Below are 57,671 nucleotides of genomic sequence, written 5' to 3'. Positions count from 1 at the left end.
ACGGCCGGTCAAACGCGTGCCGTCGCTCAGATGAAATTCGCAGTACTCGCCTTCGACATTGGCGATCGTGCCGCGCAGTTTGTTGCTGTCGCCGATGAAGTTCGCGACGAACTCGTTGCACGGCGATTCGTAGAGGCGGTCGACCGTATCGAGCTGCTGCACGATGCCTTTGTCGAACACCGCGACGCGGTCGGACATGGTGAGCGCTTCGCCCTGATCGTGCGTGACGTACACGAACGTGACGCCGAGCTTCTCGTGCAGCGATTTGAGTTCGTACTGCATGTGTTCGCGCAGCTGTTTGTCGAGCGCGCCGAGCGGCTCGTCCATCAGCACGAGCTTCGGTTCGAACACCAGCGCCCGCGCAAGCGCGATGCGCTGCTGCTGGCCGCCGGACAGTTGCGCCGGATAGCGCTTCGCGAAGCTCTCCATGCGCACCATCTTCAGCGCGTTGTTGGTGCGATGCGCGCGCTCTTCCGCGGAGAGTTTGCGCACGGTCAACGGATACGCGACGTTCTGTTCGACCGTCAGATGCGGAAACAGCGCGTAGTTCTGAAACACCATGCCGATGTTGCGCTTGTGCGGGGGCACCGTATTGAGCAGCGTGCCGTCGAGCCAGATCTCGCCGCCGGTGGGAAATTCGAAGCCCGCCAGCATCATGAGGCAGGTGGTCTTGCCGGAGCCGGACGGCCCGAGCAGCGTCAGGAATTCGCCCTGATAGATGTCCAGATCGAGCTGTTTGACGACCAGCGTTTCGCCGTCGTACGTCTTGCGTACACCTCGAAAGCTGACGATCACGTCATCGGTTTTCATCCTTTCGTCTCCTCTTCGATCTGGCGGGCAGCAGTTGCATGCCGGCGGGATTGCATCGATTGCGTGGCTCACTATAGACCGTTACGGTTCTACAATATGGAACCATTTCATTATTCCGGATAGAACCACTTGGACACGGTGATCTTGTCGGATTGGCTCGCCGCGCGGCTCGACCGTGGCGCCGCCGAACCGGTCTACAGGCAAACGCTGCGGCTGATGCAGCAGGCCATCCTCACCGGCCAGCTGCCGCCCGGCACCAAGCTGCCCAGCTCGCGCACGCTCGCCGAAGACCTCGGCATCGCGCGCAACACGGTGCTGCACGTCTACGATCAGCTGACCGCCGAAGGCTATGTGATCTCGACCACCGGCAGCGGCACCTACGTCGCCGACACGCGGCCGGACACGGCCGCCGTGAACGCGCGCAGCAAGCCGGCGTTGGCGGACGCCAATGCGCATCGCGCGTTGCCTGGGGAAATCCCCAGGCCGTCCAAACGCGGCCTGAGCGACCTGTCGATGCGTGGACGGCGCCTGATCGATAAAGCGGGCGTGTCCGCCAAGCAGTGGGGTGCGTTCATGCCGGGCGTGCCCGACGTCGCTGAGTTTCCCGCGCGCACGTGGAGCCGCCTGCAGGCGCGCTTGTGGAAGGAAGCCAATCCCGATCTGCTCACCTACGCGCCGGGCGGCGGCTACCGGCCGTTGCGGCGCGCGTTGTCGGACTATCTGCGGGTGGCGCGCTCGGTAAATTGCACGCCGGACCAGATCATCATCACGACGGGTATCCACCAGTCGATCGATCTCGCGGTGCGGCTGTTGACCGACGTCGGCGATCGCGCGTGGGTCGAGGAGCCGTGCTATTGGGGTGCGCGCAGCGTGCTGCAATCGTCGGGGGTAACGCTTGTGCCGGTGCCGGTCGACGACGAAGGGTTGAATCCGCGCGAACAGGATTTGCAACAGCCGCCGCGCCTCGCGCTCGTCACGCCGTCGCATCAATATCCGCTCGGCATGGTGATGAGCCTCGCGCGCCGCCGCACGCTGCTTGAATACGCGCGCCAGCACAACGTGTGGATCATTGAGGACGACTACGACAGCGAGTTCCGCTATGGCAGCCGGCCGCTGGCGTCGCTGCAAGGACTGGACGACGCCGGTCAGGTGATCTACGTGGGCAGTCTCGGGAAGATGCTGTTTCCGGGGTTGCGGATCGGCTACATGATCGCGCCCGAGCATCTGGTGGATACGTTTCGCACCGGCGTCGCGGAGCTGTATCGCGAGGGGCAGTTGATGCAGCAGGCCGTGATGACCGACTTCATCATGGACGGGCATCTGACCTCGCACGTTCGGCGTATGCGCGCGCTGTACGGCGAGCGCCGGCAGATTCTGATCGACGCGATCACCGCGCGCTTCGGCAGCGAGTTGCCGGTGATGGGCGACGAGGCCGGCCTGCATCTGGTGCTCGGCCTGCCGGACCACGCGGACGATCGCGCGGTGACGGCCGCCGCGTACGATGCGGGCGTGATCGTGCGGCCGCTCGCGAGTTACTACAGCGTCGACCCGCCGCCGCGTCGCGGCCTGCTGCTCGGCTATGCGTGCGTGGCGAACGAGAAGATCGGCCCCGCGTTCGACACGCTCGCGCGCGTGATCGAGCAGACTGCGTTGAAGGCACCGACGCGCGCCGCGTGATCTTGCGGTCCCTCGTGCCATGCGTGGCACGGCGGGCCGCTCATGGTGCTCACTTCAGGCCGAAGTCCACCCGCGTGGTCGCGCCCTTGTCCTTGATGCCGTCGGCGTTCAGCTTCGGCGCGACGATGAACACGCGGCTGCTATCGATCTTGCCTTCCAGGTACTGCTGCACGCTCTGCGCCCGCTGCTGCGCGAGCTGGCGCAAGCTCGCTTCGTCGATCGGCGCATTGGCGGCCAGCGCGCCCTTCATGTCGTCGTCCGGGACGCTCTTCGTCAGGCCGACGAAGTTGCGCGGCTTCTTGAAGTCCGCGGACTTGTAGGCCTTCGTCAGGTACTTGTCGTACTCCTTCGGATCGATCGTGACCGTCGACAGGTCGACGCTCTCGCCGTTGCCCACTACGTCCTTGATCTTCTGCTGCTTGACGAGGCGCTCGACGTATTGCGTGCGCAACGCCGGTTCGTCGACAGCCGGATCGACGCGGCCGATCAGGTCCATCTTGACCGACTGCTTGTCGGCGAGCGCCTTCACGATCGTGTCGAGCTTCCTGGTGTCGGCGTCCGTGAGTTTCGCCGAGCCCGGCTCGAACTCGACGTAGCCCAATTCCTCGCCGCCGCCGCCGAATGCGTTGGCGATCAGCGAGAACGGCGCGGTCACCGCCTTCTGCAACAGATTGAGCACCGCATGCCAGATCAGGCCGCCGACGCTGAACTCGGGATTCGACAGCGAGCCCGACACCGGCAGATTCACGTCGATCTCGCCGCGCGAGTTCTTCAGCAGCGAAATCGCGAGCCGCACCGGCAGCTTGGTCGCCGTGTCGTTGTCGATGTGATCGCCGAACGTGAGCTGGTCGATGAACAGATGGTTGTCCGCGTTCAGCTGATCGTTGTCGAGCTTGTAGTGCAGGTCGACGTTCAGCTTACCCTTGGTGATCGGATAGCCGGCATATTTCGACGAATACGGCGTGAGGTTGGTCAGTTCGATATCGTGCGCGCTCGCGGTCAGATCGAGCGCCGGTTTGGCGATCAGCGGATTGACGGTGCCGCGAATCGACAGCGGACCATTGGCCGCCAGTTTCGCGGCGATGTCGACCGGCGCGGATGTGGTCGACTGTGTGCCGAACGCGCCGACCTTGCCCTGGATGCCGACCAGGTTCGCTGTGAAATTCGGCCTGATGAAGTTGTCCGTGTACGTGACGCGGCCCTGTTGCAACAGCAGTTCGCCGAAGTGCAGCTTGACCGGACTTTGCGGCGGCGTCGCGGCGGTCACGGTAGCGGGTGCTGCGGGTGCGGAGGACGCAACCGGCGCCGACGCAACGCTCACCGCCGACGCCGCCTGCGGCGTCAGTTGCACCGGGTCGGCGCCGCTCTTGTCGCGCGTCAGCGATTGCGCGGTGCCGGTTTCGTGCGCGACGACGTCGGTCAGATTGAGCTTGCCTTGCGCGTTGAGCAGCACGCGTCCATAGAACTTCGTGAAGGTGACGCGAGCCGCGTCCACGGCCGTGCCATGTTCGTCGTAATCGGCCTTCAGGTTCGACAGCGCGAGCGAGCCCCAGCCCGCGAACGGATCGGAGGTCGCCTTGTCGAGCATGCGCACGTCGACGAGCGCCATGTCGCCGTGATAGCTCGCCTTCAGCGACTTCGCCTGCGTCAGCGCGAGGTCGCCGTTCGCATTGAGCAGCGCGCTCGCGATCACCGCATTCAGCTTGCCGCCGAAGTACGGCTCGAAGGCCGCCGCGTCGAGCCGGTTCGCGTTCACCTTGACGGCGACTTTGAGCGGCGTCGCGGTGACGTCGCCCTTCACGCCGAGCGTGCCCTTCCTGTTCAACGTCGCTTGCAGATCGACCGGCAGCGGACGGCTCAGGTCGTCGCTGATCTGCTGCACCTTCAATTGCAGCGGCGTGATGCTCAGCTTCACCGGCTGCGGCGTGGTGTTGTCGGTGAAATTGGCGGTTGCGTCTTTCAGCGTCAACTCGCCGATCTTGTAGTGCCACGTGGGCCCTTCGGCGTGCGCCTTTTTGGCCGCGTGCACCGCGGTGCGCTCCTGCGCGGCTTCGTGCGGACCGGCGAGCGACGCGAGGTTGATGCTGCCATCCTTCAGACGCTGCGCGTCGACCGCGAGGCCGGTCGTCGCGACGCTGGTGACGTCCGCCGTGCGCCCGGCCACATCCACCTGCTTGACCACCACGCTGCCTTGCGCGAGCGAGATCAACGGCGCTTTATCGCCGCGCGCGGCCAGCTTCAACGCCTGCAGGTCCAGTTGCGTATCGGCGACCATCACGGCCACCGGCGACTTCGACCAGTTCGCGTCGATGTTCGTCGTTGCGGATAGCGCGCCGTCGGTCACTTGCGCGGCGGTCGCGGTGTCGAGATAGGGCTGCAGCGCCGGCAGCTTCAACGACTTCAGATCGAGCTTCGCGCTCGCCGTTTTCGCGGCGAGACCGAGCTTGCCGTCGACGCCGAGCGAACCGCCGCCATCCTTCAGCTCGGTGTTCAGCGTGTAGTGCGCGGGTGCGTTCGCGAGCGTCGAAAAATCGTTCAGCGTGACTGCGAGCTTTTGCAGACCGACGTCGACCGGGCGGGAGGCCGCTTCGTCGTGAACGTTGACGGTGCCGTCGCTGAGCACGAAGCGTTTGATCGCGAGGTCCAGAGGCGGGGCTTTTTCGGCGGTGTTGGCTTTCGCGCTTTCCTTCGCGTTCGCCGTCGTGTTCGTCTTCGCGCCGGATGCCGCCGCGGGCGCACTCGCCGCCGGCTTCCGCGGGGCCGCTTCGGTAGCGGCAGCACCCGGCGCGGCAGGCGCGGGCGCGAACATCCGCTCGACGCTCAGTACGCCGTCCTTGTCTCGCGCGAGACTCGCGCTCGGCGCATCGATACGAATTTCGTCGAAGTGATAGACGCTTTTCAACGGCTCCAGCGTCGCGGCGGCGACATGCACCGCGCGCGCCGCGAAGAACGGCGCCTTGCCCTGATCCTTCACGTCGACGTCATTCATGTCGACGGTGCCGGCCACGCGCAACGAAGGCGCGTCGTTCGACATGACGAAGTTGAGCTTCAGATCGGTGGACAGCTTGCCCGACTGCACGATCACCGGCAATCTGGTCGGCACGTACGACATCAGGCGCGGCACGTCGAGGCCATCGAAACGCAGCGACACCTCCGACTCGCGCGACGCCGCGAACGGCTTGGTCTTGCCGTCGATGGCGAGCGGACTGCCGTCGATGCGCGCGCGCAGCAATGGCTCGACGAAGATATCGGTCTTCGACGGCAACGTGGCGATGAACGGAATGCCGAGCTTCCATTGATCGATCACGTGCGTCGTGCCGAGCAGTTTGTCGTCGAACGTGATCTGACCGTTTTCGAGGCGGATGTTCGACACCGAGAACAGCGTCGGTTTGCTGTCGGGCGCGGCCGGCTGCTTCGAGAACTTCTCGATCAGGTCGGTGAAATTGAAGCGTTGCGCATCGTAGCGAACGATGTGAAAGCGCGGCGAGTCGAGTTGCACTTCATCGACGATCGGCGCGCCGCGAAACAGCGAACTCCACGACGGCTTCACGATGAGCCGCGCGATATCGACGAAATCGCCCGCGCCGCCGCGCTCGCCGATATGCACGCTATCGGCTTCGAGCCGCAGCGTGTACGGATTGAGCGCAATGCGGCCGATCGTGGCCGGGCGGTCGAGCTGCTTGCTGAGCTGTTGCTCGGCGACGTGGCGAATCAGCGGCGGCGCCGCGAAAAAGCCGAGCAGACCGAACACTACGAGAAAGATCAGCAGACCTATGATGACACGCCGCGTACGGCGTGACTGCGCGACGTCGCGCACGGTCTGCATGGAAGATGCGAGTGATGCTTTATTGAGGCTTGCCATGCTCGGTTTTGGGTAATGCGGCGGCAAGCCCGCCGCGAAAACGAAAATCCCGCAAGCGGCAGTATAAGGGGTGAACGTGGGCTGGGACAGGAATGTCAGTCTTCGCTTGACGATTCGGCCATGCGATAACGCCGCAGATCCGTCGCGAAAAGGCGTTGAATCTGCGGCGTTCGCTGCATTATTGAGGGCGTCGTTTCCGCGTGGCTGTCATCTCGCCGGTGAAGTGCGCCGACACATTCACCGGCGCAAATCAATCACGCAGTTGACCGAAGCATTTCATTGACGCACGACCGCCGGCGGTTGCCAGCTGCCGTCGGTGGCTTGCGGCTTCGGTGCGTAAAGGCGCAACACCAGTTGCAGATCGGCGCGCGGCGCCGGCAGCCAGTTGCCGTTTTTCGCGCGCGTGGACGACACGACCACATCGAGCGAACCATCGCGATTGCGGTGCGCGCCACTGCGATCGCCGACCGCGAGACGCGCCGGCGCGCTCTCGCCCAACGCGCCGTCCTTCGTGTACGCGGTGATCGACCAGAAGCCATGCACCGGCGGCAACTGATTCGACGCGAAGTGGATCACGTAGCGATTCGCGCCGTTCAGCGGCTGGCCGTCGCTGTCCCGCGTAACGACCGCGCGCACCTCGTCGTCCTTCGTGCCGATGCCCGGCTGCACATTCGCGGCGTACGCGCGCAACGCGTAGTCGGGACCGTAATTGCCCACGTCGTCGCCGAACCAACTCCAGCCGTTGCCGGTCAGCAAATTGGAAGGCGCGGTGCCGATGCGCTCGTGGCCGTCCGCGAGACCTGCCGCGATCGCCTCGCGCGCGCCCGGCAACTTCACCGGCTCGCCGGGTGTCACGCCGAGGTCCGCGAGGATTTTCAGCGCGTGCGGATCGGCGGGTGTCGGCGGATTGTCAGGCAGCGCATCCGCGAGACGGTTGAAGAAGCCGCTCGCGTCGAGCGCGGCGACTTGCGCGGCCGGCGTGCCGGCGGCGCCCAGCGCGGCATCGGCGGCACTGCTGCGCGGCGGCACAATCGAAGCGGAGCGCGAGTCGCCCACGTAGACGCTCAGCGGCGCGACGCGAATCGCGCGTTGCAGCTTGCGCACCGCCGTGAGGTCGCGCGCGCCGTTCGACTGGATGCGCACGCTCATCCATGCGTTGCGGGTCGGCACGTCGACGCGCTTCGCGCCCTGGGGCAGTTCGCCCTGCCAGCCCGGACCGACGAACGCGATGGTCTGCGCCTTGATGCCCTTCGCATTGGTCGCGAACTGCGAGCCGGTCGACCACACCACGTTGGTCCACATGTCGAGCACGCGGGCATCGATATAACGGCCGTGCGAGTCGGGCAACGAGACGATCACCGGCTCGCTGCCGACGTCCAGCCAGCCGGTCGAGTCGAGCGTATCGATACTCGGCTGCGGCGGATTGGCCGCGCCGATCGGCGGCAACGCCTGCGCATGGCGCAGCGTATTGAATGGCGCCTGGCCCGGACCGGTGCCGACCGCCGCGTCGCGCGCGACGCCCATCAGCACCAGCGGATAGCCGAACACGTACGAATCGGCGACTTCATCCTTGATCCAGCCGGTATTCTTCGGTGTCGCGGACGGAGTCGACGCGCAGCCGGCGAGGAAAGCGAGGCCCGCGAGCGATGCGCAGGTCCAGTGAATCGAAAACAGTTCTCGGCGATTTTTTATCATTCGTTCAGGTGGCGGAACGTGCAGTCCTATGGGAGATGCCGGTGCTCAGCGATACCTGCCATGCGTGGTCTCCCAAAGCCCAGCGCAGCCAGACCGCAGTTCGCGATGCCGACAACATCGGGTTGTATCGTATCCTTGCTTACCAGGCAAGCGCAAAGGCAGCGATAACGTTTTATAACGCGAGGACGAAGTCTATTTAATGTACGGTTGACGTTTTTAATCACATTCGTCCCGGCTCGCGCCGCTTTCCGACTCGACGGCACGCTTTGCCTTTTTGGCCTTTGGCCTTTTCGCCCCTTTCGTCTTTGGAGCGCTTCAATGTATATGCCCGCCCATTTCGAAGAGAACCGTCCAGAGGTTCTCCACCGCCTGATCGCCGAGCAGCCGTTCGGCGCGCTGATTACGAACGGCCCGAACGGGCTCGACGCGAATCATTTGCCATTCGAGGCGGAGTTTGCCCCGGAAGGCCGCGAGGCTTCGGCGCCTCGCGCCCGCTGCATCCTGCGCGCGCATGTCGCCCGCGCCAATCCGGTCTGGCAGGAAGCCGCCACGCATCCCGACGCGCTGGTGATCTTCCAGGGCCCCGCCGCGTATATCTCGCCGAGCTGGTATCCGAGCAAGCATGAAACGCATCGGCAGGTGCCGACCTACAACTACATGGTGGTGCATGCGCATGGCCGGATCGTCGTGCGTGACGACGAGCCGTTCGTGCGCGGTCTCGTCGCGCGGCTCACCCGCAAGATGGAAGCCGGCGAAGCGGCGCCGTGGAAAATGGGCGACGCGCCCGCCGACTACATCACGCAGATGCTCGGCGCGATCGTCGGGATCGAGATCGAGGTGACGCGGCTGGTCGGCAAGTGGAAGCTCGGCCAGAACAAGGAAGCCGCCGACCGGCGCGGCGCGGCCGATACGCTGCTCGCGCGCGCCGGCGATCAACAGCAGGCCGTCGGCCAGGCGATGCTGGACGCGCCGCCGGCTTTCTGAGCGAACGCTTGCGACGGCGGGTCGGCGGCCCGCCGTGTCGACCGCCGCGTCAGGAAAGACCGCCGCATCGCCGGTCCTTGACTTTCCCGTCGTGGGAAGGTCGATACTGGATTCACGATGCGGCCAATGCCGCCACGAGCCTGCCGACCATGACCGACCTTGCCAACCCGCGGCGCGCGGCCGATGTTGCCTCTGTTGCCGCTTCCGCCTCCGCTCCTGCTTCCGCTTCCGACCGCTTCGACGAACTCGATATCGGCGGGATGACTTGCGCGTCGTGCGCGATGCGCGTCGAGAGGGCGTTGGCCAAAGTGCCGGGCGTTGTGCGCGCGTCGGTGAATCTTGCCACTGAGCGCGCGCGTGTCGAAAGCGATGCGACTGTCGATCCCCGAGCGCTTGCCGAGGCCGTGCGCAAGGCGGGGTATGACGCCACGTTGCTCGCACGCGCGGACACAGCTACAGACGCGACGCCGGCTGAAGCGCCACCGCAAACCACGGAGCTGGCGATCGGTGGCATGACCTGCGCGTCCTGCGTGATGCGGGTCGAGAAGGCGCTCGCCAAAGTGCCGGGCGTCACACGTGCGTCCGTCAACCTCGCGACCGAAACCGCCTCCGTCGACCTGAGCGGCGCAGCTTCCGACCCGGACGCGTTGATCGCCGCCGTCCGCAAAGCCGGCTATGAAGCGAGCTTGATCGCGCCGCCCGAAACCCTCACCTCGGCCGCGACCGACGCCACCGCACCCACAGCCGCCCCCGCCCTCGACCTTAAACGCGTCCAGGCGCGCCGCGAACTCGCGGCCGTGCTCCTCTGCGCCGCGCTGACATTGCCGCTCGTCGTGCCGATGGTCGGCGAATGGTTCGGCGTGCACGCGATGCCGTCGCCGTGGCTGCAATTCGGCCTCGCGTCGATCGTGCAGTTCGTGTTCGGCGCGCGCTTCTATCGCGCGGCTTATCGGGCCGTGCGCGCGGGCGCGGGCAACATGGACCTGCTGGTGGCGCTCGGCACGTCGGCGGCGTATGGCATCAGCGCGTACGAACTCGCGTCGCATCCGGGCGATGTGATGCATCTGTATTTCGAAGCGTCGGCGGTCGTGATCACGCTGGTGCGCTTCGGCAAATGGCTCGAAGCGCGCGCGAAGCGCCAGACCACCGACGCGATCCGCGCGCTCAACGCGCTGCGTCCGGAGCGCGCGCGCATCCGCGTCGGCGGCGGCGCCGACACTGCCGAGCGCGACGTAGCGCTCGCGCAGGTGCGGGTCGGCACGGTGGTGATCGTGCGGCCGGGCGAACGCGTGCCGGTCGACGGCGCGGTGCTCGAAGGCCGCACGCACATCGACGAATCGCTGATCACCGGCGAAAGCCTGCCCGTGCCGAAGCAGCCGGCCGACCACGTCACGGCCGGCTCGATCAACGGCGAAGGCGCGATTGCCGTCACGACCACCGCGATCGGCGCGGAAACGACGCTCGCGCGGATCATTCGCCTCGTCGAAAGCGCGCAGGCGGAAAAGGCGCCGATCCAGCGGCTGGTCGACCGGGTCAGCGAAATCTTCGTACCGGCGATCCTGGCGATCGCGTTGCTCACGCTGATCGGCTGGCTGCTCGCCGGCGCGGGCGGCGAGACCGCGCTGCTGAACGCGGTGGCCGTGCTGGTGATCGCCTGCCCGTGCGCGCTCGGGCTGGCGACGCCGGCGGCGATCATGGCCGGCACCGGCGTCGCCGCGCGGCACGGCGTGCTGATCAAGGACGCCGAGGCGCTGGAGACCGCGCATCGGGTGACGATCGTCGCGTTCGACAAGACCGGCACGCTGACGCTCGGCCAGCCGTCGATGACGGCGTTCGAGCCGATCGGCGGGATGGGTCGCGACGAGGCGCTGGCGCTGGCCGCCGCCGTGCAGCGGCACAGCGATCATCCGTTGGCGCAGGCGGTGGTGAAGGCGTATGACGCGGCGACGGCTGAGACGCGCAACGCGCACACGCCAGTGATCGCAACGACGGCAGCGCAAATTGCAGCGGCTCCTGCCGCCACGTCACCGACCATTGACAACCCCGCGACGACACCCGCTCACCCACTTGTTCGCCAAGCCACCGCCGCGCGCGCAATGGCCGGCCGAGGCGTCGAAGCGGACATCGATGGCCGCACGCTCGCGCTCGGCAGCACGCGCTGGCTCGACGAACTCGGCATCGCGTTGCCGCCCGCACTCGCCGCGCGCGCTCACGAACTCGAAGCCGCCGGCAACACCGTCTCCTGGCTGATGCAACGCGACCCGCAAGCACCGAAAGCGCTCGCGCTGATCGCTTTCGGCGACACAATCAAACCAACAGCGCGCGCCGCCATCGAACGGCTTGCGCAAATGGGCATTCGCAGCGTGCTCGTCACCGGCGACAACCGCGGCAGCGCGGCGAGCGTCGCCCATGCGCTCGGCATCGACGAATTCCACGCCGAGGTGCTGCCGGACGACAAGGCACGGGTGATCCGCGACCTGAAGATTCGCCATGCGGGCATCGTCGCGATGGCGGGCGACGGCATCAACGACGCCCCCGCGCTCGCCGCCGCCGACATCGGCATCGCGATGGCGACCGGCACGGACGTCGCGATGCACGCCGCCGGCATCACGCTGATGCGCGGCGACCCGGCGCTCGTGGCCGATGCCATCGACATCTCGCGTAAGACCTGGCGCAAGATCCAGCAAAACCTGTTCTGGGCGTTCGTCTATAACCTGATCGGGATTCCGCTGGCCGCCTTCGGCTTGCTGAATCCGATGCTTGCCGGCGCGGCGATGGCGTTTTCGAGCGTCAGCGTGGTCACCAATGCGTTGCTGTTGCGCACGTGGCGCGGCGCGCCTGGACGTCAGGTACGGTAGAAGAAGCGCGCCGGACTTCGGGCGAGCCCCCTTCCGCACCGCACTCATTACGAACCACTTTCAACGGCCCTAAAGGTCTCCGCAGTCGCAGCCGTAAACCAGACAACGACGCTGGCCATGCCCACACACGGCTGGCGCTTTCGCTTGTCCCCCTTACTCCGCGACTATCCATGGACATTCTCTTCTTGCGCCGCGCCAGCGTCGGCGCTCGGCTCGCCGTTCTTTCGTGCGTGCTGGTAGCGTTGCTTTTCGCCGCGTTTACCTGGGCGCTCACGCGCGCCGCGGGCGCGCAGGTTCGCGATCAGGTGCTCGAACGCATCGCCGAAAAGGACCGCTCGATCGCCGCGATGATCACGTTGTTCGACAAGGCGCTGTCCGCCGAAGTCGATCGTTCGATGGCGCTGTTCGCGAGCTTCCTGCCCGCCGACTACTCGCTCGACGACACGCAGAAGGTCGACATCGGCGGCGTGGCGACACCGACCATCAAGGCCGGCGACAAGGTGCTGAATCTGGACTTCACGATCCCCGACCAGTTTCTCGAACGCAGCGGCGCCGTGGCCACCGTGTTCGCGCGCAGCGGCGACGACTTCGTGCGCGTGACGACCTCGCTGAAGAAGCAGGACGGCTCGCGCGCGATCGGCACGCTGCTCGACCGCAAGGGGCCGGCGTACGCGCCGCTGCTCGCGAACCGCTCCTACACGGGACTGGCCGCGCTGTTTGGCAAACGTTTGATCACGCAATACCGGCCGATTACGGACGCGAGCGGCCGCGTGATCGGCGCGCTGTTCGTCGGCGTGAACGTGGACCAGGAGATCCAGTCGGTCGAAGACGGCATTCGCAATCTGAAGATAGGCGCGAGCGGTTATTACTTCGTGCTCGACGCGTCGAAAGGCGCGGAGCGCGGCAAGCTGATCGTGCATCCGGCCGCCGCCGGCCAGAAGGCCGACGATGCGAACGCGCCGTATCAACGCATGCTCGACATGCAGCACGGCCAGCTCGACTACCGCTCCACCGACGCGACGCTCGGCGAGCACGACGCGCGCGACAAGCTCGTGTCGTTCGTCACCGTGCCGGAGTGGCAATGGCTGGTGGGCGGCGTCGCGCCGCGCGACGAGGTGATGGCCGACGTCGTCGCCACACGCAATCGCTTCCTGCTGCTCGGCCTCGTGCTGGTCGGCGTGTTCGCGGTCGTGTTCCTGATCGCGGTGCGCCGTCTCGTGAGCCGCCCGCTCGACGAAGCGGCGAAAGCCTCCGAGCGTTTCGCATCGGGCGATCTGAGCGTGCGCGTCGCGCAGCACGGCCACACGCGCGCCGACGAAATCGGCCGCCTGATGCAGTCGATCGACGGCATCGGCGAAGGCCTCGCGCGCATCGTTTCGCAGGTGCGCAACGCGTCGACGGATATGTCGGAGGGCACCGAGAAGATCGCCGCCGGCAGCGGCCACATTGCCGCGCGCATCGCGACCCAGGCAAGCAGCCTCGAAGAAACCGCGGCCAGCATGGAGCAGATCACGTCGACCGTGCAGCAAAACGCGGCTCACGCGACGCAAGCCAACACGCTCGTCACGCGCGCGGCCGATGCCGCGCTCGAAGGCGGCCGCGCGGTCGAACGGGTGGTGTCGACGATGGGCGAGATCAGCCGCTCGTCGCAGAAGATCGCGGAGATCACGACGGTGATCGAAGGCATCGCGTTCCAGACCAACATCCTCGCGCTGAACGCCGCCGTCGAAGCCGCACGCGCGGGCGAGCACGGCAAAGGCTTCGCGGTCGTGGCCTCGGAAGTGCGCGCGCTCGCGCAACGCAGCGCGGCGGCGGTGAAGGAAATCGAAAGCCTGATCGCGAGTTCGGCGACCACGGTCGAAAGCGGTTTCCGGATTGCCGAAGAAGCCAGCGCGACAATGCAGGGCATCGTCTCTCAGGTCGGTCAGGTGCGCGCCATCATGAGCGAAATCAACGTGGCGTCGCGCGAGCAATCGGGCGGCATCGAACAGGTCAACCTCGCCGTCACGCAGATCGGCGAGGCGACCCAGCAGAACGCGACGATCGTCGGCGAAGCGGAACTCGCCGCGGCCGAGTTGCGCGAGCAGGCCGCGCGTTTGGCGCAAGTGGTCAGCGTGTTCAAGCTTGAACGCGGGCGGGAGTGACGGTTTCTGTGGCCGTTTCTTTTGTGGCCGTTTCGATGACAGGTTGAGCGGCGTGGAGCGCGGCGCGGTACCCGTTACCGCTCCGGCTACGCTTACGTCATCGCAGTCGATGCGCTTCTCGCCCAGGCTCACGCGATCACAGCGCGCTCAACGAAGCGTCATCAAAATTCGACGTCCAACTCGTCGATCTCTTCCACTTCCCGCTGCGCGTCGGCGATCCACTGCTGCATTTCAGGCAGCGCGACGATCCGCTGCCCGTATTCGACGATCTCCGGATCGAGCTTCACGTCATAGGTCACGAAACGCGTCACGACCGGCGCGTACATCGCGTCCGCCGCGGTGCGCTCACCAAACAGGAACGGTCCGCCGTAGCGTTGCAGGCACTCGCCCCAGATCGTTACGATCCGGTCGATATCCGATTGCGCGCGTGCCCACACCTTGAAGCCCGGAAAATGCGCCTTGAGGTTCATCGGCAATGCCGAGCGCAGCGAAGCGAAGCCCGAATGCATCTCGCCGCAAATCGCGCGGCAATGCGCTCGCGCGCGAATGTCCTTCGGCAACAGCGCGGCTTCGGGTTTCACTTCGTTCAGATACTCCGCGATCGCGAGCGTGTCCCAGATCTCGATGCCGTCGTGCACCAGGCACGGCACGAGAATCGACGGCGACAACAGCAGAAGTTCGGCGCGTGCGGCGGGATCGTCGATCGGCATGACGATCTCTTCGAACGGCAAGCCGCTGAACTTCGTCAGCAGCCAGCCGCGCAGCGACCACGACGAATAATTCTTGCTGCTGATAGTGAGCGTGGTATTCGCCATACGTTTCTCCTCCAGATGACGCGCCCGGCCGACGCCTGAACCCAGGCATGCACGCCGCCGTGCGCGCACGCACCAAAGCGCGGCACTTTCGGCCCGTTGTACCGACTCGCGCAAATGCTATGCCAACGTGCACGCGCAGTCGGGCCCGTCAACAGGCATGCATGGCACATGACTTGCCTCTATTCGGGCTCCTTCCTTTTTCTGCATTCGTGCGAAGGTTATGAACCTGTTCGCATACCCTGCATACCAGGCCTGCGCCGACATGATGTTGCCAATGCGGCACGGCGCGGCACTGATGAAGCATTCTCTCGACGCATGGCCCGCGTTCGGCGACACGTCGCACGGCCGCTCGCTGCGCGCGGCCTGCGAACTGTTGACGCTGGCCGGACTCACGCCCGTGCGTCCGCCGTTCGGCATCGACAGCGTGGTGACGGAAGGCAGGCAGGTGGACGTCGTCGAAGAAATCATCGCGCACACGCCGTTCTGTTCGCTGCTGCATTTCCGCAAGGAGATCACGCCGTCGACGCCGCAGCCGCGCGTGCTGGTGCTCGCGCCGATGTCGGGTCACTTTGCGACGCTGCTGCGGGGCACTGTGCGCACGATGCTGGCCGACCACGACGTGTACATCACCGATTGGCACAATCCGCGCGACGTGCCGCTGAGCCAGGGCCGCTTCGGCTTCAACGAATTCGTGCAGCACGTGATCGACTTCACGGAGAAGATTGGGCCGGGCTCGCACCTGCTGGCGGTGTGTCAGCCGACCGTCGCCGCGCTCGCGGCGGTCGCGCTGATGGCCGCCGACGATCATCCCGACCAGCCAGCCAGCATGATCCTGATGGCCGGGCCGCTCGATACGCGCATCAATCCGACGCGCGTCAACGAGCTGGCGAAGAGCAAGCCGATCGAGTGGTTCGAGCAGAATCTGATCAGCGCGGTGCCGTTCGGGTTCGCGGGCGCGCATCGTCGCGTGTATCCGGGCTTCATGCAGTTGAGCGCGTTCATGTCGATGAATCTCGCGCGCCACGTCGACTCGTTCGAAACGATGTACTACGAGCGCGCGAAGGGCGATCCGGCGAAAGCCGATGCAATTCACACGTTCTACGAAGAATACTTTGCGACGATGGACCTGACCGCTGACTTCTATCTGGAGACCGTCGACACGGTGTTTCAGCGGCACGCGCTGCCGTTGCGCGCACTTGAAGTGGAGGGGCGCCTGGTGGACCCGTCGAAGATTCGCCGGACCGCGTTGCTCACCGTCGAGGGCGAGAAGGATGATATCTGTGCGGTCGGGCAGACCCTCGCCGCACAGGACATGTGCGACAAGCTACGGCCGTATCTGAAGACGCATCACGTGCAGACCGGCGTCGGGCACTACGGCGTGTTCAACGGACGTCGCTGGGAGCGGCACATTTACCCGCGCGTGCGGGCGGTGATTTACGACAACGAGCCGCGTGCGGTGCTGGTAAGTTCGCGGGCGCGCACGATTCAGCCGGTGTGGATGCCTGCGGCGAGTGCGGCTGAAGTGGCGGTAGCGTCGCCGGCGGCTGCCGCGGTGGTCGATGTGGAATTGGGAGTTGAAGTCGACACACAGCCGGTGGGGGTTGGTGCGAATCGGGTTGGCGCTGCTGGCGGGGACGGCAAGGGCGAAGGCGGTGTTGCTGCCCCTACTGCCGCCGGCACGGCTACCGGGGCAAAACCAGCAGCGGCGCGAGTGCCGCGCAGACGACCATCGGCGAGTTAATGGCCTGGGAGGGGGCTTGTTCGCCGCGCTTGTCTGATGTGCATGGCGTGGTGCACGCGCCTGTACGTCGTGCACTACTGGCGGCTACCCCACGCCGCCGATGCCGTCTTCCATCGCGATCAAGCGGTCACACTCTTCCACGGCTTCACCGCCGGTACTTCACACGGCCCTTCGACTTCGATCGATTTGAAATCGGCCGGCGACACGATCTCGATGTACTCCATGTCTTCCGAGTAATCGAACAGATAGTGCACGATGCCCGGCGCCTGATGCACACAGTCGCCGGCGGCGACGAGCGTCTCCTTGTCGCCGTACATGAAGCGCGCCCAGCCCTTCAGCATGATCACAATGTGGAAGTCGGCCTCATGACGGTGCCAGCCGGTGCCTTGCTCTGGTGCGTGATTCGCCTTGACGAGTTGCGCGAGCACCTTGCCGCCGGTCGCCTGCGCGATGCCGAGATCGCGGTACAGAAAAAAGTCGCGTAAGCCCTGATCCACGTAGGACGTGTCTTGCGGACGGACATGGCTGAATTGCGTGGTGAATTCGGTGGACATGATCGCGCTCCAGGAGAGTGAGCCGGCGGTTGAAACGATGCGTTGGAGCGTCGGTTGCAAGCATCAAGCAGGCCAGTTCGGCGGCGCTGGTTTTGCCCGTGTGGGCGCGTCGGGAGACATGATGCGATAGATGCCGCGCCGCATTGCACGGCGCGGTTCGGCGTACTTCAGACGTCCGGCTGTTGTCAGGCGGTCGGCCGGAACATCTGGAACATCTCGCCGATTTGCGCGTAGTCGGCGCGATAGCCGGCACGCATGATCGGCTGGGCGGCTTGCGTGTCGAACAGGCCTTCTTTCAGATAGGCCTCGTTGATGTGCACGCCGACCACCTGGCCGAGCGACAGATAGTTGTCCATCGGCGTGCCGTCGAGCGCGTGCAGACGCACCACTTGCAGCAGCTTGCATTCCAGCGCGGCCGGCGATTCGGCGACGTGCGGTACCGCGACGTTGCGCCCGGGCGCGGGCGTCAAGCCGGCGAGTTCGAATTCGTCGACGTGCGGCGCGACCGGCGCAGACGAACGGTTCATCTGCTCGGCGAGCGGCCGGGTCGCGAGATTCCAGACGAATTCGCCGGTGGCTTCGATGTTGCTGACGCTGTCCTTGCGGCCTTCGCTGCAGAAACCGATGATCGGCGGGAAGGTGGCGAATGCGCCGAAGAAACTATACGGCGCGAGGTTCAACGTGCCCTCGGCGTCGCGCGAAGAAATCCAGCCGATCAGACGCGGCGCGACGATGGCCTTGAACGGGTCGTGCGGCAGACCGTGGCCGGCGGCGGGATCGTAGAAGTAGTGGGACATAGGGTGGCGTTGTAATTGACGGGTGACGCGGAGTGGCTAGTTATACCGCAGAGTGGCGGGCGCTGCTGCCGACGTCTTGCAGCGTCGCGTGTGACGCGCCGCTTTCAGGATAGCGGCGCGGTGGCAATGCTTCGGTGATGCTTTGGTGGCTCTTTCGCGACGCCGTGGCGACACTTCGGGGCGCCTTCGCAGAGCCCTCTGCGACGCGCGAAAACGGAGGTGTTCGGACGCGCCCGTTTGTCTCCGGCCACATTCACCTTTGCCACATTCGTTCACGTTCAGGCACGCAGCGCACGCTGCGGACATACGCATGCAAACGCATCGAGCGTGCCTCAGCGTGCACCGCGTCGCATCACGCAAGCTCAGCCCCGGCTGATCACGCGCTTGCGTCCTTCCTTGACCTGCGCCAGATGCGCGTCGTCCCAATCATAGAACCCCGCGCCGCTGCGTATGCCGACGCGCCCCGCCTCGACCTTCTCGCGCAGCAGGTCCAGCACGTCTTCATCTTTGGCGAGTTCCGGCATCAGATGCGAGGCGATATCGAGGAAGGTATCGAGCCCGCCCATGTCCGCGCCTTCGAGCGGCCCGACGATCCCCCAACGGCGACCCAGCGACGCCTTCATCACCCGGTCGACCACATCCGGCGTCGCCGCGCCCGAACGCACGATGTTCAACGCCTCGCGCAACACCGCGAACTGCAAGCGGTTACCGACGAAACCCGGAATCGCCTTCGCCAGCACCACCGGCTCCATGCCGATCGCGCTCATCAGATCGGCGGTTCGTTGCGTCACTTCCGGCGCGGTCGCCGTGCCCGGCACGACTTCGACGAGCGGGATCATGTGCGGCGGATTCCAGAAATGCGCGATCACAAAGCGCTCTTTCGCGCGCAGCGGCGCGACCAGTTGATCGGGAGGAAAGCCGCTCGTGTTGCTCGCGAGAATCGCGTCGTCGGCGAGCAGCGCGGTCAGCGCCGCATACAGCCGATGCTTCAGTTCGAGCACCTCGGGAATCGCCTCGATCACGAATTGCGCCGACGCCATCACGGCGAGCTGCGCATGCGTTTCGATGCGCGCGAGCGCCGCGTGTTTAGCCGTCGCGTCGATGCGTCCGGCGTCGATCAATTCGTCCAGCACCGCTTCCGCTTTTGGCGCGACGCTCGCGAGGCGCGCCGGATCGACGTCATGCACGATCGTCCTGTAGCCGTGCAGCGCGCTTTGCGTCGCAATGCCGACGCCCATCAACCCCGTGCCCACTACACCAATAGTTGCCTTGCTCACGCCGCTCTCCCGCTGCCGTCGATAAAAGCCTTGAAGCATAGCGCAGCGCACCTGTTTGCAAGCCCGAACGTGACAAAGCCGGTCTTCCGCGAGGAAGGACCGGCTTTGTGGACTTCACGCCGCGGGGCGCGGCGTCGTCATGCACGCATTAGCCGTGATGCGGCCCGCGATGGTCGTCGTGATGACGCGGATCGCGGTCGTGCGGATGATTGCGCATCCAGTCGTCGTGGTCCCAGTAACGGTGGCCGTCGTAGTAACGATCGCCGTGCCAGCCGATGTTGATCGACAAACCCACCGGCATCATGTGCGGCTGCCCGTACACCGCCGGGCCGTAGCCGTTCCCGACCACCACCCGTTCCTGGGCGATGGCGCTGCCGGCCGCGAGCAACGCGCCGCCAGCGAGCAGGGTTGCAATGATCGAACGCGAAGTCTTGTTAAAGGTTTTCATAGTGATCTCCCGTCAAAGTGTTGTTTCAAGCCAGCGTGCGTGTTCGTCAACCTTCATCTTCGAACTGCGTGTTCGGGTTCGAACCCGACGCCGTACGCTTGAAACCAACTTTAGCGGCGCAAACCGCATGAAGACGTGAGCACTTGTAAGCGGGCATTTCACTGAAGGGGCCGGATGGCGGCGCGTCGTTTTCACGCTTGCGCCCCGTCAGTAAAGGTCTGCGCCGACGATCGAGCGCCGGAGGTGTCGGCTGGATGTCAGCCGCCGTTACACTCATTTCGTCGGAGAAATATTTGGCAAGAGGCGCGGTTCCGCCCGACTCGCCAAAAACAAAAAGCCACGGCACGCGTTTCGCGAACAGTGGCTTCAATCATGCGATGCGCACCCGAAGTGCGCGTCCCCGCGCGGTGCTCCGCGCTCAGGACAGTACTGCCTGGCTTTTAGTCGGTCAGCTTGACGCCAAACAACGTAGCTTGCGCGCGGCGCATACGTTCGGATTCGCGGCTACGCGCTTCGTACGAATAGTCCGAATCCATCGGCAGGTGGGGCGACGCAAAGAGGTCGCTGACCTTTTGGAACAGTGCAAAAATGAAGCTCATGGCGACTCCCGGTTGGTTGCTGCATTACTAGGATTTTCCCTTAAGGCTAAGTATAGGGTTTTCCCTAGGCAAAAGCTAGTGCAATGCAGCAATTTTTCGGGTGTGGTGTGATGCCGCAGCTTTTTCCGGGGATGGTGCGTTGCATCCCGACAACGTCCCCGTTTTCACAGATCCAGGGTCGAAAGTATTGGCTATTGCAGGGTGGTCGAAACAGGCTTCCGGTTCCGCGCCGGTTTGGCGCGCGGCGCGGCTTTGCGCGGATTGACGACAGCTGCGTCCACAGCGCCGGCTGCGGCGCTGTCCGCACACAGCAACGTCGCGCTATTCACGGACACGATCAAACCCGGCAACGTCCGTGTGGGATCGTCCTGGGGTTTGACGGTCGCCCCGGTCGCCGAAAACTCGATGTTCAACGCCCAATGGCCTTCGTGGATGCCCTGATCGCGCAGCAGCGCGCCCAGCAGTTCGTCGATGGAATATTTGTGCTCGCTGGTCGGCATGGTGGCTCCGTCAGAAGATGCGCTGGCGTATCCGGTCCGGCTTCGCAACAGCAGGGGGGAGTGTAAAACGCCGAGTGGGGTTGCGAAGCGGGGGGCGGCGGGCGAGTGCCTTACGGCGCCTATCCGGCGAGACGGGAACGGTGATGTGGGTTGTAGAAGCAAGCCGCCGCTACCGGCTGGCGCCGGCGCGGCGGTGTCGGCCGATCAGCCCGGGCTACCGGCTTTCGCCCCGTACTCATGCAATGCTCGCGCGCCGCGCTTGCCGCGGGCCGTCGTTGCGGTTGCGGCGGCTTGATTCGCGGCGGGCGTCGTCGCAGCCGCGGTGGCGCCATTGGCCGCCGCCGCGTTGGCCACCGCGATGTGCGTGTCGAGCAAACTCGCCATGGCCGCCTGCTGGTTTTGCATCATCTGTTCGATGCGCTGCTGTTGCGCCGTGGTCTCGCGCGTGAGGCGCATCAGGAGCAAAGTCTGCGTGATGCCGATCGCCACCGTCGCCAGCAGCGCGCCCACCACGATCGACAGCATCCACTTCATGCGACGCGAATGATCGGTCGCTGCGCGGCGCTGATCGGCGATCACGCCGTATAACGCGTCGACGGTATCGGCAAAGGCCGTGGCCCGTGCGCGATCGAGTTCCGGCGCGGCACGCAGCGCGGCGGCCGCCGCTTCGGCGCGCGGCGCCTCCCGCCAGGGCGTGGCGAATGCGGCGTTAGCCTCGGCGGCGGACGTGGACGCGGACACATTGGTCAACGGCTTCGCGTCCGCCTTGGGGCTCGCAGGCTCGCCCGGTTCGGTAGCGTCGGCCGAACCGGTCTCCGCGGCACCTGCTTTCACCGGAGTGCCTTCGGCAGACTTACCCGCCGCCGTCTCGCTTCCCGTCGCGGCCGCTTCGCGCGAAGCCGTCGCTGCCTTCGCGAAAGTCGCGGCGAAGCGCTGCGGCGCCGGCCTGCTTCCCCCCAGCTTCGACGACGCCACCGAGTCACCCGCCGCGGGTTCGGCCGCCTGACGCAGCGCGGTCACACTGCGCGCAACCGTCGCCGCCGCCATCGCGGACGTAGGCGGTGCAGCCGTTTCGCGTGCCGACGCCGCCGGTTTCTCACCGGCATCGAAGGCCACTTGCGCGGGCGGCTTCGCACCCGCAGCATCCGCGGCAGCCGCTTGCTCGCCAGCAGGGAAAGCCGGCATCGCCGGCTCGATTTCGAGCCCGCTCAACTGCGCGTTGACGGGCACCGGCTCGTCGGCCCTGACGCTGCGAGGCGCGCGACGCGCAGCCTTCGCGTCGAGCAGCACGCCGTCGCCGGCATCGATCGCGCCGACCGCCGCCAGCACCACATCGGGTAACTCAAAGCCATGCAGCGTGCCTTGCCGGATGTCGATGTTCATCGCTTCCAGCGTGGCGCGGGTGGGATCGTCGGGGAACAGGTCGAGGGTGCTGTCGTCGCGGGATGCGCTGCTCAGTTGCGCGAGGCGTTGTGCCGAGCGCGCGGCGCGCGCCAGTTTGTTTTCGGTGTCACTCGAGACGGTGGCCTGGCGCCGCTTTTTCGAAGCGACACGCGGAGGCCGGGACTGCCTGGTTGCTACGGAATCTGCCATAGAGAAAAAAGCGGTCGTCGCCGTAAAGCAGGCGCCGAGCACCGCTCGTCAATGCCACTGGAATTTTTCGAGACCGCATTGTCGCATGGCCGCCCGCCCCTGCCGAAGCCATTCGCCGACGATTTTCGCCTTTTTAAGATGACACCTCGTCCTGCCGGAACTGCCTCACGCCGTGCAGTTGACGCAAGCGCGCGCAGATCGCCTCGTATTCCGTATTCGACACGCGATGCAGCGTGATCATCACTTCGTCGCACTCGGGCGAGTCGTCGCTTTGCTGCATCACGAACTGCTTGACGCGCGGGCTTGCGGCGCCGAGTTCGTCGTGCAGCGAGTGAAACGTCATCGCGCCGCGCTCGACGAGCATCGTCACCTGGCGCCGTTGCTTGACCGTGATGAAGCGGCGCTCGAGCGGCTTGATGCCGGCGAGGATGATCAGAATGATGATGGTCGCCGCGATCGACGCCGTGTACAGTCCACCGCCGACCGCGAGGCCGATCGCGGCGACCGACCAGAGGCTCGCCGCTGTCGTCAGTCCGCGCACGATCTCGCCGCGCAGCAGGATCGAGCCCGCGCCGAGAAAGCCGATCCCCGACACCACCTGAGCGGCCATCCGCGACGGATCGAGCACGACGTGTTCGCCGCTCAGCACTTCGGCGAAGCCATAGGCCGACACGATCATGATGAGCGCCGAGCCGACGCAGACCAGCATGTGCGTGCGCAGCCCCGCCGCCCACGAGAGCCGCTCCCGCTCAAAGCCGATCACACTGCCGAGCGCGGCGGCCAGCACCAGACGGGAGATGAGTTCGAGATTCCCCAGCATTATTTTTCCTCCTTATCAGAAATTATTTGAAGCGTTTTCCGCGCGTGGGGCGAGGTGTCAGCGGGACCCGTTTGCTTTATGCTAGGCCGCACGCAGCCGCGCGCGCGTGGCTGCGTGGGCAATGCGGCCCGCCCGTGCCGATACGGACATCGACGCCGCGTTGGTTGCGTGCAAACCGGGTAGCATCCGCACTCGCCGCCGGAACCGCTCGGACGACGGACCGGTTCCGTGGACGCGCCGCCATCGCGCGCCTGATCAACTTGACTATACCGAGCATGAAACCTGCCGCAGCTTCGACGATCGCCCTCGCCACCGCCCTGCGCGATCACTTCACGACTGTCGTGCTGCCCATGTGGCGCGGACCGGGTTTCAACACCGCGCTGAAGCTGCCCTACGAAGCGCTCAGCGCCGAAGACCACCGTCCATTGGCCGCCGAGCGCTACCGCGCAATGGCCTGCGCGCGGCAGCTGTACGTGTTCTCGCAAGCCGGCGACGCGGAGCATGCCAACGTGCTGTTCGACTCGTTGCGGCATACCTTTCAGGACACTGTGCACGGCGGATGGTTCTACAGCGTGGACGCCCAAGGCGCGCCGCTCGACACTGCGAAGGACCTGTACACGCACGCGTTCGTCGTATTCGCATGCGCGGAATACGCCCGGCGTTCCGGCAATCGCGATGCGCTGACGCTCGTGCATAACACGTCGGCACTGATCCAGTCGCACTTCGCGGCCGGCGGCGATCTGTTCAACGCCGCGTTGAGCGCGGACTTCGGCAGCGTGACCGGCACGCCCCTCCAGAATCCGCTGATGCACCTGACCGAAGCCTGGCTGGCCGCTTGCGAAGCCACACGCGACAATGTCTTCGGCGCCGCGTTGCGCCGTCTGGCCGGCGCCGTCGCGCATCACTTCGTGCATGAGCCGACCGGCTGTGTGGCCGAATTGCCGATCGGCACGAGCGGCAACCGTCTTGAACCGGGCCACCAGTTCGAGTGGTTCTGGCTGGTCAAGCAGGCGGGCGCCCAGTTCGACGGAACCGGCCTCGCCGAAGCGCTGTCCCGCGCGTTCGACTTCGCGCAACAGCACGGCGTGGACCGTGAGACCGGCGGCGTCTGCGCATCACTCGACGAAACCGGCGCGGTCAAGGACGCCACGCAGCGGATCTGGGCGCAAACGGAATATCTGCGCGCGCTGGCCTGCCACGACGAGCCGGCTGCGCTCGCCGCGCTACCGCGGCAAATCGAGCTGTTCCAGCAACGCTTTCTGCATCCGCGCGGCTGGTTCGAGTGCAAGACGCCGGCTGGCGACGTGGCCCGCGCTGACATGCCGTCCACGACGCCCTACCATCTCGCCACCGCGTACGCCGCGTTGCCGGCCTGAGCGGCGGCGGCTGCAACCGTCGCGCGACGCGAGCCCGCCGCCTCCTGTCACACGGTCATGGCCAGGAAACCCGCCGAACCCTGGTATCGCGCACCGCCCGCAGAGGAAGTCTGTCCGCTGTGCGGCCGGCCGATCCCGGCGAGCCAGCGCGACCTGCACCATTGGGTGCCCAAAACGAAAGGCGGCAAGGAAGTCGCCGCGCTGCACCGCATCTGCCATCGGCAGCTTCACGCGCTGTTCACGGAAACCGAACTCGCACAACGCTATTCGACCGTCGACGCCCTGCTCGCCGACGAAGCGGTACGCGCCTTCGTTCGCTGGGTCCGCACCAAGCCGAATCATTTTTACGAGCGAAGCCGCCGCAGCGCGAGGAAAGGCTGAGGGCCAAACGGAGGAAAAAGTTGAACGCGCGAGCGATTCGCGCGGCCGGCTGCACGCCGTGGTGACCTTAAAACCGGTGGCCGACAGCTTGGCCGACCACCCGGTCGATCAATACTCTTCGCGTTGCCAAGGTCCCCAACCAGCGTTCGAGGATTTAAAACGCATATAAGTTGCGCTTTGGCCAGTGGGAATTTCCGACGTGTCGCCGTGCGGCTTCCGATCGGTTGTGTGAAGGGCGAAAGCCTGACGTTCCTCGGTATCGACAGTGATTCGGCCGATGGGGTCCGGGGCGCCCTCTTGAGGGGATTTAGACTCCAATATCGCGAGATAGGGGGTCAAACGACTCCAGAACGACGAAAGTTCTTCCTGCAAATAATGTGTCAATGTTTTTCCTGGAAGAGTAATACAAGCAGTTTACCCTACCGGGCGGAACACCCTTCCAAATGCTCTCCAAGGCTTCAAAAAGGCCGGAGCCGGGGAATACCCGAATACTGGTTGATTGGCGTCCATCATAAAGACGTGATACAACTCTCACTTCGCGCTCGATCTCGTGTTGAGAAAAAGCGGGTCGCGAATGCAACACACAACATTTACTGGATCAAAAATGGCAACAGGTACTGTGAAGTGGTTTAACGATGCAAAGGGCTTTGGCTTCATCACGCCGGACGACGGCGGCGAAGACCTGTTCGCGCACTTTTCGGAAGTTCAAGGCAGCGGCTTCAAGTCCCTGCAGGAAAACCAAAAGGTGTCGTTCGAAGTTAAGCAAGGCCCGAAGGGCAAGCAGGCTGCGAACATCACGCCGGCCTAAGTACCTTCAGGTACTTGAAGCACCCTTAGGCGCTTGCGCCTGAGCAAAATGGCCCGCTTTCGCGGGCCATTTTCTTTGGAACGACGCCTTCTTTTTAAGCGCTTGCCTGGTTTAAATCGCGCGCATTCCGGATAAGCCAAATTTCGCAATCGACCCGCTCATTTCATCGAGCTGTTGCGTGCGCAACACAGTTTCAGAAATTTCGAACACGGATACAGCCTGTTTCAATTGCTGCGTCTGCTGATGCAATGAAGCCGCCGCCGCCGCGGCCTGTTCGACGAGCGCCGCGTTTTGCTGCGTCATCTCATCCATCTGCACCACCGCCTGGTTCACCTGTTCGATGCCCGTGCTCTGTTCGAGCGACGATGCGCTGATCTCCGCCATCATCTGCGTGACGCGCGAAATCGACGCCGACACGTTGCTCATTGCTTCGCCGGCATGCTCGACCAGCGCCGAGCCGCCCTGAATCTCCGCGACCGATTCGCTGATCAGCGTCTTGATCTCCTTGGCCGACTGCGCGCTGCGCTGCGCGAGACCGCGCACTTCACCAGCCACCACCGCGAAGCCGCGGCCCTGCTCGCCCGCGCGCGCCGCCTCGACGGCCGCGTTCAACGCGAGGATATTGGTTTGGAACGCGATGCCGTCGATCACAGAAATAATCTCAGCGATCTTGTCCGAGCTCTGCGCAATGCCGCGCATCTTGTCGACCACCTCGTTGACCACTTCGCTGCCGCGCGAGGTCGCATCGAGCGCGGTCTCGGCGAGCGCGTTGGCCTCGCGTGCGTGATCGGCGTTCTGGCGCACCGTGGCGGTCAGCTCCTCCATGCTCGACGCAGTTTCTTCGAGCGAAGCCGCCTGGCTTTCGGTGCGCGCCGACAGATCGGCGTTGCCGGTCGCGATTTCATCGGCGCCGAGGTGGATCGAGTCGGCGGATTCGCGCACGGTCTGCACGGTGCGCGCCACGCTCGCCTGCATTTTCGCAAGGCCCGAGAACAGCCGGCCGATCTCGTTGGTGCCGCGCGCGGCGATCGGCTGATCGAGGCGGCCTTGCGCGATGCGGTCGAAGTGGCGGCCCGCTTCCTCCAGCGGCGCCACCACACCCCGGCGCAGCGCCGCGTAGACGGCGAAGGTGCCCGCCACCAGCGCCAGCAGGATCACGATGCTGACGACGCGAAACGCCGCCATGCGGGCGTCGATCGAATCGAGCGACGCGCGGCTCGCCGCAGCGCCGAACTGGACGAAGTTATGCGACTCGGCGAGGTAAGCGTCCTGGAACGACTGCGTCGGCTGATCGAGGAAGGCCTGGATGTTGTTCGAGTCGAGAAACTGCACGAGTTCGGCGAGCGCGTCGTGCAGCTTCTTGTAGCGCTCGGCGAGCGCGGTCGCGCGGGCGGTGTTTTCGTCGCTGGTCTTCTGCGCGCTCATGAACGCGCCGAACGACTGATCCGCGGCGGTCAGCTGTTCGCGGGCATGCTGCACGATGTCGGTCGGCTCCGCGCCGCCGCGCACCATGCGTGTGCCGGCGCGCGACAGGTTGATGCGCGCATCCATCAGCCGCTGGGTCGTTTCGTTGACCGCGTCCACCTGCTTCAACGCAATGTTCGACAGGTCGCCCACGTCGTCATGCGTGCGAGTGAGGGACCAGAAGCCGAGCCCCACCGTGACGAGCTGGAACACGCAGAACGCGGCGAGAACACACAACAGGCCGGAGGCGACCTTGATCTTGCTGAACATCGTGGATACCTGAAGACAAATGAAGGCAAAAAATTGACGGAGGCTATGCCAGGGTTAACGGCAGGTTCGCGTTCGGCTTGAGGCCAATTTCAGCAAAGATCGGCTTACGGCCCCTTTTCATCGGCCAACATCATCATTGCGATTGTTTCGCGCAACAATGTGCCGCACAATTTTCCGAATCACCTTGACGCGGTGCATTGGCGCTTCCTAGAGTGGGTAGGGACTGCACGACGCAGACAGTGCAGAGGCCACCACGGGCGCCGCCCGAAGGAATCACGATGACCGACCTCCTCGACCGGGCGCGCGGCGCACTGCATGCCCAGCCGTTCAGCATGTTGCTAGGCGCAGAGCTGATGCATACGGGCACCAGCGAACTCACGCTGAGTCTGCCGATCCGCGACGAGTTGCGGCAGCAGCATGGCTTCGTGCACGGCGGGGTCATCAGCTATCTCGCCGACAATGCGCTGACCTTCGCCGGCGCGTTGTCGCTCGGGCCGAAAGTCGTGACCGGCGAATACAAGATCAACTATCTGCGCCCGGTGGTGAACGGCACGCTGATCGCGCGCGCGAAGGTCGTCTACGCGGGACGACATCAGGCGACCTGCCAATGCAACGTGTACGTGATGGACGGCAACCGCGAAAAGCTCGTCGCGGTCGCGCAAGGCACGGTCAACCGGATCGGCGAGAACGGCGAACACGAGCCGGCAGGCTGACCTGAACCTGGCGTAGCGCGCCGAAGCGGAACACGCCGCATGAAAGCCGGTTGCCCGCGTTTCGTCATTTAGCTAATATGCAAAACGTTATCGACTGAACGCGCCGCGCCAAACGCCACTCATGACTGACGACCTGACCCGCATCAACGCGCTCGCCAATGCGAGCCGCCTCGCCGTCATGCGCTGGCTGAAAGAGCCGACGCGGCACTTTCCGTATCAGGACCACGCCGACATCGAAAAAATCGGCGTGTGCTGCACGTTCATCACCGACAAGCTCGGCATCGCGCCCGCCACCACCACACGCCACATGCGCATCCTCGCCGATGCGGGACTCGTGCGCGCGCAGCGAATCGGCAAATTCACGTACTACAAGCGCAACGACGCCGAATTGCGGAAGCTCGGCCGCGCGCTCGCCAAGCTCTGAACGCGCGGCTTCCCTCTGCGCGTCAGCACTCTCTTCACTCTGCAAGGAACTCCATGGACGAACTCGCTCTCGCCGCCGACGCGGACCGGCGCGCGCACACTTACCTCGCCGGCATCGGCAAGCGCCGGGTGTTTCCGGACGCGGCCGCGCTCGGGCAACTCGCCGCCTTCGACGAAGCCCTGCCGCTGCATGGCCACGCCCCCGCCGACGTGCTGCGCCTGCTCGACGAAAGCGGTTCGCCGGCCACGGTGGCGTCGAACGATCCGCGCTATTACGGCTTCGTGATCGGCGCGGTGCTGCCGGCGGCCGCGGCGGCCGAGCGTCTGATGGGCGCGTGGGACCAATGCGCATCGACCTTCGACAACTCGCCGGCCGCTGCCGTCATCGAGAAGATCGCGGCGCGCTGGGTGCTCGACGCGCTCGACTTGCCGCGCGAAGCGGCGGTCGGCTTCGGCACCAGCGCAACGGCGTGCACGCTCGTTTGCATCGCAGCCGCGCGGCGCGCGCTGCTCGCGCGCAAGGGTTGGGATTTCGATAACGATGGCCTCGATGGCGCGCCGCCCGTGCGCGTCGTGATCTCGGCGATGGCGCATATCACGGTGAAAAAGGCGCTGCGTGTGCTCGGCTTCGGCATGAAGCGCGTGATCGTTGCACCCGTCGACGAACACGGCCGCATCGATCCCGCGCAGTTGCCGCCGCTCGATGACATGACAATCTTCTGCGTGCAAGCCGGCGAAGTGAACACCGGCGAGTTCGATCCGTTCGCTGAGTTAATACCGCGCGCCAGGGCAGCAGGCGCGTGGGTCCACGTCGATGGCGCGTTCGGGTTATGGGCGCGTGCGTCGTCGCGGCGCGCGCTGACCGAGGGCATCGACGGCGCCGACAGTTGGACCACCGACGGTCACAAATGGCTCAACACGCCGTATGACGGCGCGATGGCGATCTGCCGCGATGCGCAGGCGATGTCGGCGGCAATGAACAGCGACGCGGTCTATCTGAGCGGCGCGCACGATGCGCAGAAGAACGTGACGCTGGAGTTTTCGCGCCGTCCGCGTGGCATTCCGATCTGGGCGGCGTTGCGTTCGCTCGGGCGCAGCGGCGTGCGGGAGATGGTCGACCGGCATTGCGCGCAAGCGTCGCGCATCGCCGAGGGCTTGCGCGCCGCCGGGTTCGACGTGCTCAATCGCGTCGTGCTAAATCAGGTGCTGGTGCGCGCACCGACCGACGCGCAGACTGTCGCGATTCGTGAAGCGGCCCAGGCCTCCGGCGAAACGTGGTTCGGCGGCACGGTCTGGCAAGGGCGGCCCGCGTTTCGCATCAGCGTGTCGTCATGGCGTACGCAGGACGAGCATGTCGATCGGTTGATCGCGCTGCTGGCACGGCTACTCGCGGAGCAACGCGCCTGACATATCGAGGCCGCGCGAACGACACGCCCGCGCAAAGAAAAGCCGTTCCCCCTTCACGCGAGAACGGCTTTTTACCTCGCACTTCAGTTCAACGAAACGCGCGAATTACTCCGCCGCGTACGTCTTCTGCGTCTGCTCGCCGAGACCTTCGATACCCAGGCGGATCGTCTGACCCGGCTTCAGGAACACCGGGTTCGGCTTCACGCCCATGCCGACGCCCGGCGGCGTGCCGGTCGAGATCACGTCGCCCGGTTGCAGGCTCATGCACTGCGACACGTACGACACCAGCTTCGCGACGCCGAACACCATCGTCTTCGTGCTGCCGTTCTGGTAACGGTGGCCGTCTACTTCGAGCCACAGGCTCAGGTTCTGCGGATCGGCGACTTCATCGCGCGTGACGACCCACGGACCGATCGGGCCGAACGTGTCGAAGCCCTTGCCCTTGTCCCACGTGCCGCCGCGTTCGATCTGCCATTCGCGTTCCGACACGTCGTTGATCACGCAGTAGCCGGCGACGTAATCGAGTGCGTTGGCTTCGTCGATATATTTCGCCGGCTTGCCGATCACCACGCCCAGTTCGACTTCCCAATCGGTCTTCTTCGAGCCGCGCGGAATTTCGACGTCGTCGTTCGGGCCGCTGATCGCGCTCGTCCACTTGTTGAAGATGACCGGCTCGGACGGCACCGGCAGATTCGATTCGGCCGCGTGATCCGCGTAATTCAGCCCGATGCAGATGAACTTGCCGATTCGCGCGACGCACGGCCCGATGCGCGGATCGCCTTCGACCACCGGCAACGAAGCCGGATCGACCGCGCGCAGCTTGGCGAGACCTTCATCGGTCAGCGCGGCGCCGTCGATATCGCCGACCACTTTCGACAGATCGCGAATCTTGCCTTGCGCGTCGAGCAGGCCCGGTTTTTCCTGACCTTTCGGCCCATAACGAAGCAGTTTCATCGTGGTACTTCCCTTTACGTTCAGTAGTATTCGGTTCGTAAATTAGCGAGCGTCAGTTCGACCAGCCGCCGTCGATCACATGCGACTGACCCGTCGTGAACGACGACTCGTCGGACGCGAGATACAGCGCCAGCGCGGCGATCTCTTCCGGCTTGCCGACGCGGCCCATCGGCTGACGCGCGACGAACGCCGCGTGCACGGCGTCCACCGTCGCGCCTTGTGCCTGAGCCTGCGCCGCGATCCGCTGTTCGAGCGACGGCGAATGGACCGTGCCCGGGCAGATCGCGTTACAGCGTACACCACGCGTGACGAAGTCTGCAGCAACGGCCTTGGTCAGCCCGATCACCGCGGCCTTCGACGCGCCGTACGCGAAGCGGTTCGGCACGCCCTTCACGCTCGACGCCGCCGACGACATGTTGATGATCGAGCCGCCGCCCTTCTCGAGCATGGCCGGCAAAAACGCGCGGATCATACGGTACATCGCCTTCGCGTTCAGGTCGAACGCGAAATCCCAATCCTCCTCGCTGCATTCGAGAATCGAACCGGCGTGCACGAAGCCCGCGCAGTTGAACAACACGTCGATCGGGCCGACCTCGGCGGCCAGCGCCTTGATCGCCGCACCGTCGAGCACGTCGAGCTGGCGCGCTTCGACCGGCTTGCCCGCGAGTCCGTCGATGCGGATGTCCGTGGCGATCACGCGCGCGCCTTCGCGTGCGAAGAGTTCCGCGGTGGCGAGACCGATACCTTGTCCCGCCGCGGTGATCAGGGCCGTTTTGCCGGCCAGTCTTTGTGTCATCTACGACTCCATCATGTGAATGGGCTGCTTGTTGGCTGCTTATATCCTGCCGACGTTTTCAGAAATCAAAGATCAAAGGCGGTAAAACGCGGCGGCGTTCTCGCCGAACACCGCCGCCCGCTCGGCGTCGCTCAACGACGCGAGCAAGGTGGTCGCGACCGAATGCCAGAGCAGATAATCGCCGTTCAGATCGAGCACCGGCCAGTCGCTGCCCCACATCAAGCGCGCCGGACCGAACGACGTCAGCAGATGGTCGACGTAAGGCCGCAGCGTATCTTCGGTCCAACCGGGCGACGCCTCGGTGGCTAGCCCGGAGAGCTTGCAGTGAATTTGCGGCAGGCTCGCGAGCCGCGTGATCGCGTCCTTCCACACCTGGAAGCCGGCCTGGCCATAGCGGATCGGCGGTTTCGCGCCATGATCGACGACAATGCGCAGCGCCGGAAAACGCTTCGCGAAGATTTCGACATATTCGACGTGACGCGCATAGATCAGCGCGTCGAACGCGAGGTCATGCGCGATCAGTGCTTCGATCGCCGGTGCGAGATCGGGGTTCGCGATCCAGCCGTGGTCGGGCAGGTCCTGCAGCATCGGCCGCACGCCCTTGAACTTCGGCTCGCGCGCGAGCGCTTCGATCAAGTCAGGCGCATTCGGCAACAGCAACGGCACCCAGCCGACCACGCCCGCGATCGACGGCTCATTACGCGCGAGGTCGAGCAGATAGCGCGTTTCGTCGAGGGTCGGCGCGGCCTGCACGACCACCGTTCGTTCGATGCCCGCTCGCTCGCGCAACGGCGCGAGATCCGCGGGGCCGAACGGGCGGTACAGGATTTTCAGCTCCGGCGTGAGCCACTCGTAGTCGCCTCGCGCGGGGTCCCAGTAATGCTGGTGAGCGTCGATCAACATCGTCGGATCAATCCTCTGGCGCAGGCGCGCGCGCATCGAGCAAGCCTTCGTCGCGCAACGCGGACCACAAGGCCGCGGGGATCGGCTGCTCGAACGACGCGACGTTCTCGCGCAATTCGTCGGCACTGCGCGCGCCGGTCAGCACGGTGGCGACCGCCGGATGCGCATACGGAAACTGCAACGCGGCGGCGGCGAGCGGCACGCCATGCGCGCGACACACCGCCTCCAGCCGCGCGACGCGCTCGATCACTTCGGGTGGCGCGTCGCCGTAATTGAATTTCAGATCGCCCGACACGCCGCGCGCCAGAATGCCCGAGTTGAACGCGCCGCCTAACAGGATGCTGACGCCGCGCGCTTCGCAGGCGGGCAGCAGGTCGTCGAGGGTGGTCTGTTCGAGGAGCGTATAACGGCCCGCGAGCAACGCGCAATCGATATCGAACTCGGTCATCGCGTCGAGGATGACCGCGCCTTCGTTGACGCCGAGGCCGACCGCCTTGATCGCGCCCGACGAGCGCAGCGCGTCGAGTGCGCGAAAGCCGCCGCCTTCGGTCAGTTGCCGCCAATAGTGAGGATGCTGGTCGCCGTGCGTGACGCGGCCAATGTCGTGGACCAGCAGAATGTCGATCTCGACGATGCCCATGCGCTGCTGGCTGTCTTCGAACGAGCGCATGATGCCGTCGTGCGTGTAGTCGTAGATCGCTTCGAAGGGCAACGGGTTTTGCCAGCCTTCGCGGTCGTCGAACGGCGTGGTGCGCGGCACGAAGCGGCGGCCTACCTTGGTGGACAGCACGTAGTCGCTGCGCGGATAGCGGCGCAGCGCGTCGCCGAGACGATGCTCGGCCTTCGTGTTGCCGTAGTGCGGCGCGGTGTCGAAGTAGCGCACGCCCGCGTCCCACGCGGCGGCGATGGTCGCGTGGGCCTCCTCGTCCGACAGGTCGCGGTACAGGCCGCCGAGCGGCGCCGTGCCGAGACCCAATCCGCTCACCTGCAATGTGCCGCGGCCGATACGGCGCCGTTGGCCGATCTTCGATGCGATCGCTGCCGTCATTGAGCACGTCTCCAATATTTCTTGTGTTTTTACCATGTACGGACGGGATTTGCGCAGCGCGCCGGCAATCTGCCGGATATGAGCGCCCAGATCCCGCCGCACTCGCTCAATGCGGCTCGATCGCAACCACCCGTTGCGCGGGCCGCGCCCCGCTCGACGGCAAACACGCAGGGCCGACCGGGTCGAACGTCTTGTAAGTCAGAATAAACTCCTGATGCCCGAGAGTTTCCGATTTCGACGCCGTGCCTCGCGCTACCGCGACCGTTTGCTCGAACACCTCGCGGCCCACTTCGTCGAGCGTGCCGCGGCCTTCCAGAATACGCCCCGCATCCACGTCCATATCGCCGGAAAGATTGCGATACGTCGACGGGTTCGCGCACACCTTGATCACCGGCGAGATCGCCGACCCAACCACCGAGCCGCGTCCGGTCGTGAACAGGATCACGTGCGCGCCGCACGCGATCAGCTCGCCGATCTCCGCGTTGTCGCTGATGTTCGGAAAGCCGAAGCGCGGCTCGCCGTCCGGCACCACGTCGAGCAGATAGAGGCCGCCGGTCGGCGGAACGTCGCCGGGTTTGATGATGCCGACGATCGGCGACGCGCCGCTCTTCGCATACGCGCCGAGCGATTTCTCTTCCTGCGTGGTGAGGCCACCGTCCGCGTTGCCGACCGCGAAGCTGCCGTGTCCGAGGATCGAGTAGTAACGCGCCGCCTTCGCGACACACGCGACGATCGCTTCGCCCAGTTCCGGCCGCGCCGCGCGCGTCTTCATGTGGTACTCGCAGCCCACCAGTTCGCCGGTTTCCTCGAAGATGCAGGTGGCGCCCGCATCGATCAGATGATCGAACGCGCGACCCACCGCCGGGTTCGCGGTGATGCCACTGGTGCCGTCCGAGCCGCCGCAAATCGTGCCGATCACCAGTTCGCTCAACGCCATCGGCACTTTCTGTTGCGCGGCGAGCTGCGCGCGCGCGCCACGAATCCAGTCGACGCCGTATTGAATCGTGCTGCGCGTGCCGCCCTTTTCCTGGATCGTCAGGACTTCGACGGGACGGCCGCTCGCACGCACCACGTCCACCAGATAGTGCTTGTTCATGCTCTCGCAACCGAGCGACACGAACAGCACCGCGCCAACGTTCGGATGCGTGGTGAGCCGCTCCAGCATCTTCTCCGCGTAGCCGTTCGGATAGCAGCCGGGAAAGCCGATCAGATGAACGGGCGGCTCGCGCTCCGCGGAAGGGTCGTCGAACGCGTCGAGCGGCTCGCGAAATTGCGTGACGATCTCGCGCGCCACGTGATGCGCGCACTCGACCAGATAGGCGACCGCGACCACGTTGCGGATGCCCTTGCGGCCGTCGCTGCGCAGATAACCTTGCAGCATCGGTTGCTGCGCGGCGGTTGCTACGGAAATGTCAGTCATGATCGTTCCAGCGGTTCAGCGGCGCGAAAAGCCGCGTGAGGGTGCGCGTATCAGTGGTGGACGAACTCGTGACCCGCGTCGTGCGTATAGGTCGGCAAGTAGTCGCTTTCGAGGTTGTGCGTATGCAGATGCGCGCCGCGCGCCACCCCTTCGGTCACGTGGCCGATCACCGCGCCGTAGCGCAGCACCTTGTCGTCCTTCGCGAGTTCGTGGCGCGCCACCTTGTGACCCAGCTCGATGGTGCGGGTCAGCGTGACGCGCTCCCCTTCGATGTCGACCTGTGTGCCCGCATCGAGCCGCGCCGCCGCGATCAGGCAGTTGTCGGCGGGGCTGAGCAGGATCAGACGCGGATCGGTTGGCAATGGACGGCTGGTCAAATGAGATCTCCGGTGCTTGCGTATGAGGCGTGGATGCGGGCTGGGCTCAGTTCTGGCCTTCGCCGCTCGCGAGGCGCGCCACCATCAGCGAGCCGAGAATGATCGCGCCGTAGATCGCCTGAATCCAGAACGACGGCACCTGCGCGAGCGTCAACAGGTTCTGCACGACGCCGAGCAGCAGCACGCCGGACAGCGCGCCGAGCATCGTGCCCTTGCCGCCGTCGAGCGAAATACCGCCAATCACCGCCGCCGCGAACACCGTGAAGATCATCCCGTTGCCCTGATTCGCGTTGATCGCGCCGACGTAGCCGGTCACGATCAAACCGCCAAGCGAAGCCAGAATGCTGCCGAGCACGAACACGCCCCACGTGATGCGCTCGACGCGAATGCCCGCCGCGCGCGCCGCTTCCGGATTGCCGCCGATCGCATACAACGCGCGGCCCAGCCGGTGATAGCGCAGCACAAACGCGGCGATCGCGAACGCCGCCGCCGCGAGCCACACCGACAACGGCAGGCCGAGCACGATGGTGGTGGCGAGCGTGAAGAACGACGGCGGCATATCGAACAGCGTGCCACCCTTGGTCGCACCGACCAGCATGCCGCGCAGCACGATCAGCATGGCCAGCGTGACGATGAACGCGTTCAGCCGCAGACGCACCACCAGGAAGCCGTTGATCAAACCGATCAGCGCGCCCACCGCGACAATCGCGATGAGGCCGAGCGCCGTCGGCCATTGCGTGCCGAAGCCCGCGGACGCCGCCGGCATCACCAGCATCGCGCCCACGGCGGGCGCGATGCCGACCGTCGATTCGAGCGACAGATCGAACTTGCCGGTCAGCACGATCAGCGATTCGGCGAGCACGACGAGCGCGAGCGCCGCCGATGCGCCGAGCACGCTGATCAGATTGGCCTTCGTCAGAAAACTCGGGCTGACAAATGCGCCGATCACGATCAGCAATGCGAGCGCGGGCAGCAACGCCAGTTCACGCAGGCGCGCGAGTTCGGAGCGCGCACGCTTGCCGCGCGACACCGATGCGGAAGGCTGCGGTTGAGCCTGGCCTTGCGCCGCGCTAAACGCGGGACTGGGCACACTATTCTTCATGGAGACTGACTCCTTCAACGGATGCGATCAGGTCGTGGTCCTGCCAACCCGCGGGAAATTCGGCCGCGACACGGCCACGGAACATGACCAGCACGCGGTCACAGGTACGCAGATCGTCGAGTTCGCCGGACACGACCAGCACGGCCTTGCCCTCTTCGCGCACGCGATCCACGACGGAGAGCAACGCTTCTTTCGATTTCACATCGACGCCCGCAGTGGGGTCGATCAGTACGAGCACGTTGGGATCGGTGGCGAGCGCGCGCGCCATCACCACCTTCTGCTGATTGCCGCCCGACAGTCCCGACACGACATGCTCGGGGCCCTGCGCGACGATGCCGAGCGCGTCGATCATCTTCTGGCCGAACGCGTGCTTCTTCGCGGGCGGCGCGATGCCGAACTTGCCGAGCACGCGCGCGATCGTCATCGACGCGTTTTCCGCGATCGATTGCGTGAGCACGAGGCCTTCGTGATGCCGGTCCTTCGGCACGCAGCCGATGCCGTGCGCCAACGCGGCGGGCACGTCGCCGGGTGGCAACGCATTGCCGTCGACGCTGACCGTGCCGCGCTTGACCGTGCGCAAACCGGCGATCGCTTCGGCGACGCTCGTGCGCCCGCTGCTCGTTGCGCCGGTCAGGCCGACCACTTCTCCGCGCCTGACGGTGAACGACACACCTTCGTAATCGGAGCCGGCCAGTTCGTCGACGCGCAGTGCGATTGCCGTATCGGCGGGCAGCGCGGCGCGCGCCGCCGCATCGGCGACGTTCAGGCCGCCGCGCTCGCCGGTCATCGCTTCGATCAACTGCTCGCGCGGCAACGCGGACACCGGCGCGCTGACGATATGCCGCGCGTCGCGCAACACCGTCACCGCCTGGCAAATTTCGTAGACCTCCTGAAGATGATGCGAGATGAACAGGAAGGTCACGCCTTCGCGCTGCAACTCGCTGATGCGCCTGAACAGGCGCTTGATCTCGTCGCCGTCGAGTTGCGCGGTCGGCTCGTCGAGGATGATGAAGCGCGCGCCGTACGACAGCGCCCGCGCGATCTCCACCAGTTGCCGCGCTTCCACGCTCAGGTCGCCGGCGCGCGCGTCTTCGCGCACGTCGATCTTCCAGTGATCGAGCAGCTCGCGCGCGTCGCGGCGCATCGTCTGCCAGTCGATCATGCCGCCGCGCACAGGCTGCCGGTTGATGAACAGATTCTCCGCGACGCTCAGGTCGCGGATGATCGTCGAATGCTGATAGACGCACGCGACGCGCTCGCGCCACGCGTCGCGATCCGCGATCGACGGCGCGCTCACGCCGCCGAAGCGCACCTCGCCGGTGTCGGGCTTGCGCAGGCCGGTGAGAATCGACACCAGCGTCGACTTGCCCGCCCCGTTGCGCCCGACGAGCGCATGCGACTCGCCGGGCATCACGCGGATGCTCACGTCTTTCAGCGCGGCCGTCGAGCCGAAGCGTTTGGTGACTTCAAACGCTTCGACGACCGGCACGGATGGCGTCGGTGCGCTCAATTGGCCGCTCATTTGGCTGCTCATTTGACCGTATTGCCCCAGAGCGCTTTGTCGTCGACATTGGACTTGGTCACGAGCGGCGCGGGCAGCTGGTCTTCAAGCACGCCGGGCGCGAGCTGGATGATGTTGCTGCCGTGATCGGTCGGGCCCGGCTTGAAGGTTTGCCCGGCCAACGCGGCCTTGATGTAGAACAGGCCGTATTTCGCGTACGAATCGGCGGGCTGCGAGATGGTCGCGTCGATCTCGCCACGGCGAATCGCTTCGAACTCCTGCGGAATGCCATCGTTGCTCACGATCACGACGTGCTTCGCGTTACCGGCGGGAAACAGCATCTGCTTGCGACGCAAGGTTTGCAGCGTCGGCGACAGATAGACGCCGCCCGCCTGCATGTAGATCGCCTTCACATCGGGGTCTGCAGTGAGCAGGCTGTCGAGCGCGGTGGCCGCGACGTCGCCCTTCCAGGCCGCCGGAATTTCGAGCAGCGACAACCCCGGATAGCCCTTCAGACACGCGCGGAATGCCTCCGAGCGGTCGCGTCCGTTGACCGACGCGAGGTCGCCCATGATCTGCACGACCTTGCCCGACTTCACGTGTTCGCCGATGTATTTGCACGCCTTCTCGCCGTACGCATGATTGTCGGCGCGCACGACCATCGCGACCTTGCCCTGCGTCGGCGCGACGTCGACGGCGACCACCGGCACGTTGCGGGCCGCGGCGGCGTCGAGCGCGCGGCTGATCGCCGCCGAATCCAGCGGGCCGACCACGATGCCCTTCGAACCGAGGTTCAGCAGGTTGTTCATGTCGGTGATCTGCTGGGCCGGATCGCCATTCGAATTGACCGGCGCGAGGATGTCGAGGCCCATGTCCTTCGCGTACTTGGGCAGGTAGTTGTTGTACGACTGCCAGAACGGCGACGTGAGCAGCGGCAGGCCGAGGCCGATCTTGCCGGCGTCGGCGGCTTGCGCGGCGCTGCTCGCGGCGAGGCCGGCGACGCACGCGGCGGCCGCGACAGTGAAGAGGGAACAACGGAACAGACGGTGGGCCGCGGACGGCCGTTTGACGAACGACGACATGGGGTTGTCTCCTGCTATGCGTTTGATTGAACTGCGTGAACCGGTCATGGATGCCGGCACTTCGTCCTGCGCTTTCTTATCGATTTTCTTATCGGGCATTGGTGTGCGTTCATTCACCAATGAACGTATTATTCATATACGGACTTTTCGAAGTCAAGGAATCTCCGTCGCGAGGGGGTCCGTACTTTCCCTGGACACGCGCCGCCTTGCTCAAGATTCGCCACGCACTTACATTCATGCGCCAGATAATGAGAACTGCACACGGAACCTCGCCGACCATGGACGCAGAAGAGAAAGACGACGCCGACCGCTACCGGGCCCCCGCGCTCGACAAAGGTCTCGACATCCTCGAATTGCTCGCCGAGCAGAAAGAGGGGCTCACGCGCGCCGAGATCACCAAGCTGCTCGGGCGCAATGCGAGCGAGATGTACCGGATGCTCGAACGCCTGGTTGCGCGGCAGTACGTGGTGCGCTCGGCCGGCGGCGACCGCTATTCGTTGAGCCTGAAGCTGTATGCGCTCGCGCATCGTCATCCGCCGATGAACCGGTTGATCGCCGAAGCGTTGCCGCTGATGCAGCGCTTCGCCGACGCCGCCGAACAGTCGTGTCACCTCGTCGTGTACGACCGCGGCAATCTGCTGGTGATCGCGCAGGTCGATGGGCCGGGCACATGGGGCATGTCGGTGCGGCTCGGTTCGCGGGTCGGGTTGATCGATACCGGCTCGGGCCGCGTGATGCTCGCGTTTCAGAGCATCGAGCAGCGCCGGCAGATGCTCGCCGAGCATACGAAGGTGAAGGGCGAAGTCACGATCGATCGCGACGAACTGGAACTCGCGTGCGAGCGGATTCGCGCGGCGGGTTTTTCGCAGAAGGACAGCCAGCAGACGTTCGGCGTGACCGACGTGACGTTTCCGATCCAGGGGCCGGCCGGCCAGGCAATCGCAGTGCTGACCTGTCCGTATCTACGGCGTATCGACGAATACGTCGCGCCGACGCTAGAAGCAGCAACGGGGTTGCTGCGCGAAACGGTGCAGGCGCTGTCGATGTTTCATGAGAACGCCGCGTGATTCGTTTCGAGTGCGTTGGCCTGCATTGAGTTGAATTGCGCCGGGGCGCAAGGGCGCTTGCGTGTGGTGCGCCGGTGAAAATCGGCCGCCTGCGCACATGGTTTAGAATGGCGACCCTTTCAAATTACGCCGCATGGGTTCGCCCCTGCGCGCCCCCTCGATAAGCAATGGCGAAACTTCTGACCGATTCCGAATTCCAGCGTTTTTCCGAACTCCAGCAGAAGCAGTCGAGCTTCACGATTACGCCCGAAGAAGCCGACGAACTGCGCGACATCGTCGCTCATGCGCAAAAGCGTCGTGACGACCGCGCCGCGGCGATGCAAAGCATCGAGACCTTCATCAAGCAATTCGACATCAGCCCGGACGAGCTGTTCTCGCCGGAGCAGATCGGCGAAGCCGCGCGCACCTACGGGCTGATTCCGGCCGCAAAGAAAGAGCGCGTGCTGCCGCCGTCGTTCACGTTCAACGGCAAGCCGTACCAGTGGACCACGCGTCCGCTGCCGGACGATATCCGCGTGCCGCTGTTCGACGCGTTCACGACGGGTCAATCGGTGAAGTCGTTCATCGCGACGCTGAAGGACGCGAACCGTTGCGCGGTGACGATCGCGCGTCTCGAACGCGAAACCGGTGCGGTGTATGCGGACGCGTGGCTCGACGAATTGTCGGTGACGCGCACGCAGGTCGATGAGGCGGCGGCGAAGTTGCCGGCGTGAGGTTGGTGTTGAAATGATTGCGGGGTGACGGTTAAGCGTGCCTCCCGGCACCGGTCGCCGCTTCGGTTCGCCGGTTAAGCGGGAGACCGGCTGACCGGTTACCCTCGACGTCCTTCACGTTTATGCCGCGCCCTCGGCCGTCTCGTCCAGCGCCATCCGAAAGCCCACCACCCCAGGATCTTCGGTCGGCGTAATCGTGAAACCACAGGCCTTCGCGAGCGCGATCATCGCGCTGTTTTCGCGCAGCGCCTCGCCGACCAGCCAATGGATCCCGCGCACCCGCGCATACCTGACGATCCGCTCCATTAGCAGCTGACCGAGCCGCCGGCCCTTCTGGTCCGAGCGCACCGCGACCGCGAATTCGGCGGTCTCGTTGTCGGGATCCGCGACGGCGCGCACCACACCCAAGGTTCGCGTGAACCCCTCGTCGCTCGTGACGGTCGCGATCAGCGCCATTTCACGGTCGTAGTCGATTTGCGTCATCCGCGCGAGTTGCGAGTGGTCGAAGCTTCCCACCGCGCCGAAAAAGCGCAGCCGCAAATCCTCGGGCGTCATCGCTTCGACGAAGTCGTGATGCGCGGCTTCGTCTTCCGGCCGAATCGGCCGCACCGTCACCCGCAAACCCTGCCAGTCGAGCGTCTCTTCGAAGCGGCGCGGGTACGGGACGATCGCCAGGCGGCTGCGTTTCGCGGCGAGCTTCAGCGTGGGATCGACCACCGTCACACGATCGCTGTAGACTCGCAGCGTCAGCCCGAGACCGACGATCTCCTTGACGTCGCAGACCGCCTGCGACAGCGCCGTCAGCGCGGCGAGCGCCGGCTCCGGCGCGACCAGCCGCGCATAGCGCGAACGCGTGACGAGGTCGCGCGCGAGCACCGGATTGAGCGGCGGCAGACCGTAAACGCGCAGCGCTTCGGACACGCCGTCCACCGATGGCGCGGTGAAGCGGAACACGGGGCCGAAGTTGTCGTCGTCGTGAAGCTCGACGGCGATGTCGACCACGGGTTTTGCCGACCGCCCCGCGCTGTCTTCTGCGCAATCCGCTACGGGCGGTTGGGCGGGCGCTGCTGCTGCGAACGTTGGTGTTTGTGCCGCCTGTTGCGTGGCCTTGACCGTGCGTTTTTGCGCGGACTCCGGCGCGGGCTTCTGCCCCGCGACCTCCGCCACGCTCAGCGCGCCGCCCCCCGCCGACGCTTCAACCTGCAGCCCGAACCGCTGGAGAAACCGCGCCGCCGCCTCGCCCGTCAACTCCTGCTCGCCCGCGGCGAGGGCCGCGCAAGCCTGCGCCTGGGCGGCGTCGATCGCGTCGGGAATTTGCGCGGGCAAGCCCTCCGGCGTTTGCATCAGCAGTTCGCGGCCCATCCGGTAATCGACCAGACGAGCGAACGCGCGCGCGAGCCGCTGCGGTGTCGTATGAACCGGAATGCCCTGCACGTGCAACGCGTCGCGCGTGGCGGCATCCAGCCCGCCGAAGAAACACGCGAGCAAACCGCGATACGCGAACCGCTGATTCTCGATCAGCGCCTGCGCGACCTCGCCGACCGGCGCACCGTGCGTCGACGCGTGAACCACGAAGGCCGTGCCGGTGCTGCGATGCTCCGCCAGCAGTTTGAGCGCGCTGCCGAAATGCTCGGGACGCGCGTCGTCGCCGAGTTGCAGCGGATTGCCGCCGACCGCGTGCGGCAATACCTGCCGCAACGCGTCCGACGCTGCGTCGGGCCACGGCGCAAGCATGCCGCCGGCGGCGGCAAAGGCATCGCACGCGAGCGTCGCGAGGCCGCGGTCGCTAGTGATCAGCGTCGCCGCCCCGCCCGCCGCCACGCGTCCGACGCCGAGCGTTTCCACTTCGTCGAGCAGATCGTCGAGCGCATCGACGCGCACCATGCCCGCACGCCGGAACGCGGCGGTGTACAGCGCGTCGGCGGGATCGGCGCGGCCGGAGCGCAACGCGAGCACCGGCTTGTTGCGCGCCGCCGCCCGCGCCGCCGACATGAACTTGCGCGCCGCGCGCACGGTGTCGAGTTCGAGCAGAATCGCGCGCGTGCCGGGGTCGCTCGCAAGGTAATCGAGCACGTCGCCGGCGTCCACGTCGGCTTCGTCGCCGAGCGCGACCGCGTGCGAAAAACCGAGCCCGCGCGCTTGCGCCCAGCCAAGCACCGCATTGGTCAGCGCGTTCGACTGCGACACCCACGCGACGCCGCCCGGCTTGACCGTGCACGACGGCGCGCCGAGATGCGCGCGCATCGCCGGCGACACCACGCCGAGACTGCCGGGCCCGACGATGCGCAGCAGATGCGGCCGCGCCGCCGACAACGCGTGCCGCAGCGCGAGCCGATCCTCCTCGCTGCGCGCCTCGCCGACGATGATCGCCGCCCGCGTGCCCAACCCGCCGAGCTTATGGATGAGCGCCGGCCACGTGGCGGGCGGCGTGCAGATCACTGCGACGCTGGGCGCTTGCGGCAGATCGCCCGCGTCGCCGATCACGGTATGGCCGCCCAGCGTTTCGTACTTCGGATTGACCGGCCACAGGGGGCCGTCGAAACCGCCTTCCAGCACGCGCGCCCACACCATCGCGCCCGTGCTGCCCGGCCGCTCGGAAGCGCCGATTACGGCGACGGATTTGGGTCGAAACAACGCGTCGAGATTGCGTACGGTCACGGGCGCTCCGCGAAAGTGAGGAGGACGCGCAAGCCTCGCGGCGCGGCGCGTGTCTCGTCAGCATAGGCGAAGTCGTGGGCTTGCGCGGGGTGGTGGCGTCAAGAGCCTGGCGCGCGTCGAAACCAGCGAGCAAAACCAGCGAGCAAAAAAAACCGCGTCATCGACGCGGCTTCTTCATTCATGCGTAGCGACAGCAGGCGCTCACATCGATTTCCTGAACGGCGCACCCGAATGCTCGCGCAGTTCGTTGAACACGATCTTCGGCCACGCCTTCTGCGCGACTTCGATCTCGGACACGTGCGACGCCAGATACGTCGGCGCATCGGATGCATCGAGCGCGATCCGCGCCGCGTACGAATCGGTGAAGCGGCGCAGTTCGGCGGCGTCGTCGCAGGTCACCCAGCGCGACAGGCGATAGCGCGCCGGCGCCATCCGCACGTCGACCTTGTACTCGGTCGACAGACGATGCGACACGACCTCGAACTGCAACTGCCCGACCGCGCCGAGGATCATCAGCCCGCCCACTTCCGGGCGGAACACCTGAATCGCGCCTTCTTCGCCGAGTTGCTTCAGCGCCTCGCCGAGTTGCTTCGCGCGCATCGGGTCGACCACTTCGACGGTCTGAAAAATTTCCGGCGCGAAGAACGGCAGGCCGACGAATTGCAGTTGCTCGCCTTCGGTCAGCGTATCGCCGAGGCTCAGCGTGCCGTGATTCGGAATACCGATGATGTCGCCCGGATACGCTTCGCTCACGGTCTCACGACGTTGCGACAGGAACGTCACCACGTTGTTCGCGCGGAAGGTCTTGTTCGAACGGGTGACCTTCACGGCCATGCCGCGCTCGAAACGTCCCGAGCACACGCGGATGAACGCCACGCGGTCGCGGTGCGCGAGGTCCATGTTCGCCTGCACCTTGAACACGACGCCGGTGAACTTCGGCTCGTCGGGCATCACCGGACGCTGCACGGTCATGCGCATCGACGGCGGCGGCGCGAGGTCGACCAGCGCGTCGAGAATTTCCTTCACGCCGAAGTTGTTGATCGCCGAGCCGAACAGCACCGGCGACTGCTGACCGGCCAGGAACTGCTCGCGGTCGAAGTCGGGCGTCGCACCGGTGATCAGATCGATCTCTTCCTTAGCCTTCGTCCAGCTATGGCCGAAGCGGCGTTCGCCTTCCTCGTCGCTCAGGCCTTGCAGCGTTTCCACCGCGCCGCCCGCCGTATCCTGGCCGGCGCGGAACACGCGCACCTGGTCGCGCTGGATGTCGTAGACACCCTGGAATTCCTTGCCCATGCCGATCGGCCACGTGAACGGCACCGCCGCCACGCCCAGATGCTGCTCGATTTCGTCGAGCAGTTCGAGCGGCTCGCGCACTTCGCGGTCGAGCTTGTTGATGAAGGTGACGATCGGCGTCTTGCGGCTACGGCAGACTTCGAGCAGCTTCAGCGTTTGCGCTTCGACGCCGTTCGCGCCGTCGATCACCATCACGGCGGCGTCGACCGCGGTCAGCACGCGGTACGTGTCCTCGGAGAAGTCTTCGTGGCCCGGCGTGTCGAGCAGGTTGATGACGGCGTCGCCGTACTCGAACTGCATCACCGAGCTGGCGACCGAAATGCCGCGCTGCTTTTCGATCTCCATCCAGTCGGACGTCGCGTAGCGATTGCTCTTGCGGCCCTTCACGGTACCGGCGATCTGAATCGCGCCCGAGAACAGCAGCAGCTTTTCGGTGAGCGTGGTTTTACCCGCGTCCGGGTGGGAAATAACCGCGAACGTGCGGCGGCGTTTGAGTTCGGAGACTGACATCGGGTCTGGCGGTCACAGATAGGAGGTTCGGGCGGTTCCCGGCGGCTTGTGGCGGCCGGGATGCCGCGCCTTGCGCGGCGGCGTCGAGCTGCGGGAGTCGGGCCGGAACCCGCATCGACTGGCACACTTCGCCGCGCCGGAATCAGGTCACGAACAAACCTTCGACAATACGGGAATCGCCAGCGCAGAACAGCGCAGGGAACGAATGATACACGCCCGACGCGGCGCGAGGGGGAAACCGGGCCGCCCGCGCGGGTCGGGGTACGGGGCGAGTTGCCTGTGGCTTGGGCCTGACGCGGGCAGCCATGCGGAGCGATGCGCGCAAAGGTGAGAGTTTTCGGGACTTGTGAGCGCGGGCGACGAAGCGCCTCGAAAGGTGAAGACGCGGCGGCTCTATTCACGCACCCGCGCGGCCATGCTTGCGAGAGCGCCAAACGTAATGGCCCAACGCCAAACCTGGGCGCGCAACGCTCCGCAAGATCCTTCGCATAGCCTGGGAACGCCCGCCAGCAAAGGCCGGCGCGGGTTTCGGGAGAAATCGCGCGAGTCAGTCGGGAAGTGCGCGGGAGCGTTGCCGCGAGGTGCGTCAAGCGACAAAACCTGGCTCACCGAAACAACTCGCTGTGAAGAGAGTCAGGCGAAAAAGCTCACTGCCCGCGTTCGGGCCGGTGTCAAAGGTGAGCGTTTTCGGGACTCGCGTAGCGGTGCGAAATCCGTCGCGCGCGGCATCACTTCAGAAGATTCTTCGCGTGACACCCGTCGCGCAACGCACGACGAGCCAAGCGCCACGCCAACGACACGCGTTCACAGATCGATCAGAAAGCGCTCGCGATTCTTGCCCGCGAGCCACGCCGGCGAGCGGCCGCGGCCGCTCCAGGTCTCGCCGGTTTTCGGATTGCGGTACTTCGCGACTGACGCCGTCGCCGCTTTGCGAGCCGGCTTGCTCTGGCTCGTAAAGCCGAGTTCTTCGGCGGTCAGGTCATATTCGGCGACCTTCTGCTTGATGTCGGCGATCGCCTGCGCCACTTCTTTTTCGCGGGCCGCTGCGACTTCCTTGTGGAGTTTTTCGAGTTGGGCAGTCAACTGTTTATACGAAGCCATGGCGGTGCTCCCCCAATCTATTTGAAGAATTGCAGTGCGGACACTATCAGACGAATAAAGTGCCGGATAGAGCGGCCCGCCAGGCGCGCGCCGTCCCATGCGGAACGACTCAGCGGCGGCGGTACCTGCTCTCAGTCGTCAATGGCATCGTACACGCGGCGTTCGAAGTCGACCGCCATTGGGAAGGGTTCGATCGCGCGTCGCTGGATCAGCATCAGGCCGATCATATTTTCGACCGGATCGGCGAACCAGCTCGTGCCGTAAGCCCCCGGCCAGCCGAACGAACCCATTGAACGATAGCCGTGCGGCAGTTGCTGCGCCGGGTCGTCGACGACGGAAACGCCGAGGCCGAAGCCTTGGCCCGCCCACAGCACATGCCCGAAGGCCGGCACGCGACGCTGGTCGCGTGTCAAAAAATTGCAGCGCATCAGATCGACCGAGCGATGCGACAGCAAACGCGTGGCGCCGACGCGGCCGCGTCCGAGCAGCAGTTGGGCGAATTGCAGATAGTCCTGCGCGGTCGAAACGAGCCCGCCGCCGCCGCTCTGGAAGCGGTCGGGGTTCGCCCAGCGGCTCGCCGACGGATGATCCTCGACCACGCGCCGCCGCGTGCCGGGCTCGACCCCATACGCGGTGGCCAGCCGGGCGAGTTGCGCGTCGGGCACCGAGAACGCGGTGTCGCGCATGCCGAGCGGTTCGAAGATCCGCGTGCGGAAAAAATCGCCGAGCGACATACCGCTCACGCGTTCGACCAGCACGCCGAGCACGTCGGTCGCGATGCCGTAGTGCCAGCGGGAGCCGGGCTGGAACATCAGCGGCAATGCCGAGATGCGGGCGAGCCAGGCGCTGTTGTCCGCGTGCCCCTCGAAACCGTTGAAAGCGGCCGCGTACGCTTCGGCCAGCGGGCCGGTCGCGGTGAAGTGGTAGGCGAAACCGGCGCGATGCGTCAGCAGGTCGAGCACGGTGAGCGGCGCCTTGACCGGATCGGTTTCGTCGAGCGGACCGCTGGGGTCGCGCAGCACGCGCGGCGCGGCCAGTTCGGGCAGCCACAGCGAAATCGGCGTGTCGAGCGCAAGCCGGTCTTCCTCGATCAGCATCAGGATCGCGGCACTGGTCACCGGCTTGGTCATCGACGCGATGCGAAACAGCGTGTCGCGCTCCATCGGCAACTGCGCGGCGTCGTCGCGCCAGCCGAGCGGCTCGAAATAGCCGACTTCGCCGCGTCGCCACACCATCGACACCACGCCCGCGACTTCGCCGCGTTCCACGTAGCCTTGCAACGCGTTGGTCAAGGCGGTCAGGCGGGTCGCGGAAAGTCCGGCTGGTTGCATGCTGATCCTGGGTCGATGACGAGAGGAGTCCGGCCGCTACGTTCCGCTGTTGCCGCGGACAACGTGACGTGCGCAGAGGTTACGCGACGGCTTTCCGCTGTCGGAGCCATCAGGCTTTGTGCCGATTTTCCAATGCCGATAACGCGGCATTCAGCCGTTTGATTCGACTGGCCTGCGCGGGCACGAGAACCGCGCCGGAAACCGAATCGATACGGTTGCGCCAATATGACAGCGGGATACGGTCTTCAGCGGAAATATGGGAAATAACGTGTTCCAGATGCTCAATATCTTTTTCGAGTTGATGATGATTCATTGCTTCCCCGGATTATATTGAAATGGTCTAAAAGCATAAATCGAAGCACGGAACGTGCCGCATGCAAAGGCCGGCGGCCCTTGCCGAAAACGGAAAATCATTCCTGACTGTCTGCCGCGTCAGAAAAATTCGGAAAAAGATGCGTGCTAGGTTAAATCCCGAACTGTGCGAAAAGAATACCGCTGACAAACTTCGCGCTCCGTTAGGTGCCGCACCGACTCCGCCCAATGACGAATCGGGCGGACTTAAAGCCGTTAATCATCGTCCACGCCCACGGCATTAACTCGGCACGGACCGCGACAACGTGCCGTTAAATCCAATACGCATACTACCTTGTGATTGGATGCATATTAAGCACAGGTATTTATGACGGCCATGTGCTTAACACCATGAGGGCGCCGCGCGGGGCGGGCCGGTGCTCGCTGGGAGGTCTCTCCCGGAGGCGGCGGGCGTCGCGGCATAACGCCCCCGCACGCATCGCGAGATGCGCATGGGAAGGCTGGAAACCGGGTCAGGCGGACGAACCACCGGCCTTGCGCCGGCGTCGCGCGAGGTCGCGCTACTTCGCGCGGCAGGCGTAGATCAGGCTGAGCGTACCGCCCTCACTGGACTGGCGGACGACGTCGAACGCGCCGCCGCAACTGGCGGCGGCCTGCTGCGAACAGGAATCGGAGCCGGCCGGGCACTGCACGAGCGTGGTTGCGCGGCCATCCGACAAAAACAGCGGTGCGCTGCTGCTGCAGCCGCTCAGCGCGGCCATGCCGCCGACCGCCAGCGTGGCGAAGACCCGGCGCGCGAACGAGGAGAAATTGCGGTTCATTGGAAACCCCGGTCAACGTCTTGTTTTTCGATCCCGCGATTGTGCCACGCGGCAATTACGCTGCGTCACCGACGTCGCGGGACTTTTCAGACTTCGATTCCGTAAGCCGCGATCTTCTTGTAGAGCGTCGCGCGGCCCATGCCGATCCGGTTGGCGGTGTCGATCACGCGACCGCCGTTGGCGCGCAAAGCGTCGCACAGGAAGCGCTTCTCGAAGGCGGCCATCGCGTCACTCCACGACGCGGACTCGAGCGGCGCGTCGGCCGTTACGTCCGGCGCTTGCAGCGTGCGCGTTTGGCCGCCGACGGGCGGCGTCGCGCCGGCCACGGCGGAGCGCTGGCTCCCGCCCTGCGCCGAGCCCAGGAACGGCGCCAGCGTCCGCGCGTCGATCCGCTCGCTGTCGGACAGCATCACGGCGCGCTCCAGCGTATTGCGCAACTCGCGCACGTTGCCTGGCCATCCGTATGAACACAGCAGCCGCAGCGCATCGTCCTGCAATTCGAAGTGACTGCCGCTGCGCGTCTGCGTCGACAGGTCCTCGAGCATCGCGTAGGCCAGCGCCTCGATGTCGGAGGTCCGCTCGCGCAATGCGGGCGCGTGGATCGTCAGCACGTTGAGCCGATAGAACAGGTCCGCGCGAAAGCGTCCCGCCGCGACCAGCGCGGGCAGATCGGCCGACGTCGCCGCGATGATCCGCACATCGGCGCGCACGATCCGGTTCGAGCCGAGCGGCTCGAACTCCTTGTCCTGCAATACGCGCAGCAGCTTGCCCTGCAAAGGCAACGGCATATCGCCGATTTCGTCGAGAAACAGCGTGCCGCCGTTCGCCAGTTCGAATTTGCCGACGCGCCCCTTGCGGTCCGCCCCGGTGTACGCGCCGGGCGCGGCGCCGAAGAATTCGACTTCGAGCAAAGTGTCCGGAATGGCCGCGACGTTGACGGTCACGAGCGGTTGAGTCGCACGCGCCGAGCCGCCGTGGATCGCATGCGCGAGCAGCTCCTTGCCGGTGCCGGTCTCGCCGAGCAGCAGCACCGGCGATTCGAGTTGCGCCGCGCGACGCGCCTGACGCTTTACTTCGAGACACGCCGCGCTCGTGCCGACGAAACTGCCGAACGTGTAGCGCGCGCGACGCGCCTGCGCGAGCGACCGGCGCGTCGCGATCAGTTCTTCCTGCACGCGCGAGTAGTGGGAAAAGAGCGGCGTCAGCGCCTTCAGCTCGTCGAACAGCGCGAAGCCGACCGCGCCGACCGTCACGCCGGCGTCATCCTTGAGCGGCAGCCGCGTGACGACGAGCGGTTCGCGATCCGTCTCCATGATGTCGAGCAGGATCGGCTTGCCGGTGTGGACGACTTCGCGCATCAGACTGTTGGGAATCACCGCCTCGCAATCGCGCCCAATCGCCTGCTGCGGGTCCGAGAAACCGAAGCGCGCCGCATACCGTTTGTTGATCCAGACGACGCGCGCCTCGGCGTCGACGATGAAGGTGCCTTCGCTAAAGTTCTCGAACGTGCGAAAGAGCGACTCCATCGCCCGGCGCAGGACGTCGCCGTAGGTGGCGGGCAGGCCCGCCCAGTCATTCATCATGTTGTCGCTGTCTCCGGCTACCGTTTTAATTGTGCTTGTCTCAATTTGGAGACAGCTTATCTCATCGGAGAGATCGCCAGCAAGGCCGATTCATAAGGGTTTAACCTCAGTTCGGCTAATCTTCGGCGGATTTGCGTCCCGTTTCAGAGACGTTTGGGTACAATCGGCGCCAGCATGCTTCCCGCATCGGCCGCGTCGATCGACAGATCGGCCGTGGCTGTGGGCGTGGCACGGAACCTGCATTCTGCGGCGCCGTGCCGTCGCACCGTCAGGACGGCGTACATGTAGAACAACCAAGCTTTGGAGACTCAATGTCATTTGTCATCGTCCTCGCCGCGCTGGCGTTTCTGATGTTTGCCGCGTATCGCGGCTACAGCGTCATTCTGTTCGCGCCGATCGCCGCGCTCGCCGCCGTTCTGCTCACCGAACCGGCCGCCGTCGCGCCGGTGTTCACCGGCATCTTCATGGACAAGATGGTCGGCTTCGTGAAGCTGTACTTTCCGGTCTTCCTGCTAGGCGCCGTGTTCGGCAAGGTGATCGAACTGTCCGGCTTCTCGGAGTCGATCGTCGCGGCCGCGATTCGCTACATCGGCCGCTCGCGCGCCAATGCGGTGATCGTCGCGGTGTGCGCGCTGCTCACGTACGGCGGCGTGTCGCTGTTCGTCGTGGTGTTCGCGGTCTATCCGTTCGCGGCCGAGCTGTATCGCCAGAGCAATATTCCGAAGCGCCTGATGCCGGGCGCAATCGCACTCGGCGCGTTCTCGTTCACGATGGATTCGCTGCCGGGTACGCCGCAGATCCAGAACATCATCCCGACCACGTTCTTCAAGACCACCTCGTGGGCCGCGCCGACGCTCGGCGTGATCGGCTCGCTGTTCATCATCGTGGTCGGCCTGTCGTATCTCGAATGGCGCCGCCGTGCCGCGATGGCGACCGGCGAAGGCTACGGCACGGAGCTGGTCAACGAACCGGAGCGCGTCGAATCGCAGCAACTGCCGCATCCGTTGCTGGCGGTCGCACCGCTGGTGGTGGTCGGCGTGGCGAACTTCCTGCTGACCCGCTGGATTCCCCAGTGGTACGGCCCGACCTTCACGATCACGCCGGAGATCCTGCCGGGTCTGCACGCACCGGTCGAAACGACGGTCAAGAGCCTGGTCGGTATCTGGGCCGTGCAAGGCGCACTGCTGCTGGGCATCGTGATGGTCGTGCTGACGGCGTTCCGCCGCGTCAGCTCGCGCTTCGCGGTCGGCACCAAGGCCGCGGTCGCGGGTGCGCTGCTGGCGTCGTTGAACACCGCGTCGGAGTACGGCTTCGGCGGCGTGATCGCGGCCTTGCCTGGCTTCATCGTGGTCAGCGACGCGTTGAAGAGTATTCCCAATCCGCTCGTCAACGCGGCCGTTTCGGTGAGCACGCTGGCGGGTATCACGGGCTCCGCGTCGGGCGGCATGAGCATCGCGCTCGCGGCCATGTCCGACGTGTTCATCAAGGGCGCGGAAGCCGCGCATATTCCGCTGGAAGTGCTGCATCGCGTGGTCGCAATGGCGAGCGGCGGCATGGACACGCTGCCGCACAACGGCGCGGTGATCACGCTGCTGGCGGTCACGGGCTTGACGCACCGTCAGTCGTATCGCGACATCTTCGCGGTCACGGTGATCAAGACGTTGGCCGTGTTCTTCGTGATCGCGGTGTACTACGCGACCGGGCTGGTTTGAGCGACGGATTCAGCGCGTGGCGGCTCTCCGAGCGCCACGCCGCCGATTCCCCCACACGTTTCGCCATCCAGAGTTTTGATCGGTTAGCTTAGCGTTCCGACAACGACACGCGCCGCCGACCCTTCTCATGAGCTCGAGCCCCACCTTCTGGATGATCCCGCAAGCTCCGACGCCCGTCGGACCTTTCTCCCACGCCACCGAAGCCGACGGCTGGGTGTTCGTCACCGGCCAGATGCCGACCTCGCCGACCGACGACAACGCGCCCTTGCCCGACGGCGCCGTCGCGCAAACGCAGCGTGTGATGGACAACCTCGTGCTGGTCCTGCACGGGCTCGGTCTCGGGTTGCAACACGTGGTCGCCGCGCGCATCTTTCTGACCGAGTTCAAGCGCGACTACGCGTCGATGAACGCGGTCTACCGCGCCTACTTCCCCGCCGACGCGCTGCCCGCCCGCACCTGCATCGGCGTCACCGCGCTCGCGCGCGACGCGCTGGTCGAGATCGACTTCGTCGCGAAGCGGCCGGGCTGAAGCCGGTCCGCGGCGGACGGCGCAGCGTCAACGCAGCGAATCTTCATCCAGTCCGAAGTAGTCGTACAGCTCGTCGTGCAGCGAGATCGCGCGTTCGTCCATCCCGGTCGTCCAGCGCGCGTTGTCGTCGCAGAGCTGCTGCAACTCGCGGCATTGGCGCGCGAAACGCGTCTCCCGCGCGATCAGAAACGCGCCGCCCGCGCCATGCGCCCAACCGCGCAACGCGTCGCGGTCCTCGGCGTCGACGATCGTCATGAGCTTCGACAGATCGCTTTGCAGATGCGTCTTCAGCATCGCGCGGTAGCGCGCTTCATCGTCTGAATTGAACGCGGCCGGCGGCGGTGCGGACGACGCGGCGTCCACCTGCGCCGCGCGCCGATCGCCGGGCGCGACCGCGAGCAACGCCGCCGCCAGTTCGTCCGCCGATGCCGACTTCGCGACATACCCCGCGAAGCCGTGCTCGCGCCAGCCGTCGTTGCGCCGATTGTCCGCGCCGGCGCTGAAGGCCAGCACCGGCAAGCTCGCGTGCGACGTGCGCAAATGCGCGAGCAGTTCGTAGCCGTCCATGACCGGCATGTCGATGTCGCTCAGCACCACGTCGAAACGCGCGCCCGCAAGCGCCGCCAGCGCCTGCCGGCCGTCGCCGGTGACAGTCGGCAGGCAGCCCAGCCGCGTGAGCTGCTCGGCGAGCATCGCCTGAACCAGCGCATTGTCTTCGACGACCAGCACGCTCAGCCCTTGCAGCGCGGACGCGGTTTCGTCGACCGGCGCGGCGGAGCGAGTCAGGTCGTCCGTTCCCGGATCGCGCGAAGCGAACGCGTGGGGTGGATCGTCCGCGTGAAGCGCGGCAACGCCCGGCGCCTCACCGACGCCGCCGGGCGGCGCCTCCGCCGCGGCGTCCGCGCTCGCGCTCAGCGGCTCCGACGCGTCGAGTTCCGGCACGTGCGAACACGAGCGCGACTTGAGACAGGCGAGGACCGCGCTCAGCGTTGCATGGATTGTGCGGCTCATTGCTGACGGTTCGGCTGCGAAAACCGTACGGACCCGACGCGCGCGCCGGCCTTCGCCAACGCGCTGGACGAAGTCCAACGGTTCGCGCGCGCGAAACGATCCGAAGACGGCATGAAATGTTTTAGCGAAACGGCCGCAGTGCAGCCGACGCCCCCATATTTATGGGGCGAAGTGTAGCGCCTTCGAAATCCGCACGCGACTCGCGGCGCTCTGTGGGCTCTGTCGGAACGGCGACTCGTCCCGTCCAGAACAACCCTGCATTAACGGCCGGACGCTCGATAAACCTGAGTGGTTTACTGGGAAACCCTCAAGCTCGCGAGGTTAATTGCCGTTACTCCTTGCATCACGTAAGCGCCGCGCCCACGCGCGCCGGCATCAGCAAGGAAAGTCATGCGCAACAATCAGCCCGTCACCGGGCACGAGTACGAATTCCCGTCGTCGCACATGCTTGTGTCGGCAACCGATCTGGGCGGCCGCATCCAGTACTGCAATCCGGCCTTCATCGCCGTGTCGGGATTTACGCGCGACGAGCTGATCGGCGAGCCGCATAACCTGATCCGCCATCCGGACATGCCGCGCGAAGCCTTCGCCGACATGTGGACCACGATCCGCGAAGGCCGTCCGTGGACCGCCCTCGTCAAGAACCGCCGCAAGAACGGCGATCACTACTGGGTGCGCGCCAACGTCACACCGGTGGTGGAGAACGGCGCGGTGGTCGGCTATCTCAGCGTGCGCGTGAAGCCGGAGCGCGAAGCGGTGCGCGCCGCCGAGACGCTGTATGCACGCATGCGCGCGGGCGAATCGCGCGGGGTGGCATTGCGCCGGGGCGTCGTGGTTCGCACCGGCGTCGCGGGACGGCTGCAGGCGCTGATGCGTCTGCCGGTTGCGACGCGCGCGGCGGCCGGTTACGCGCTCACGCCGCTGGCGTTGCTGCTGACCGGCCTCGTCGCCTGGCAGGGCACGCCGCCCGCGCCGTTCTGGCTCGCGTTCGGTGTCGCCACGGCGATCAGCTTCGTGTCGTGGCGCGTGCTGACGCACCAGCTCGCCGCGCCGATCGGCGACATGTCGGGCTTCGCGACCCGCCTCGCCGCCGGCGACCTGACCGCCGATCTGCAGATCGCGCGTCACGACGATCTCGGCGACGTGTTGCAGGCGTTGAACCAGTTGAAGGCGAACCTCGCGGCAATCGTCTACGACGTGCGCGCGCAGATCACCGGCATGCTCGACAACGCGCGCGAGATTTCGAGCGGCAACGTCGATCTCGCGCGACGCACCGAGTTGCAGGCGGCCTCGCTCGAAGAGACCGCCGCCACGATGGACGAGCTGACCACCACCGTGCAGGCCAACGCCGACGCCAGCGTGCGCGCGCTCGACCTCGCGCGCGACGCGCAGGCAGCAGCGGCCGAAGGCGGCCGGATCGCGGGCCAGGTCGAGCAGACCATGGCCGGCATCACGGAGGCGTCGCGGCGCATTGCGGACATCACCGGCGTAATCGACGGCATCGCGTTCCAGACCAACATCCTCGCGCTGAACGCGGCCGTCGAAGCGGCCCGCGCGGGCGAAGCGGGCCGTTCGTTCGCAGTCGTCGCCGGCGAAGTGCGGATGCTCGCGCAGCGTTGCGCGGCATCGTCGAAGGAGATCAAGTCGGTGGTCGAGGCGAGCGCCAGCGAAGTCGCGGCGGGCACCGCACTGGTCGCGCGCACCACCTCGCAAATGCGCGCGATCGACGAAGCAGTGGGCCGCGTGTCGTCGATCATCGTCGAAGTGGCGAATGCGAGCAGCGAGCAGGCCGAAGGGATTCGCCAGGTCAATCAGGCGGTCTCGCATCTGGACGGCGCGACCCAGCAGAACGCGACGCTCGTCGAGCAGGCGGCGGCGACCGCGCAGCGTCTCGCGGAGCAGGCCGATGTCCTCGATGAAGCGGTGCGGCTGTTCACCGTCGCCGAGGCGTCGTCCGCTTCCGCGCCGCGCGCCGCCCACGCAACACGCCGGGCCGGCGCGACTGCTGCGGCGCCCGTTACTCATGCAAGCGCGCACGCCATCGAGCGGGAAGAGGCCACTTTGATCTGATAGATCGGCGTTACTCCTACCTCGACAGCCCGCTATTGGCGCGCGAGGATCACACCGTCAGCGCCCATCGTTGTAAGGGCAGGCTGACCCGAGTAACAACGGCGTTTAGCAGCCCGTCCCATTCCGGACGGGCTATTTTTTTGCTTGCCGGGTTGTGTGCGTCGAACATGGCCGTGGGCTGCTCGCGGTTGATTCGCAGTGAGCCATTGCGCGGCAATCCGACGCACGAACGGTGAGGCAATACGGGAGCCGCGCGGGACTTGCCGCGCGGCTCCGCTCCGTTCACACTCGAACTCGCCCTACGACGCTGTCCCTCACCGGAGGCCGACGTGATCCCTGCCGACTCGCAGAACGCCAATCCGCTCGCCGCGCATTTCGCCGCGATGGCGCGCAACAACGCGTGGTCGAATCTGCGCCTCTACCGCGCGTGCCTCAGCCTGAGCGACGACGCGTTCGCCGAGCGCAGGGTGAGCTTCTTCCCGTCGTTGCAACTCACGTTGAATCACATCCTGCTGGTGGACCAGTATTACTTCGATGCGCTGATCGACGGCCGCGAGGGGCTCACCATTTTCGACAACGAAGTGCCCTATCCGCGCGCAGCCGACCTATGGCATGCACAGGCGCGGAGCGATCAGCAACTGCTGGCGTTCTGCGAGTCGCTCGTCGACGGTGATCTGCAACGCGAAGTCCGGATCGACCGTGGTCCGACGATCGGCGTTCAACGTGAAAACATCGGCGGGGTGCTGCCGCATGTCTTCGTCCATCAGATTCATCATCGCGGGCAGGCCCACGCGATGCTCAGCGGCACACCGGCCGCCCCGCCGCAACTCGACGAGTTCTTTCTCGCTGCCGACGCCCCGTTGCGCGCGGCCGAGTTGCTGGATCTGGAGCGCCTGCGCGAGCCGCGATAGCTTGCGCGTTCCTAGCCGGATCGTGCGTCAGCCGCATGACAGCGCCACAGAAGGATCGCACCGCCACGGGGCACGAAAAATGCATTGTCGTAGCGGTGAGTCGCGTTAAACTGAACCCTCGGATGTCACCGCATGCTGCCCCGCGAACCGCGCCAGGCAACACGCAGCGGCATCCCGGCAAGCAGGCGGGTGCGCGAGCCGTCACGCAAACGTGACCATCGCGCGACAGACGGCGCGCCACCCTGCCCGTACAATGGTTCGATCAACAACGGAACAAGGACAACCTCGATGCGCACTACCGGGTCCTCCGGGTCAATGGCCCTGCTCACCGAATACGACGACGCAACGGCTCGCGAACTCCGCTCGCTGCGCCTCGAATCGACAGAAGACGGCAAAGGCATTCTTCTGATCGAGGTCGACGAGCGCAAGCCAGGCATACATCGCGAAGTGCGCTACGAAATCACGCCCGCCGAACTGATTGCCGCGATTCGCGCGCACGGCGCCGAGTTGCCGGGCGAACAGCACAATCATCGTCAATGAAGGAACGCGCGCGGCATGGCGCTCGCTGGGCGCATGCTGCGCGCTGCCTGCTGTAGTCGCTTTTTGGTGGGTTAATCGCCTGAACTGGCTGCGCGTATGAGCGCGGATTTTTTTTGACGAGCGATGCAACTGAATCGCACGCGTTTGGCGTGCCGCTCAAGCTTCGATTTTTCTGTTTGTTCTGCGTGCGCCGCTAATCGGCGCTTCGAATCATCGGTGTGCCACATTGGCACTTCCAATACGCGCTTTCAACCCAAGATATAGGGCATATTTTCAAGCCGTTTGCACGTCTTGAAAATGCGTCCATAAT

49 protein-coding genes (1 of these 49 running past the window's edge) are annotated in these 57,671 nt (G+C 65.4%); 18 read left to right on the top strand and 31 right to left on the bottom strand.

Going from position 1 to position 57,671, the window contains the following annotated elements; genetic code table 11:
- Window positions 1–810, bottom strand: the 5' portion of a protein-coding gene (locus tag BGI01S_RS15770; RefSeq protein ID WP_042326737.1) for an ABC transporter ATP-binding protein. 288 nt of this gene lie to the left of the window's left edge; 810 of the gene's 1,098 nt are visible here — the first part of the coding sequence; the start codon lies at window positions 808–810; its stop codon lies off the left edge, out of view.
- Between the two features lie 129 nt (window positions 811–939).
- On the opposite strand from BGI01S_RS15770, the gene pdxR reads away from it, so the two are divergent.
- On the top strand, window positions 940–2,487 hold the full coding sequence (gene pdxR / locus BGI01S_RS15765; protein WP_042326735.1) for a MocR-like pyridoxine biosynthesis transcription factor PdxR: 1,548 nt from the start codon (window positions 940–942) through the stop codon (window positions 2,485–2,487).
- Window positions 2,488–2,536: 49 nt separating this feature from the next.
- Here the strand turns inward: pdxR and BGI01S_RS15760 are convergent, their stop codons facing one another.
- Window positions 2,537–6,349: a DUF748 domain-containing protein gene (locus BGI01S_RS15760; protein ID WP_042326733.1), complete on the bottom strand. Its 3,813-nt coding sequence runs from the start codon at window positions 6,347–6,349 to the stop codon at window positions 2,537–2,539.
- A gap of 276 nt (window positions 6,350–6,625) precedes the next feature.
- Window positions 6,626–8,044, bottom strand: a complete 1,419-nt coding sequence (locus BGI01S_RS15755; RefSeq protein WP_042326731.1) for a DUF1254 domain-containing protein — start codon at window positions 8,042–8,044, stop codon at window positions 6,626–6,628.
- Window positions 8,045–8,362: 318 nt separating this feature from the next.
- Between BGI01S_RS15755 and BGI01S_RS15750 the strand changes: the two genes are divergently transcribed.
- From BGI01S_RS15750 to BGI01S_RS15740, 3 genes are all read left to right on the top strand, one after another.
- Complete coding sequence (locus BGI01S_RS15750; RefSeq protein ID WP_042326729.1) at window positions 8,363–9,028, top strand: FMN-binding negative transcriptional regulator; 666 nt, start codon at window positions 8,363–8,365, stop codon at window positions 9,026–9,028.
- 149 nt (window positions 9,029–9,177) lie between these two features.
- On the top strand, window positions 9,178–11,886 hold the full coding sequence (locus tag BGI01S_RS15745; protein ID WP_042326727.1) for a heavy metal translocating P-type ATPase: 2,709 nt from the start codon (window positions 9,178–9,180) through the stop codon (window positions 11,884–11,886).
- A 170-nt stretch (window positions 11,887–12,056) separates the two neighbouring features.
- The gene (locus BGI01S_RS15740) at window positions 12,057–14,030 is read left to right on the top strand and encodes a methyl-accepting chemotaxis protein (RefSeq protein ID WP_042326725.1); all 1,974 of its coding nucleotides are present in this window, start codon (window positions 12,057–12,059) and stop codon (window positions 14,028–14,030) included.
- 161 nt (window positions 14,031–14,191) lie between these two features.
- Here the strand turns inward: BGI01S_RS15740 and BGI01S_RS15735 are convergent, their stop codons facing one another.
- Complete coding sequence (locus BGI01S_RS15735) at window positions 14,192–14,845, bottom strand: glutathione S-transferase family protein (protein WP_042326724.1); 654 nt, start codon at window positions 14,843–14,845, stop codon at window positions 14,192–14,194.
- 220 nt (window positions 14,846–15,065) lie between these two features.
- Between BGI01S_RS15735 and BGI01S_RS15730 the strand changes: the two genes are divergently transcribed.
- The gene (locus tag BGI01S_RS15730) at window positions 15,066–16,586 is read left to right on the top strand and encodes a polyhydroxyalkanoate depolymerase (RefSeq protein ID WP_084585378.1); all 1,521 of its coding nucleotides are present in this window, start codon (window positions 15,066–15,068) and stop codon (window positions 16,584–16,586) included.
- 119 nt (window positions 16,587–16,705) lie between these two features.
- On the opposite strand, the gene BGI01S_RS15725 is transcribed toward BGI01S_RS15730, so the two are convergent.
- The 9 genes from BGI01S_RS15725 to BGI01S_RS15695 all read right to left on the bottom strand — a co-directional run bounded on the left by BGI01S_RS15725 (window position 16,706) and on the right by BGI01S_RS15695 (window position 23,174).
- Window positions 16,706–17,140, bottom strand: a complete 435-nt coding sequence (locus BGI01S_RS15725) for a cupin domain-containing protein (protein ID WP_042326722.1) — start codon at window positions 17,138–17,140, stop codon at window positions 16,706–16,708.
- Window positions 17,141–17,325: 185 nt separating this feature from the next.
- Entirely contained in the window at window positions 17,326–17,937 is a 612-nt protein-coding gene (locus BGI01S_RS15720) for a flavin reductase family protein (RefSeq protein ID WP_042326720.1), read from the bottom strand.
- A gap of 362 nt (window positions 17,938–18,299) precedes the next feature.
- A complete protein-coding gene (locus BGI01S_RS15715; protein WP_174447409.1) occupies window positions 18,300–19,253 on the bottom strand; it encodes a 3-hydroxyacyl-CoA dehydrogenase family protein in 954 nt (317 codons plus the stop codon).
- A gap of 109 nt (window positions 19,254–19,362) precedes the next feature.
- On the bottom strand, window positions 19,363–19,662 hold the full coding sequence (locus BGI01S_RS15710) for a hypothetical protein (protein WP_042326719.1): 300 nt from the start codon (window positions 19,660–19,662) through the stop codon (window positions 19,363–19,365).
- A gap of 46 nt (window positions 19,663–19,708) precedes the next feature.
- Complete coding sequence (locus tag BGI01S_RS30220; RefSeq protein WP_157004185.1) at window positions 19,709–20,032, bottom strand: hypothetical protein; 324 nt, start codon at window positions 20,030–20,032, stop codon at window positions 19,709–19,711.
- A 70-nt stretch (window positions 20,033–20,102) separates the two neighbouring features.
- Window positions 20,103–20,261: a hypothetical protein gene (locus BGI01S_RS30575; protein WP_167335652.1), complete on the bottom strand. Its 159-nt coding sequence runs from the start codon at window positions 20,259–20,261 to the stop codon at window positions 20,103–20,105.
- Window positions 20,262–20,452: 191 nt separating this feature from the next.
- The gene (locus tag BGI01S_RS15705; RefSeq protein ID WP_042326718.1) at window positions 20,453–20,761 is read right to left on the bottom strand and encodes a hypothetical protein; all 309 of its coding nucleotides are present in this window, start codon (window positions 20,759–20,761) and stop codon (window positions 20,453–20,455) included.
- Window positions 20,762–20,965: 204 nt separating this feature from the next.
- On the bottom strand, window positions 20,966–22,354 hold the full coding sequence (locus tag BGI01S_RS15700; RefSeq protein ID WP_042326716.1) for a hypothetical protein: 1,389 nt from the start codon (window positions 22,352–22,354) through the stop codon (window positions 20,966–20,968).
- A gap of 133 nt (window positions 22,355–22,487) precedes the next feature.
- Window positions 22,488–23,174, bottom strand: a complete 687-nt coding sequence (locus tag BGI01S_RS15695) for an MgtC/SapB family protein (RefSeq protein ID WP_042326714.1) — start codon at window positions 23,172–23,174, stop codon at window positions 22,488–22,490.
- A gap of 266 nt (window positions 23,175–23,440) precedes the next feature.
- On the opposite strand from BGI01S_RS15695, the gene BGI01S_RS15690 reads away from it, so the two are divergent.
- The 3 genes from BGI01S_RS15690 (at window position 23,441) to BGI01S_RS15680 (ending at window position 25,739) form a co-directional block, all read left to right on the top strand.
- On the top strand, window positions 23,441–24,550 hold the full coding sequence (locus BGI01S_RS15690) for an AGE family epimerase/isomerase (RefSeq protein ID WP_042326868.1): 1,110 nt from the start codon (window positions 23,441–23,443) through the stop codon (window positions 24,548–24,550).
- 57 nt (window positions 24,551–24,607) lie between these two features.
- Window positions 24,608–24,931 (top strand): HNH endonuclease, encoded by a 324-nt coding sequence (locus tag BGI01S_RS15685; protein ID WP_042326712.1) that lies wholly within the window; start codon window positions 24,608–24,610, stop codon window positions 24,929–24,931.
- A 604-nt stretch (window positions 24,932–25,535) separates the two neighbouring features.
- Window positions 25,536–25,739, top strand: coding sequence for a cold-shock protein (locus tag BGI01S_RS15680; protein WP_006047528.1), 204 nt, complete (start codon window positions 25,536–25,538; stop codon window positions 25,737–25,739).
- Window positions 25,740–25,850: 111 nt separating this feature from the next.
- On the opposite strand, the gene BGI01S_RS15675 is transcribed toward BGI01S_RS15680, so the two are convergent.
- Window positions 25,851–27,473, bottom strand: a complete 1,623-nt coding sequence (locus BGI01S_RS15675) for a methyl-accepting chemotaxis protein (RefSeq protein ID WP_042326710.1) — start codon at window positions 27,471–27,473, stop codon at window positions 25,851–25,853.
- Between the two features lie 278 nt (window positions 27,474–27,751).
- On the opposite strand from BGI01S_RS15675, the gene BGI01S_RS15670 reads away from it, so the two are divergent.
- The 3 genes from BGI01S_RS15670 (at window position 27,752) to BGI01S_RS15660 (ending at window position 30,016) form a co-directional block, all read left to right on the top strand.
- Window positions 27,752–28,186 carry a PaaI family thioesterase gene (locus tag BGI01S_RS15670; RefSeq protein ID WP_042326708.1) on the top strand — a complete coding sequence of 145 codons (435 nt, stop codon included), beginning with the start codon at window positions 27,752–27,754 and terminating at the stop codon, window positions 28,184–28,186.
- A gap of 121 nt (window positions 28,187–28,307) precedes the next feature.
- Window positions 28,308–28,610: an ArsR/SmtB family transcription factor gene (locus tag BGI01S_RS15665; protein ID WP_042326706.1), complete on the top strand. Its 303-nt coding sequence runs from the start codon at window positions 28,308–28,310 to the stop codon at window positions 28,608–28,610.
- Window positions 28,611–28,663: 53 nt separating this feature from the next.
- A complete protein-coding gene (locus BGI01S_RS15660; protein ID WP_042326704.1) occupies window positions 28,664–30,016 on the top strand; it encodes a pyridoxal phosphate-dependent decarboxylase family protein in 1,353 nt (450 codons plus the stop codon).
- 105 nt (window positions 30,017–30,121) lie between these two features.
- Here the strand turns inward: BGI01S_RS15660 and BGI01S_RS15655 are convergent, their stop codons facing one another.
- The 9 genes from BGI01S_RS15655 to BGI01S_RS15615 all read right to left on the bottom strand — a co-directional run bounded on the left by BGI01S_RS15655 (window position 30,122) and on the right by BGI01S_RS15615 (window position 39,199).
- Entirely contained in the window at window positions 30,122–30,970 is an 849-nt protein-coding gene (locus tag BGI01S_RS15655; protein WP_042326702.1) for an ureidoglycolate lyase, read from the bottom strand.
- Window positions 30,971–31,022: 52 nt separating this feature from the next.
- Entirely contained in the window at window positions 31,023–31,766 is a 744-nt protein-coding gene (locus BGI01S_RS15650; protein ID WP_042326700.1) for an SDR family oxidoreductase, read from the bottom strand.
- 72 nt (window positions 31,767–31,838) lie between these two features.
- Entirely contained in the window at window positions 31,839–32,669 is an 831-nt protein-coding gene (locus BGI01S_RS15645) for an amidohydrolase family protein (RefSeq protein ID WP_042326866.1), read from the bottom strand.
- Window positions 32,670–32,676: 7 nt separating this feature from the next.
- Window positions 32,677–33,717, bottom strand: coding sequence for an aldo/keto reductase (locus BGI01S_RS15640; protein ID WP_042326699.1), 1,041 nt, complete (start codon window positions 33,715–33,717; stop codon window positions 32,677–32,679).
- Window positions 33,718–33,823: 106 nt separating this feature from the next.
- Window positions 33,824–35,137: a UxaA family hydrolase gene (locus BGI01S_RS15635; protein ID WP_042326697.1), complete on the bottom strand. Its 1,314-nt coding sequence runs from the start codon at window positions 35,135–35,137 to the stop codon at window positions 33,824–33,826.
- 50 nt (window positions 35,138–35,187) lie between these two features.
- Entirely contained in the window at window positions 35,188–35,514 is a 327-nt protein-coding gene (locus BGI01S_RS15630; protein WP_042326695.1) for a UxaA family hydrolase, read from the bottom strand.
- A gap of 46 nt (window positions 35,515–35,560) precedes the next feature.
- Window positions 35,561–36,616 carry an ABC transporter permease gene (locus BGI01S_RS15625; protein ID WP_042326694.1) on the bottom strand — a complete coding sequence of 352 codons (1,056 nt, stop codon included), beginning with the start codon at window positions 36,614–36,616 and terminating at the stop codon, window positions 35,561–35,563.
- Window positions 36,606–38,138 carry a sugar ABC transporter ATP-binding protein gene (locus tag BGI01S_RS15620; RefSeq protein WP_042326692.1) on the bottom strand — a complete coding sequence of 511 codons (1,533 nt, stop codon included), beginning with the start codon at window positions 38,136–38,138 and terminating at the stop codon, window positions 36,606–36,608. Before BGI01S_RS15620 ends, BGI01S_RS15625 begins: the two co-directional genes overlap by 11 nt.
- Window positions 38,139–38,146: 8 nt before the next feature.
- Window positions 38,147–39,199 carry a sugar ABC transporter substrate-binding protein gene (locus BGI01S_RS15615; RefSeq protein WP_042326690.1) on the bottom strand — a complete coding sequence of 351 codons (1,053 nt, stop codon included), beginning with the start codon at window positions 39,197–39,199 and terminating at the stop codon, window positions 38,147–38,149.
- A gap of 278 nt (window positions 39,200–39,477) precedes the next feature.
- On the opposite strand from BGI01S_RS15615, the gene BGI01S_RS15610 reads away from it, so the two are divergent.
- The gene (locus tag BGI01S_RS15610) at window positions 39,478–40,266 is read left to right on the top strand and encodes an IclR family transcriptional regulator (RefSeq protein WP_042326687.1); all 789 of its coding nucleotides are present in this window, start codon (window positions 39,478–39,480) and stop codon (window positions 40,264–40,266) included.
- 167 nt (window positions 40,267–40,433) lie between these two features.
- A complete protein-coding gene (locus BGI01S_RS15605; protein ID WP_042326686.1) occupies window positions 40,434–40,979 on the top strand; it encodes a hypothetical protein in 546 nt (181 codons plus the stop codon).
- A 120-nt stretch (window positions 40,980–41,099) separates the two neighbouring features.
- Here the strand turns inward: BGI01S_RS15605 and BGI01S_RS15600 are convergent, their stop codons facing one another.
- From BGI01S_RS15600 to BGI01S_RS15570, 7 genes are all read right to left on the bottom strand, one after another.
- Window positions 41,100–43,637 (bottom strand): bifunctional acetate--CoA ligase family protein/GNAT family N-acetyltransferase, encoded by a 2,538-nt coding sequence (locus tag BGI01S_RS15600; protein ID WP_042326685.1) that lies wholly within the window; start codon window positions 43,635–43,637, stop codon window positions 41,100–41,102.
- A 201-nt stretch (window positions 43,638–43,838) separates the two neighbouring features.
- Window positions 43,839–45,440 (bottom strand): peptide chain release factor 3, encoded by a 1,602-nt coding sequence (locus BGI01S_RS15595; RefSeq protein WP_042326683.1) that lies wholly within the window; start codon window positions 45,438–45,440, stop codon window positions 43,839–43,841.
- 804 nt (window positions 45,441–46,244) lie between these two features.
- Entirely contained in the window at window positions 46,245–46,541 is a 297-nt protein-coding gene (locus BGI01S_RS15590) for an H-NS histone family protein (RefSeq protein WP_042326680.1), read from the bottom strand.
- Window positions 46,542–46,672: 131 nt separating this feature from the next.
- Window positions 46,673–47,872 carry a serine hydrolase domain-containing protein gene (locus tag BGI01S_RS15585; protein WP_042326678.1) on the bottom strand — a complete coding sequence of 400 codons (1,200 nt, stop codon included), beginning with the start codon at window positions 47,870–47,872 and terminating at the stop codon, window positions 46,673–46,675.
- Between the two features lie 109 nt (window positions 47,873–47,981).
- Entirely contained in the window at window positions 47,982–48,185 is a 204-nt protein-coding gene (locus tag BGI01S_RS15580) for a hypothetical protein (RefSeq protein ID WP_042326677.1), read from the bottom strand.
- Between the two features lie 559 nt (window positions 48,186–48,744).
- On the bottom strand, window positions 48,745–49,005 hold the full coding sequence (locus BGI01S_RS15575) for a hypothetical protein (RefSeq protein ID WP_042326675.1): 261 nt from the start codon (window positions 49,003–49,005) through the stop codon (window positions 48,745–48,747).
- 86 nt (window positions 49,006–49,091) lie between these two features.
- Window positions 49,092–50,588, bottom strand: a complete 1,497-nt coding sequence (locus tag BGI01S_RS15570) for a sigma-54 interaction domain-containing protein (protein ID WP_042326674.1) — start codon at window positions 50,586–50,588, stop codon at window positions 49,092–49,094.
- A gap of 311 nt (window positions 50,589–50,899) precedes the next feature.
- On the opposite strand from BGI01S_RS15570, the gene BGI01S_RS15565 reads away from it, so the two are divergent.
- On the top strand, window positions 50,900–52,300 hold the full coding sequence (locus tag BGI01S_RS15565) for a GntP family permease (RefSeq protein WP_042326673.1): 1,401 nt from the start codon (window positions 50,900–50,902) through the stop codon (window positions 52,298–52,300).
- A gap of 127 nt (window positions 52,301–52,427) precedes the next feature.
- Window positions 52,428–52,829, top strand: a complete 402-nt coding sequence (locus BGI01S_RS15560; RefSeq protein ID WP_042326672.1) for a RidA family protein — start codon at window positions 52,428–52,430, stop codon at window positions 52,827–52,829.
- Window positions 52,830–52,856: 27 nt separating this feature from the next.
- On the opposite strand, the gene BGI01S_RS15555 is transcribed toward BGI01S_RS15560, so the two are convergent.
- Entirely contained in the window at window positions 52,857–53,840 is a 984-nt protein-coding gene (locus tag BGI01S_RS15555) for a response regulator (protein ID WP_042326671.1), read from the bottom strand.
- 390 nt (window positions 53,841–54,230) lie between these two features.
- Here BGI01S_RS15555 and BGI01S_RS15550 point away from each other — a divergent pair, with 390 nt between their 5' ends.
- From BGI01S_RS15550 to BGI01S_RS15540, 3 genes are all read left to right on the top strand, one after another.
- Window positions 54,231–55,910, top strand: a complete 1,680-nt coding sequence (locus BGI01S_RS15550; protein ID WP_042326669.1) for a methyl-accepting chemotaxis protein — start codon at window positions 54,231–54,233, stop codon at window positions 55,908–55,910.
- A gap of 329 nt (window positions 55,911–56,239) precedes the next feature.
- On the top strand, window positions 56,240–56,821 hold the full coding sequence (locus tag BGI01S_RS15545) for a DinB family protein (protein WP_042326668.1): 582 nt from the start codon (window positions 56,240–56,242) through the stop codon (window positions 56,819–56,821).
- Between the two features lie 288 nt (window positions 56,822–57,109).
- Entirely contained in the window at window positions 57,110–57,361 is a 252-nt protein-coding gene (locus BGI01S_RS15540; RefSeq protein ID WP_007178686.1) for a hypothetical protein, read from the top strand.
- The last annotated feature ends 310 nt before the right edge of the window (window positions 57,362–57,671 follow it).

It is taken from the genome of Paraburkholderia ginsengisoli NBRC 100965 (assembly GCF_000739735.1).
In the GTDB taxonomy this organism is placed as follows: domain Bacteria; phylum Pseudomonadota; class Gammaproteobacteria; order Burkholderiales; family Burkholderiaceae; genus Paraburkholderia; species Paraburkholderia ginsengisoli.
The sequence above is the reverse complement of the archived record's forward strand: the minus strand, read 5'-3'. Positions and strand labels throughout refer to the sequence as shown.

Excerpts from the sequence above, each read along its gene's own strand:
- BGI01S_RS15760 (WP_042326733.1), bottom strand. The coding sequence starts at position 6,349 with ATGGCAAGCCTCAATAAAGCATCACTCGCATCTTCCATGCAGACCGTG.
- BGI01S_RS15755 (WP_042326731.1), bottom strand. The coding sequence starts at position 8,044 with ATGATAAAAAATCGCCGAGAACTGTTTTCGATTCACTGGACCTGCGCA.
- BGI01S_RS15750 (WP_042326729.1), top strand. The coding sequence starts at position 8,363 with ATGTATATGCCCGCCCATTTCGAAGAGAACCGTCCAGAGGTTCTCCAC.
- BGI01S_RS15745 (WP_042326727.1), top strand. The coding sequence starts at position 9,178 with ATGACCGACCTTGCCAACCCGCGGCGCGCGGCCGATGTTGCCTCTGTT.
- BGI01S_RS15740 (WP_042326725.1), top strand. The coding sequence starts at position 12,057 with ATGGACATTCTCTTCTTGCGCCGCGCCAGCGTCGGCGCTCGGCTCGCC.
- BGI01S_RS15735 (WP_042326724.1), bottom strand. The coding sequence starts at position 14,845 with ATGGCGAATACCACGCTCACTATCAGCAGCAAGAATTATTCGTCGTGG.
- BGI01S_RS15730 (WP_084585378.1), top strand. The coding sequence starts at position 15,066 with ATGAACCTGTTCGCATACCCTGCATACCAGGCCTGCGCCGACATGATG.
- BGI01S_RS15725 (WP_042326722.1), bottom strand. The coding sequence starts at position 17,140 with ATGTCCACCGAATTCACCACGCAATTCAGCCATGTCCGTCCGCAAGAC.
- BGI01S_RS15720 (WP_042326720.1), bottom strand. The coding sequence starts at position 17,937 with ATGTCCCACTACTTCTACGATCCCGCCGCCGGCCACGGTCTGCCGCAC.
- BGI01S_RS15715 (WP_174447409.1), bottom strand. The coding sequence starts at position 19,253 with ATGCTTCAAGGCTTTTATCGACGGCAGCGGGAGAGCGGCGTGAGCAAG.
- BGI01S_RS15710 (WP_042326719.1), bottom strand. The coding sequence starts at position 19,662 with ATGAAAACCTTTAACAAGACTTCGCGTTCGATCATTGCAACCCTGCTC.
- BGI01S_RS30575 (WP_167335652.1), bottom strand. The coding sequence starts at position 20,261 with ATGAGCTTCATTTTTGCACTGTTCCAAAAGGTCAGCGACCTCTTTGCG.
- BGI01S_RS15705 (WP_042326718.1), bottom strand. The coding sequence starts at position 20,761 with ATGCCGACCAGCGAGCACAAATATTCCATCGACGAACTGCTGGGCGCG.
- BGI01S_RS15700 (WP_042326716.1), bottom strand. The coding sequence starts at position 22,354 with ATGGCAGATTCCGTAGCAACCAGGCAGTCCCGGCCTCCGCGTGTCGCT.
- BGI01S_RS15695 (WP_042326714.1), bottom strand. The coding sequence starts at position 23,174 with ATGCTGGGGAATCTCGAACTCATCTCCCGTCTGGTGCTGGCCGCCGCG.
- BGI01S_RS15685 (WP_042326712.1), top strand. The coding sequence starts at position 24,608 with ATGGCCAGGAAACCCGCCGAACCCTGGTATCGCGCACCGCCCGCAGAG.
- BGI01S_RS15680 (WP_006047528.1), top strand. The coding sequence starts at position 25,536 with ATGGCAACAGGTACTGTGAAGTGGTTTAACGATGCAAAGGGCTTTGGC.
- BGI01S_RS15675 (WP_042326710.1), bottom strand. The coding sequence starts at position 27,473 with ATGTTCAGCAAGATCAAGGTCGCCTCCGGCCTGTTGTGTGTTCTCGCC.
- BGI01S_RS15670 (WP_042326708.1), top strand. The coding sequence starts at position 27,752 with ATGACCGACCTCCTCGACCGGGCGCGCGGCGCACTGCATGCCCAGCCG.
- BGI01S_RS15665 (WP_042326706.1), top strand. The coding sequence starts at position 28,308 with ATGACTGACGACCTGACCCGCATCAACGCGCTCGCCAATGCGAGCCGC.
- BGI01S_RS15660 (WP_042326704.1), top strand. The coding sequence starts at position 28,664 with ATGGACGAACTCGCTCTCGCCGCCGACGCGGACCGGCGCGCGCACACT.
- BGI01S_RS15655 (WP_042326702.1), bottom strand. The coding sequence starts at position 30,970 with ATGAAACTGCTTCGTTATGGGCCGAAAGGTCAGGAAAAACCGGGCCTG.
- BGI01S_RS15650 (WP_042326700.1), bottom strand. The coding sequence starts at position 31,766 with ATGACACAAAGACTGGCCGGCAAAACGGCCCTGATCACCGCGGCGGGA.
- BGI01S_RS15645 (WP_042326866.1), bottom strand. The coding sequence starts at position 32,669 with ATGTTGATCGACGCTCACCAGCATTACTGGGACCCCGCGCGAGGCGAC.
- BGI01S_RS15640 (WP_042326699.1), bottom strand. The coding sequence starts at position 33,717 with ATGACGGCAGCGATCGCATCGAAGATCGGCCAACGGCGCCGTATCGGC.
- BGI01S_RS15635 (WP_042326697.1), bottom strand. The coding sequence starts at position 35,137 with ATGACTGACATTTCCGTAGCAACCGCCGCGCAGCAACCGATGCTGCAA.
- BGI01S_RS15625 (WP_042326694.1), bottom strand. The coding sequence starts at position 36,616 with ATGAAGAATAGTGTGCCCAGTCCCGCGTTTAGCGCGGCGCAAGGCCAG.
- BGI01S_RS15620 (WP_042326692.1), bottom strand. The coding sequence starts at position 38,138 with ATGAGCGGCCAATTGAGCGCACCGACGCCATCCGTGCCGGTCGTCGAA.
- BGI01S_RS15615 (WP_042326690.1), bottom strand. The coding sequence starts at position 39,199 with ATGTCGTCGTTCGTCAAACGGCCGTCCGCGGCCCACCGTCTGTTCCGT.
- BGI01S_RS15610 (WP_042326687.1), top strand. The coding sequence starts at position 39,478 with ATGGACGCAGAAGAGAAAGACGACGCCGACCGCTACCGGGCCCCCGCG.
- BGI01S_RS15605 (WP_042326686.1), top strand. The coding sequence starts at position 40,434 with ATGGCGAAACTTCTGACCGATTCCGAATTCCAGCGTTTTTCCGAACTC.
- BGI01S_RS15595 (WP_042326683.1), bottom strand. The coding sequence starts at position 45,440 with ATGTCAGTCTCCGAACTCAAACGCCGCCGCACGTTCGCGGTTATTTCC.
- BGI01S_RS15590 (WP_042326680.1), bottom strand. The coding sequence starts at position 46,541 with ATGGCTTCGTATAAACAGTTGACTGCCCAACTCGAAAAACTCCACAAG.
- BGI01S_RS15585 (WP_042326678.1), bottom strand. The coding sequence starts at position 47,872 with ATGCAACCAGCCGGACTTTCCGCGACCCGCCTGACCGCCTTGACCAAC.
- BGI01S_RS15580 (WP_042326677.1), bottom strand. The coding sequence starts at position 48,185 with ATGAATCATCATCAACTCGAAAAAGATATTGAGCATCTGGAACACGTT.
- BGI01S_RS15575 (WP_042326675.1), bottom strand. The coding sequence starts at position 49,005 with ATGAACCGCAATTTCTCCTCGTTCGCGCGCCGGGTCTTCGCCACGCTG.
- BGI01S_RS15570 (WP_042326674.1), bottom strand. The coding sequence starts at position 50,588 with ATGATGAATGACTGGGCGGGCCTGCCCGCCACCTACGGCGACGTCCTG.
- BGI01S_RS15565 (WP_042326673.1), top strand. The coding sequence starts at position 50,900 with ATGTCATTTGTCATCGTCCTCGCCGCGCTGGCGTTTCTGATGTTTGCC.
- BGI01S_RS15560 (WP_042326672.1), top strand. The coding sequence starts at position 52,428 with ATGAGCTCGAGCCCCACCTTCTGGATGATCCCGCAAGCTCCGACGCCC.
- BGI01S_RS15555 (WP_042326671.1), bottom strand. The coding sequence starts at position 53,840 with ATGAGCCGCACAATCCATGCAACGCTGAGCGCGGTCCTCGCCTGTCTC.
- BGI01S_RS15550 (WP_042326669.1), top strand. The coding sequence starts at position 54,231 with ATGCGCAACAATCAGCCCGTCACCGGGCACGAGTACGAATTCCCGTCG.
- BGI01S_RS15540 (WP_007178686.1), top strand. The coding sequence starts at position 57,110 with ATGCGCACTACCGGGTCCTCCGGGTCAATGGCCCTGCTCACCGAATAC.